The 52,207-nt window shown below is 59.4% G+C and carries 48 protein-coding genes, 1 tRNA gene, 2 pseudogenes and 1 CRISPR repeat array; of the genes and pseudogenes, 32 read left to right on the forward strand and 19 right to left on the reverse strand.

The annotated features are described in order from the left end of the window. The first annotated feature begins 5 nt into the window (after nucleotides 1-5). A CRISPR array of direct repeats spans nucleotides 6-522; the repeat unit is 28 nt; unit sequence GTGCTCCCCGCGTAAGCGGGGATGAGCC. 190 nt (nucleotides 523-712) lie between these two features. The 4 genes from HMPREF2781_RS11820 to HMPREF2781_RS11840 all read left to right on the forward strand — a co-directional run bounded on the left by HMPREF2781_RS11820 (nucleotide 713) and on the right by HMPREF2781_RS11840 (nucleotide 6,396). Next, a complete protein-coding gene (locus HMPREF2781_RS11820) occupies nucleotides 713-1,432 on the forward strand; it encodes a trimeric intracellular cation channel family protein (protein WP_193394643.1) in 720 nt (239 codons plus the stop codon). Between the two features lie 222 nt (nucleotides 1,433-1,654). Beyond that, a complete protein-coding gene (locus HMPREF2781_RS11830; protein WP_070646275.1) occupies nucleotides 1,655-2,263 on the forward strand; it encodes a TetR/AcrR family transcriptional regulator in 609 nt (202 codons plus the stop codon). A gap of 12 nt (nucleotides 2,264-2,275) precedes the next feature. After that, a complete protein-coding gene (mfd, locus tag HMPREF2781_RS11835) occupies nucleotides 2,276-5,914 on the forward strand; it encodes a transcription-repair coupling factor (protein WP_070646278.1) in 3,639 nt (1,212 codons plus the stop codon). Beyond that, nucleotides 5,914-6,396, forward strand: a complete 483-nt coding sequence (locus tag HMPREF2781_RS11840) for a hypothetical protein (protein WP_070447088.1) — start codon at nucleotides 5,914-5,916, stop codon at nucleotides 6,394-6,396. Before mfd ends, HMPREF2781_RS11840 begins: the two co-directional genes overlap by 1 nt. Here the strand turns inward: HMPREF2781_RS11840 and HMPREF2781_RS11845 are convergent. Further along, a complete protein-coding gene (locus tag HMPREF2781_RS11845; RefSeq protein ID WP_070646282.1) occupies nucleotides 6,393-7,880 on the reverse strand; it encodes an amino acid permease in 1,488 nt (495 codons plus the stop codon). The two genes, HMPREF2781_RS11840 and HMPREF2781_RS11845, sit on opposite strands and share 4 nt — an antisense overlap. An 81-nt stretch (nucleotides 7,881-7,961) precedes the next feature. On the opposite strand from HMPREF2781_RS11845, the gene HMPREF2781_RS11850 reads away from it, so the two are divergent. Then, a complete protein-coding gene (locus tag HMPREF2781_RS11850) occupies nucleotides 7,962-8,579 on the forward strand; it encodes a MazG nucleotide pyrophosphohydrolase domain-containing protein (RefSeq protein ID WP_070447080.1) in 618 nt (205 codons plus the stop codon). On the opposite strand, the gene HMPREF2781_RS11855 is transcribed toward HMPREF2781_RS11850, so the two are convergent. Then, the gene (locus HMPREF2781_RS11855) at nucleotides 8,576-8,998 is read right to left on the reverse strand and encodes a hypothetical protein (protein ID WP_070646285.1); all 423 of its coding nucleotides are present in this window, start codon (nucleotides 8,996-8,998) and stop codon (nucleotides 8,576-8,578) included. The genes HMPREF2781_RS11850 and HMPREF2781_RS11855 overlap by 4 nt on opposite strands. Nucleotides 8,999-9,237: 239 nt before the next feature. On the opposite strand from HMPREF2781_RS11855, the gene HMPREF2781_RS11860 reads away from it, so the two are divergent. The 9 genes from HMPREF2781_RS11860 (at nucleotide 9,238) to HMPREF2781_RS11905 (ending at nucleotide 18,304) form a co-directional block, all read left to right on the forward strand. Further along, a complete protein-coding gene (locus HMPREF2781_RS11860; RefSeq protein ID WP_070646288.1) occupies nucleotides 9,238-10,029 on the forward strand; it encodes a lysozyme family protein in 792 nt (263 codons plus the stop codon). A 142-nt stretch (nucleotides 10,030-10,171) separates the two neighbouring features. After that, nucleotides 10,172-11,449 carry a phosphopyruvate hydratase gene (gene eno / locus HMPREF2781_RS11865; RefSeq protein WP_070447074.1) on the forward strand — a complete coding sequence of 426 codons (1,278 nt, stop codon included), beginning with the start codon at nucleotides 10,172-10,174 and terminating at the stop codon, nucleotides 11,447-11,449. A gap of 235 nt (nucleotides 11,450-11,684) precedes the next feature. Further along, nucleotides 11,685-12,188 (forward strand): FtsB family cell division protein, encoded by a 504-nt coding sequence (locus HMPREF2781_RS11870; protein WP_070646291.1) that lies wholly within the window; start codon nucleotides 11,685-11,687, stop codon nucleotides 12,186-12,188. Nucleotides 12,189-12,222: 34 nt separating this feature from the next. Continuing rightward, the gene (locus tag HMPREF2781_RS11875; protein WP_070447070.1) at nucleotides 12,223-12,771 is read left to right on the forward strand and encodes a DUF501 domain-containing protein; all 549 of its coding nucleotides are present in this window, start codon (nucleotides 12,223-12,225) and stop codon (nucleotides 12,769-12,771) included. Nucleotides 12,772-12,787: 16 nt separating this feature from the next. Beyond that, nucleotides 12,788-13,750 (forward strand): Ppx/GppA phosphatase family protein, encoded by a 963-nt coding sequence (locus tag HMPREF2781_RS11880; protein ID WP_070646294.1) that lies wholly within the window; start codon nucleotides 12,788-12,790, stop codon nucleotides 13,748-13,750. 78 nt (nucleotides 13,751-13,828) lie between these two features. Next, nucleotides 13,829-13,905 (forward strand) — tRNA-Leu (locus HMPREF2781_RS11885). 255 nt (nucleotides 13,906-14,160) lie between these two features. Next, nucleotides 14,161-14,961: a Bax inhibitor-1/YccA family protein gene (locus tag HMPREF2781_RS11890; RefSeq protein WP_070646298.1), complete on the forward strand. Its 801-nt coding sequence runs from the start codon at nucleotides 14,161-14,163 to the stop codon at nucleotides 14,959-14,961. Nucleotides 14,962-15,800: 839 nt separating this feature from the next. Then, entirely contained in the window at nucleotides 15,801-16,472 is a 672-nt protein-coding gene (locus tag HMPREF2781_RS12460) for a hypothetical protein (protein WP_141750592.1), read from the forward strand. 341 nt (nucleotides 16,473-16,813) lie between these two features. Beyond that, on the forward strand, nucleotides 16,814-18,304 hold the full coding sequence (locus tag HMPREF2781_RS11905) for a hypothetical protein (RefSeq protein WP_070646370.1): 1,491 nt from the start codon (nucleotides 16,814-16,816) through the stop codon (nucleotides 18,302-18,304). Nucleotides 18,305-18,396: 92 nt separating this feature from the next. On the opposite strand, the gene HMPREF2781_RS11910 is transcribed toward HMPREF2781_RS11905, so the two are convergent. The 3 genes from HMPREF2781_RS11910 to HMPREF2781_RS11920 form a co-directional block, all read right to left on the reverse strand. Beyond that, the gene (locus HMPREF2781_RS11910; RefSeq protein WP_070447056.1) at nucleotides 18,397-18,654 is read right to left on the reverse strand and encodes a hypothetical protein; all 258 of its coding nucleotides are present in this window, start codon (nucleotides 18,652-18,654) and stop codon (nucleotides 18,397-18,399) included. Between the two features lie 49 nt (nucleotides 18,655-18,703). Next, a complete protein-coding gene (gene greA / locus HMPREF2781_RS11915) occupies nucleotides 18,704-19,225 on the reverse strand; it encodes a transcription elongation factor GreA (protein WP_010187368.1) in 522 nt (173 codons plus the stop codon). Between the two features lie 117 nt (nucleotides 19,226-19,342). Beyond that, a complete protein-coding gene (locus tag HMPREF2781_RS11920) occupies nucleotides 19,343-19,834 on the reverse strand; it encodes a DUF4307 domain-containing protein (RefSeq protein ID WP_070646307.1) in 492 nt (163 codons plus the stop codon). Between the two features lie 92 nt (nucleotides 19,835-19,926). On the opposite strand from HMPREF2781_RS11920, the gene mca reads away from it, so the two are divergent. From mca to HMPREF2781_RS11935, 3 genes are read left to right on the forward strand one after another with little or no spacing between them, the layout of a single operon-like run. Next, a complete protein-coding gene (mca, locus tag HMPREF2781_RS11925) occupies nucleotides 19,927-20,817 on the forward strand; it encodes a mycothiol conjugate amidase Mca (RefSeq protein ID WP_070447052.1) in 891 nt (296 codons plus the stop codon). A 3-nt stretch (nucleotides 20,818-20,820) separates the two neighbouring features. Further along, nucleotides 20,821-21,114 (forward strand): hypothetical protein, encoded by a 294-nt coding sequence (locus HMPREF2781_RS11930; protein ID WP_010187365.1) that lies wholly within the window; start codon nucleotides 20,821-20,823, stop codon nucleotides 21,112-21,114. A 21-nt stretch (nucleotides 21,115-21,135) separates the two neighbouring features. Then, on the forward strand, nucleotides 21,136-21,906 hold the full coding sequence (locus tag HMPREF2781_RS11935; protein WP_070447051.1) for an isoprenyl transferase: 771 nt from the start codon (nucleotides 21,136-21,138) through the stop codon (nucleotides 21,904-21,906). Between the two features lie 15 nt (nucleotides 21,907-21,921). Here HMPREF2781_RS11935 and coaA read toward each other — a convergent pair whose 3' ends face one another. Next, nucleotides 21,922-22,848 (reverse strand): type I pantothenate kinase, encoded by a 927-nt coding sequence (coaA, locus tag HMPREF2781_RS11940; protein ID WP_070447050.1) that lies wholly within the window; start codon nucleotides 22,846-22,848, stop codon nucleotides 21,922-21,924. 196 nt (nucleotides 22,849-23,044) lie between these two features. On the opposite strand from coaA, the gene glyA reads away from it, so the two are divergent. Next, nucleotides 23,045-24,346 (forward strand): serine hydroxymethyltransferase, encoded by a 1,302-nt coding sequence (gene glyA / locus HMPREF2781_RS11945; protein WP_070646309.1) that lies wholly within the window; start codon nucleotides 23,045-23,047, stop codon nucleotides 24,344-24,346. On the opposite strand, the gene HMPREF2781_RS11950 is transcribed toward glyA, so the two are convergent. Next, nucleotides 24,343-24,699 (reverse strand): DUF5997 family protein, encoded by a 357-nt coding sequence (locus HMPREF2781_RS11950; RefSeq protein WP_210386040.1) that lies wholly within the window; start codon nucleotides 24,697-24,699, stop codon nucleotides 24,343-24,345. The two genes, glyA and HMPREF2781_RS11950, sit on opposite strands and share 4 nt — an antisense overlap. Before the next feature lie 98 nt (nucleotides 24,700-24,797). Between HMPREF2781_RS11950 and HMPREF2781_RS11955 the strand changes: the two genes are divergently transcribed. From HMPREF2781_RS11955 to HMPREF2781_RS11975, 5 genes are all read left to right on the forward strand, one after another. Next, complete coding sequence (locus HMPREF2781_RS11955) at nucleotides 24,798-25,499, forward strand: LysR family transcriptional regulator substrate-binding protein (RefSeq protein ID WP_070646312.1); 702 nt, start codon at nucleotides 24,798-24,800, stop codon at nucleotides 25,497-25,499. A 126-nt stretch (nucleotides 25,500-25,625) separates the two neighbouring features. Beyond that, on the forward strand, nucleotides 25,626-26,264 hold the full coding sequence (locus HMPREF2781_RS11960; RefSeq protein ID WP_070646316.1) for an LGFP repeat-containing protein: 639 nt from the start codon (nucleotides 25,626-25,628) through the stop codon (nucleotides 26,262-26,264). A 334-nt stretch (nucleotides 26,265-26,598) separates the two neighbouring features. After that, nucleotides 26,599-27,957 (forward strand): PhoH family protein, encoded by a 1,359-nt coding sequence (locus tag HMPREF2781_RS11965; protein ID WP_070447043.1) that lies wholly within the window; start codon nucleotides 26,599-26,601, stop codon nucleotides 27,955-27,957. A 71-nt stretch (nucleotides 27,958-28,028) separates the two neighbouring features. After that, nucleotides 28,029-28,604 carry a GNAT family N-acetyltransferase gene (locus tag HMPREF2781_RS11970; RefSeq protein ID WP_070447042.1) on the forward strand — a complete coding sequence of 192 codons (576 nt, stop codon included), beginning with the start codon at nucleotides 28,029-28,031 and terminating at the stop codon, nucleotides 28,602-28,604. Nucleotides 28,605-28,685: 81 nt separating this feature from the next. Next, on the forward strand, nucleotides 28,686-29,819 hold the full coding sequence (locus tag HMPREF2781_RS11975) for a hypothetical protein (protein ID WP_070447040.1): 1,134 nt from the start codon (nucleotides 28,686-28,688) through the stop codon (nucleotides 29,817-29,819). A gap of 80 nt (nucleotides 29,820-29,899) precedes the next feature. On the opposite strand, the gene HMPREF2781_RS11980 is transcribed toward HMPREF2781_RS11975, so the two are convergent. The 4 genes from HMPREF2781_RS11980 to glpX form a co-directional block, all read right to left on the reverse strand. Then, on the reverse strand, nucleotides 29,900-31,474 hold the full coding sequence (locus HMPREF2781_RS11980; protein ID WP_070447038.1) for an MDR family MFS transporter: 1,575 nt from the start codon (nucleotides 31,472-31,474) through the stop codon (nucleotides 29,900-29,902). Then, nucleotides 31,468-32,091, reverse strand: a complete 624-nt coding sequence (locus tag HMPREF2781_RS11985) for a TetR/AcrR family transcriptional regulator (RefSeq protein WP_070447037.1) — start codon at nucleotides 32,089-32,091, stop codon at nucleotides 31,468-31,470. Before HMPREF2781_RS11985 ends, HMPREF2781_RS11980 begins: the two co-directional genes overlap by 7 nt. 407 nt (nucleotides 32,092-32,498) lie before the next feature. Continuing rightward, on the reverse strand, nucleotides 32,499-33,899 hold the full coding sequence (locus HMPREF2781_RS11990) for a class II fumarate hydratase (protein ID WP_070646319.1): 1,401 nt from the start codon (nucleotides 33,897-33,899) through the stop codon (nucleotides 32,499-32,501). A 98-nt stretch (nucleotides 33,900-33,997) separates the two neighbouring features. Next, nucleotides 33,998-35,017, reverse strand: coding sequence for a class II fructose-bisphosphatase (glpX, locus tag HMPREF2781_RS11995; RefSeq protein ID WP_070646322.1), 1,020 nt, complete (start codon nucleotides 35,015-35,017; stop codon nucleotides 33,998-34,000). A 202-nt stretch (nucleotides 35,018-35,219) separates the two neighbouring features. Here glpX and HMPREF2781_RS12000 point away from each other — a divergent pair, with 202 nt between their 5' ends. After that, on the forward strand, nucleotides 35,220-35,810 hold the full coding sequence (locus HMPREF2781_RS12000) for a DUF4245 domain-containing protein (protein WP_070646325.1): 591 nt from the start codon (nucleotides 35,220-35,222) through the stop codon (nucleotides 35,808-35,810). A 10-nt stretch (nucleotides 35,811-35,820) separates the two neighbouring features. Here HMPREF2781_RS12000 and HMPREF2781_RS12005 read toward each other — a convergent pair whose 3' ends face one another. The 3 genes from HMPREF2781_RS12005 to xseA are packed head-to-tail and all read right to left on the reverse strand — an operon-like array spanning nucleotide 35,821 to nucleotide 37,763. Next, nucleotides 35,821-36,177 (reverse strand): hypothetical protein, encoded by a 357-nt coding sequence (locus HMPREF2781_RS12005; RefSeq protein WP_070646328.1) that lies wholly within the window; start codon nucleotides 36,175-36,177, stop codon nucleotides 35,821-35,823. Further along, nucleotides 36,178-36,465: an exodeoxyribonuclease VII small subunit gene (locus tag HMPREF2781_RS12010; protein ID WP_070646331.1), complete on the reverse strand. Its 288-nt coding sequence runs from the start codon at nucleotides 36,463-36,465 to the stop codon at nucleotides 36,178-36,180. Nucleotides 36,466-36,521: 56 nt separating this feature from the next. Continuing rightward, nucleotides 36,522-37,763, reverse strand: a complete 1,242-nt coding sequence (gene xseA / locus HMPREF2781_RS12015) for an exodeoxyribonuclease VII large subunit (protein ID WP_070646334.1) — start codon at nucleotides 37,761-37,763, stop codon at nucleotides 36,522-36,524. A gap of 154 nt (nucleotides 37,764-37,917) precedes the next feature. Between xseA and HMPREF2781_RS12020 the strand changes: the two genes are divergently transcribed. Beyond that, nucleotides 37,918-38,877: a 4-hydroxy-3-methylbut-2-enyl diphosphate reductase gene (locus tag HMPREF2781_RS12020; protein ID WP_201828430.1), complete on the forward strand. Its 960-nt coding sequence runs from the start codon at nucleotides 37,918-37,920 to the stop codon at nucleotides 38,875-38,877. Here the strand turns inward: HMPREF2781_RS12020 and HMPREF2781_RS12025 are convergent. Genes HMPREF2781_RS12025 through HMPREF2781_RS12035 form a run of 3 tightly spaced genes read right to left on the reverse strand, consistent with a single transcriptional unit; the run spans nucleotide 38,874 to nucleotide 42,253 of the window. Continuing rightward, the gene (locus HMPREF2781_RS12025) at nucleotides 38,874-39,617 is read right to left on the reverse strand and encodes a DUF6542 domain-containing protein (RefSeq protein ID WP_246821866.1); all 744 of its coding nucleotides are present in this window, start codon (nucleotides 39,615-39,617) and stop codon (nucleotides 38,874-38,876) included. The two genes, HMPREF2781_RS12020 and HMPREF2781_RS12025, sit on opposite strands and share 4 nt — an antisense overlap. A 35-nt stretch (nucleotides 39,618-39,652) precedes the next feature. Then, nucleotides 39,653-40,753, reverse strand: coding sequence for a DNA recombination protein RmuC (locus tag HMPREF2781_RS12030; protein WP_371441046.1), 1,101 nt, complete (start codon nucleotides 40,751-40,753; stop codon nucleotides 39,653-39,655). A gap of 6 nt (nucleotides 40,754-40,759) precedes the next feature. Beyond that, nucleotides 40,760-42,253: an AI-2E family transporter gene (locus HMPREF2781_RS12035; RefSeq protein WP_070447020.1), complete on the reverse strand. Its 1,494-nt coding sequence runs from the start codon at nucleotides 42,251-42,253 to the stop codon at nucleotides 40,760-40,762. A 47-nt stretch (nucleotides 42,254-42,300) separates the two neighbouring features. Here HMPREF2781_RS12035 and ychF point away from each other — a divergent pair, with 47 nt between their 5' ends. The 4 genes and pseudogenes from ychF to HMPREF2781_RS12055 all read left to right on the forward strand — a co-directional run bounded on the left by ychF (nucleotide 42,301) and on the right by HMPREF2781_RS12055 (nucleotide 46,246). Then, nucleotides 42,301-43,386 carry a redox-regulated ATPase YchF gene (gene ychF / locus HMPREF2781_RS12040; RefSeq protein WP_070646340.1) on the forward strand — a complete coding sequence of 362 codons (1,086 nt, stop codon included), beginning with the start codon at nucleotides 42,301-42,303 and terminating at the stop codon, nucleotides 43,384-43,386. A gap of 29 nt (nucleotides 43,387-43,415) precedes the next feature. Continuing rightward, a pseudogene (locus HMPREF2781_RS12045) lies at nucleotides 43,416-44,631 on the forward strand (amidohydrolase). 142 nt (nucleotides 44,632-44,773) lie between these two features. After that, nucleotides 44,774-45,106 (forward strand): annotated as a pseudogene (locus tag HMPREF2781_RS12050) (DJ-1/PfpI family protein); the annotation flags it as partial. Between the two features lie 228 nt (nucleotides 45,107-45,334). Beyond that, nucleotides 45,335-46,246, forward strand: coding sequence for a cation diffusion facilitator family transporter (locus HMPREF2781_RS12055; RefSeq protein WP_070447014.1), 912 nt, complete (start codon nucleotides 45,335-45,337; stop codon nucleotides 46,244-46,246). A gap of 9 nt (nucleotides 46,247-46,255) precedes the next feature. On the opposite strand, the gene HMPREF2781_RS12060 is transcribed toward HMPREF2781_RS12055, so the two are convergent. Further along, nucleotides 46,256-46,567: a hypothetical protein gene (locus tag HMPREF2781_RS12060; protein ID WP_070646343.1), complete on the reverse strand. Its 312-nt coding sequence runs from the start codon at nucleotides 46,565-46,567 to the stop codon at nucleotides 46,256-46,258. Nucleotides 46,568-46,578: 11 nt separating this feature from the next. After that, nucleotides 46,579-48,126 carry a succinic semialdehyde dehydrogenase gene (locus tag HMPREF2781_RS12065; RefSeq protein WP_070646346.1) on the reverse strand — a complete coding sequence of 516 codons (1,548 nt, stop codon included), beginning with the start codon at nucleotides 48,124-48,126 and terminating at the stop codon, nucleotides 46,579-46,581. 90 nt (nucleotides 48,127-48,216) lie between these two features. Here HMPREF2781_RS12065 and HMPREF2781_RS12070 point away from each other — a divergent pair, with 90 nt between their 5' ends. The 3 genes from HMPREF2781_RS12070 (at nucleotide 48,217) to HMPREF2781_RS12080 (ending at nucleotide 51,960) form a co-directional block, all read left to right on the forward strand. Further along, a complete protein-coding gene (locus HMPREF2781_RS12070) occupies nucleotides 48,217-49,389 on the forward strand; it encodes an alanine racemase (RefSeq protein ID WP_070646349.1) in 1,173 nt (390 codons plus the stop codon). Next, nucleotides 49,386-50,669 (forward strand): D-arabinono-1,4-lactone oxidase, encoded by a 1,284-nt coding sequence (locus tag HMPREF2781_RS12075; RefSeq protein ID WP_070646352.1) that lies wholly within the window; start codon nucleotides 49,386-49,388, stop codon nucleotides 50,667-50,669. The genes HMPREF2781_RS12070 and HMPREF2781_RS12075 overlap by 4 nt, the downstream gene beginning before the upstream one ends. 100 nt (nucleotides 50,670-50,769) lie before the next feature. Beyond that, nucleotides 50,770-51,960, forward strand: a complete 1,191-nt coding sequence (locus HMPREF2781_RS12080; protein ID WP_070646355.1) for an MFS transporter — start codon at nucleotides 50,770-50,772, stop codon at nucleotides 51,958-51,960. Nucleotides 51,961-52,207 lie beyond the last annotated feature (247 nt).

A 52,207-nucleotide genomic window follows, 5' to 3' on the forward strand; every position in this document is an offset into this window, starting at 1 on the left:
GGGGAGTGCTCCCCGCGTAAGCGGGGATGAGCCCAGATAGGTGTTGTCGGCAACGAAGGTCAGTCTGTGCTCCCCGCGTAAGCGGGGATGAGCCCGGGGACGCGTTACCGACCGAATCACCCCGGCCGTGCTCCCCGCGTAAGCGGGGATGAGCCCCAATCAGCGAAAGCGGATCTACATCGGCTTCTGTGCTCCCCGCGTAAGCGGGGATGAGCCGCCATCGTCCGCTACAGCCTGCCTAATGTGATTGTGCTCCCCGCGTAAGCGGGGATGAGACCTCCACCACTGACTTGCCGTTGGGGGTGAAACGGTGCTCCCCGCGTAAGCGGGGATGAGCCCGCGCAGGCCGCTATGGCCAAGAAGGGAGCCTAGTGCTCCCCGCGTAAGCGGGGATGAGCCGTCTCCCGAACATCTGCGATGAGGTCATCATCCGTGCTCCCCGCGTAAGCGGGGATGAGCCCGGCGCCGTCGTCTACAACTGGAACCTCCGACAGTGCTCCCCGCGTAAGCGGGGACGTGCCCTAATGCGCAGGATTCCTGCATAGATCAATAAGTGCTTTCCGCAGGGTCGAAAATCTGCTACATACGCTCGCGAGCTCCTTTCTTTGGGAGTCGTAGTCGATGAGCGGATGGTGGCGTTTACCGAACCGGAGAAGAACTAGATGGAGCCAGAGATTAAAAGTGAGGTGATCGGCTAAGGTCAGTATCTGTGATTCAGGACGTCGACCCGCTCATCCATTCCCTATACCAAGTCTTTGACCTCATCGGTGTGGTGCTTAACGGCATTATTGGCGGCACGATTGCACGCCGTAGGGAATTCGACATTATTGGTTTCGTCTTTCTGGCGCTCTTTTCGGCGCTGGCGGGCGGCATGATTCGTGACATGCTGATCTCGCACGGTCCGGCGGCTGCTATCTCTGATCCGTGGTATCTCACTCTGGCGTGTGTGGGTGCGCTCATTGCCTTCTTGACGGACCTGAAAGGCAAGGCCTGGGAAATCTTTCTTGAGCATGCGGATGCCGTCATCTTGGGTGTGTGGTGTACGACTGGCTGCGTGAAGGCGCTGGCCTACGGTATGCCGTTTATCGCCTGCGTTTTCTTAGGCGTTCTGACCGCCGTGGGCGGCGGTATGGTGCGCGATGTTGCTTCCGGTCAGATTCCCTCGGTCTTTGGCGGTAGCCCGCTCTATGCCGTGCCGGCTGTGCTCACCGGAATCGTAATGGCGTCCTTCGCCCACTTCGATAAGTTTGCCCTTGGCATGATCATCTCGCCCTTCGTGGGCTTTGGCCTAGCAGTGATGGCGTATTGGCGCGGGTGGGTGCTTCCGCGAGCCGGTATTGCTCCCTTGAACTACACCGCAGCCCAGGTGGCATCGATTGCGCGGAGGGCTGAAACTAGGGGCTTTCGACGGGGGCGCAGAAAACGAAAATAGCTTCCCCACCAGGACTCGAACCTAGAATGACGGTACCAAAAACCGTAGTGTTGCCGATTACACCATGGGGAAACTGCGCACATATTATGAGCGCTGGAGGACATATTACATGACAGGTGTGGGCCAAACCTAAACAGGTGCCCGAGACTTTTGGGCGCGCGGTTAACGGCCGACTTTTAGCTGGTGCGGGCCATGTCCAGTGGGGGAGATACAGTAGAAGGCATGGTTCGACAAAGGATGACCGGGCGTGAGCGCCGTGAGCAGTTGATCTCCATAGGACGTGCGGCCTTCGCAGAACGTGGCTTCGAAGGCGCCAGCGTTGAGGACATTGCAGCACGCGCTGGTGTGTCCAAGCCGGTGGTCTATGAGCACTTTGGAGGCAAGGAAGGCCTCTATGCTGTCGTCATCGACCGCGAGCTTGTCGCGTTAGAGAAGGTTGTGACGGATTCACTGCAGACAGGGTCGTGGCGCGAGCGCATCGAGCAGGGGGTCGTCGCCTTGCTGACCTACGTGGAGGAGGAGACCGATGGTTTCTTGATCCTCGTGCGTGACTCCAAGCCAGGGGAGGAGCGTAGTTTCTCCACGCTGTTGAACACGGCGGTAAATCAGATTGCGCACATCCTCGGTGAGGCCTTCGAACACCGTGGTCTCGACCCCGAGCTGGCAGTGCTCTACGGCCAGGCGCTCGTCGGCATGGTGGCCACCACGGCACAGTGGTGGCTGGACGTGCGCGAGCCTTCGCGGGAGACCGTCGCAGCACACATCGTTAACTTGTGCTGGAATGGTCTTTCCGGCATGGAAGCAGCACCGAAGTTGAAGGGAGCTAAGTAGGTGGCAACGCCGATGCTGGGCGGGCTGCTCAAGGTAGCCGCCTCAGATCCGAAACTTAAAGGCCTCGCCTCCCAAGTGGGGGAAGCCTCATTGCACATTACTGGCATTGACCAGGCGCGCCCGTGGGCGATCGGTACGCTGGCACACCATGCGCCGGTGCTGGTGGTGACTGCCTCCGGGCGTGAGGCGGAGGACCTCACCGCGGAGCTGACGGCCATGCTGGGGGATAAGGTCGCCTACTTCCCAGCCTGGGAGACGCTTCCACATGAGAGGTTGTCGCCGGCCCCGGATATCGTCGGCAAGCGCGCCCGTGTGCTCGACCTAGTGGGGGCGGGCAAAGCCCAGGTGGTGGTGACCTCTGCCCGCGGGTATTGCCAGCCCATCCTGAGCAAGGTGGAGGGGCGTGCACCCATCTTCCTGAAGGAAGAAAATGAGCACGAGCTTTCTCATATCCTGTCGGAGCTGGAGTTTCGCGCCTATAAGCATGTGGATATGGTGGCCAAGCGCGGTGAATACGCCACGCGCGGCGGAATTCTCGATGTTTTCCCCACCACCTCGGATTACCCGGTGCGTGTGGAGTTTTGGGGCGATGAGATTACGGATATCCGCCAGTTCTCCGTGGCGGACCAGCGCGCCATCCCGGAGATTGAGGTCGGCGAGGTTGCCATCTATCCCGCCCGGGAGCTGCCGATCACTAATGAGGTCGCCGCACGTGCCCGCGAGTTGGCGCAGAAGTTCGGCGGCAATGCGGCGCTGGCAGAACTGTTGACCAAAGTAGGGGAGCACATCCCGGCTGAAGGTATGGAAGCTGTGCTGGCGGTGCTTGCCGCCGAGCCCTTCGTCACCCTCCCCGAGCTCCTTGCAGCAGGCACCCATGTGTTGCTCGTGGCACCGGAAAAGATCCGCACCCGCATTGCAGACCTGGAATCCACCGATGCGGAGTTCTTGGCGGCCGGCTGGGAGGCTGCTGCGATGGGCGCAGACGGTCCGCTGGCTGCTGAGGGCTTGGATACCTCGGCGTCGAGTTACCGCTCCTATGAGTCCCTTGAGGCGACGTGCCGGAATATCGAGTCCCCGCTGTGGACTTTTGCCCCGCCGGGGATGTTCGCCGCCGCCGAATCGGAGACCCTGCCGTTGGACTTTGAGCCTGGCCCGACCCCGCGTGGTGATATCCCAGAGATAGATGCCATGATGGCGCAGCTTCTGGCGCACACTACCGCCGGCGGACGTGCCGCCTTCATTGCCCCTGCGCAGGGTGCGATCAAACGCATGGTGGAGCGCTTCGCGGAAAAGGGCATTCCCACCAAGGTGGCCACTCCTGGGTGGGAGCCGAGCCCTGGTGAGGTCACCCTCTACCAGGCCTTGTCCCATGCGGGTCTGGTGTTCCCGAAGGTGCGTAAGCTGAAGGATGCTGAGGCGCTGCCACTGGTCGTCATCACGGAAACCGATCTGACGGGTAACCGTGTGGGCGATATTGCGGGGGCGAAGCGTCGCCCAGCAAAGCGCCGCAACCGCGTGGATCCCCTCGCCTTGAAGCAGGGCGACTACGTGGTGCATGAGACCCATGGAATCGGTAAATTCCTCAAGATGGCCGAGCGCACCGTCCAATCCGGTGATGAGACCTCCCGTCGCGAGTACATCGTGCTGGAGTATGCGGCATCCAAGCGCGGGCAGCCTGCCGACCAGCTGTGGGTACCCATGGATTCGCTGGACCTGCTAAGCAAATACACCGGCGGTGAGGCACCGACGCTGTCCAAGATGGGCGGCTCGGATTGGAAGAACACCAAGAAGAAGGCGCGCGCCGCGGTGCGCGAGATCGCCGGTGAGCTGGTGGAGCTTTATGCCAAGCGCCAGGCAGCACCGGGCCACCAGTTTGGGCCCGATACCCCGTGGCAGGCGGAGATGGAGGATAACTTCCCCTTCATCGAGACGGAAGACCAAATGCTGGCCATCGATGCCGTCAAGGAAGACATGGAATCCACGGTGCCGATGGACCGCGTGGTCGTCGGTGATGTGGGCTATGGCAAGACCGAGGTGGCAGTGCGCGCAGCCTTCAAGGCAGTGCAAGATGGCAAGCAGGTGGCGGTCCTTGTGCCCACGACCCTGCTGGCGCAACAGCACGCCGATACCTTCCGCGAGCGCATGCAGGGCTTCCCAGTGGATATCGAGGTGCTCTCGCGCTTTACTTCGGCCAAGGAGTCCAAGGAGATTCTCGCCGGTTTGGCGGATGGTTCCGTGGATATCGTCATCGGCACACACCGCCTGCTGCAAACAGGCGTGCACTGGAAGAACCTAGGCCTCATTGTGGTGGATGAGGAGCAGCGCTTTGGCGTGGAGCACAAGGAGCACATCAAGGCGCTGAAGGCCAGCGTGGACGTGCTCACCATGTCCGCGACCCCGATTCCGCGCACCTTGGAGATGTCCATGGCGGGCATCCGTGAAATGTCTACGATTTTGACCCCACCGGAGGACCGTCACCCGGTCCTGACCTATGTGGGTGCGTACGAGGATAAGCAGGTGGCCGCGGCTATCCGCCGTGAGCTGCTGCGCGACGGCCAAGTCTTCTTCATCCACAACAAAGTCGCTGACATCGAAAAGAAAGCCCGCGAACTGCGGGACCTAGTGCCGGAGGCGCGCATCGTCGTCGCGCATGGCCAGATGAACGAGGACGTGCTTGAGCGCACCGTCCAAGGTTTCTGGGACCGCGAATTCGACGTCCTGGTGTGTACCACCATCGTGGAAACCGGCCTGGACATCGCTAATGCGAATACCCTCATCGTGGAAAACGCTCACCACATGGGTCTATCCCAGCTGCACCAGTTGCGCGGGCGCGTGGGCCGCTCCCGCGAGCGCGGCTACGCCTACTTCCTCTACCCGAAGGGCGCCACGCTGACGGAGACTTCCTATGACCGTCTGGCCACCATCGCCCAGAACAACGATCTGGGCGCGGGCATGGCCGTGGCTATGAAGGACCTTGAGATGCGCGGTGCCGGCAACGTGCTGGGCGCCGAGCAGTCCGGCCACATCGCCGGCGTGGGCTTCGATCTCTACGTGCGCCTCGTCGGCGAGGCCGTAGAGACCTTCAAAGCGCTTGCCCGCGGTGAGACCCCCGTGGTCACGGACGAAGGGCCAAAGGAAATCCGCATCGACCTGCCGGTGGACGCACATATTCCGGAGTCCTATATCAACTCCGAGCGGCTGCGCCTGGAGGTTTACCGCAAGCTTGCAACGTCCAAGGACAACGCGGACCTGGCACACGTGGTGGAAGAAATGCAGGACCGTTACGGGCCTGTCCCGGAGCCTGTGGAACGCCTTCTCGCGGTAGCGCGCCTGCGCCACCAGGCCCGCCGGGCCGGGGTCAGCGATATTACCGTGCAGGGCACCCGCATCAAGGTTCACCCGGTGGAGCTGGCGGATTCCAAACAGGTACGCCTCAAACGCCTCTTCCCGGGCTCCAATTACCGCGCGGCGGCCAAGGCCATCCAGCTCAACTTCCCCAAGGCCGGCCGCAATGTCACTGACCCCAAGCTGCGAGACATTGAACTCCTGCAGTGGATGGCGGATTTCTTGGCATCGATGTTCGAACTCGAGCGCGTTGACGTCAGCGGTGCTAAGACTAAAAAGAACGTCATTAGCGTAGGAGAAAAATAATGAACGCCGCGAACAACCACAGTGGGCCGAGTAGAGCTAATCCCCGAATCATCATGATGGTGGTGTGGATGTTCGCGGCGTTGTTCAGTATCCCCGTCTCCCTGGTTATCAAGTTCAGCGGTGAGAATGGCGGCTGGCTCACCTTCATGTTGGTGATGTTTGGGATCTTCCTAGTTGGCATTTGGGTGTTGCTCGGGTTACTCCCGCTATTTATCCGCGCTGATTACCCAAGCCGGTTGGAGTGGGCGTGGGTGTCAATGGCATTGCTGTTTATCGGCTTCATTGTGGGCAATGCCAACCTGCCCGATTTCGGGGACATTGGGCCAGCCACCGTGCCGACGTGGTGGTCCGGCAACGAGGAAGCGGCCGAAATTACCGGCGGCATTTTCCTCGTTATCAGCGCCATCGGCCACGTGCTCTGGCTGACCAGCTGCATCGCGTATGCAGTACTGTCACATCGCTCGGAACCCGAGGCCTTCTAAAGCACCAAACGGCCGGTGCCCAAGCCCCACACCGCGGCCACCGCGCCGATAATCACCAGTGCCACCACGAACCACTCAAAAGTGTTGAATACGCGTTCCTTCTTGTACAGGCGGGTAGCCACGTAAGGAATCATGCTGGGGACCACGGCCAGTGCACCAAGCAGCACGTAGACCGGGTCAGCAGCGTAGATGAGCCACAGTGAGTAGATGAAGGCGACCAAGCCGATGAAAAAGTGTCGGCGATTTTCGCGGCGGCTCACCTCCGGGCCCGAGATGTCGAAACGCACCCCGGCATGTGGGTGCGTTAGGCCCTTGCCGCGCACGGCCAAGAGAACTAGGTACAGCGAGGAGAAGATGTAGGGCAGCAGGTACATGATTGTAGCTAGCTGCACCATGGCGTTATAAGAGGTCTCGTTGAGGAAAAAGATAATGACGAAGAGCTGAATCGTCAGCGTTGAAATCAGCTGCGCTACCCATGGCGCGCCGGCAATGTTCACGGTTCCGATCTTGCGGGGGAGAAGGCCATCGACAGCCATCATGACGATTGGCTCTGCGCACAGCATCTGCCAGGACACGTAGGCACCAAGCACAGAAAGGCACAGACCAAGCGAGATGAGCGCACCACCCCATTCACCCACGGCGGCGGTGAGCACGGAGGCCATCGAGTTATCCGGCAGCGCGGCGAGCTCCTCCTGGGTGAGTACACCGAAGCTCAGCGTGGACACGGAGACCAGCAGCGCCAAGACGCTGATGAAGCCGATGACGGTGGCACGGCCGACGTCGGAACGGGTGCGGGCCTGCTTCGAGTACACGGATGCACCCTCTACGCCGATGAAGACCCACACGGTAAAAAGCATGATGCCCTGTACCTGCTCGAAGAGGGACTTATCGGAAGTCTTGCCCCAGATATCCAAGGTGAACTTGTCCCAGCTAAAACCCACGAAAGCGAGGATGATGATGAAGGCCAGGATGGGCACAATCTTGGCTACGGACGTCACCATGTTCATGATGGCCGCCTGCTTAATCCCGCGTGCGAGAACAGCAAAGATACCCCAGGACAACAAAGACACTGCGATGGCAGAAACCCAGCGGTGGTCGGCGTCAAAGAAAGGGACGTAGTGGCCGATAGTGTTGAAAAATAGGGTGGCGTAGCCCACCTGCGCCATCACGGAGCCGAGCCAGTAGCCCCAACCAGAGGTAAAGCCGATGAAATCACCCAAGCCGGCACGGACATAGGAGTACACGCCGGAGTCGAGATGTGGCTTGCGGTGAGCCAGGATCTGAAAAACGAAGGCAACAGAGAGCATGCCCACGCCAGCAATGAGCCAGCCGATGAGCATGGCACCAGGGCCGGCCACGGAGGCGATGTTTTGCGGAAGAGAGAAGATTCCGGCGCCCACCGTGGAACCGATGATGAGCGCGACGAGCGTCCACAGCGTCACGGAGTGCGTGCGCGGCGATTCGGTGAGATTGGAAGTGGTCATTGGTTAAAAGTACCCCTTTAGGCGGGCTTTTGTGCAACTGCAGCGAATGTTCATCGGGCCCGGGACCTATACTCGTTGCTTATGACTGTCCTGTTGTTAGATCCGCGCTGGCCCACCCTAATACCCATGGAGGCCGTTGGAAAACTGCAGGGACCTGTTGTTTTTACCGATGAAGTTCCTGTGAAAGTTCGCTGGGACTTCGACCAGTTACTGAGCGGTGAGGATCCTGCAGGCCACGGTGTTGTGGTGAGCACGGACCCCTCCCATCCGCAGGTGCGCGCGCTTATCGACGCCCACGCGGAGCTCATCCTCGCTCCTTCCTTGGAGGATCCGATGTGGCAGGCGCGCGAGGTGATGATGCGCGCGCGGCGCATAGGGGAGTGGGAGCGCGATCAAACCCACGAGACCCTGCTGCCATATATGGAGGAAGAGTCCGCTGAGTTTGCCGAGGCAGTGCGGGAACATGCTTCGGATGCTGAGCTGCTGAAGGAATTGGGCGATGTCTTCCTGCAGATCCTCTTCCACGCCGAAATCGCGGCACGCCGTGGGGCCTTCAACCTTGATGATGTTGCGATGTCTTTCGTCAACAAAATGCGCTCCCGCGCGCCCTACCTTTTTGATGGCTCAGAGGACATCGTGGGGGTAGAGGAACAGGAGCGCTTGTGGGCCGAAGGTAAGGCCCGAGAAAAGAAGGACTAGCCCTTCTGGATCATGGAGGACAGTAGGGGAGCGTAGTCCGCAATCTTGGAGGACAGGCCCGTGCCGCCGGTGGCGATGGTGTCTTCCTTGACAATCTTGCACTCGAGAGCGCGGTCAGCGGTCTGACCGGCGTACTTCACCGCGGCAAAGGCCAGCGGGCCGAGTTCCTCGGTGGTGCCCAGTGCAGTGAGGTTCTTCGAAAGCTGGTTGCGGGTGGTATCCGGAGTCAGAAGCTCGACTTCAGTGCTTCGATCGATGAGTGTGAGGGTGCTGCGCAGGGCGTTGCAGTCAGCGGACTGGATGCCCTGGGAAAGGAAGCCGCCCAGCTCAGTGAGGGAAGCGGCGGAGGCGGTAGCGGGTGCGATGGCACCCAGAGTAACAATGGCGGAAGCAGTAGCGAGGATACGACGGATGGACATGGAACTCCTTGACTAAGAGAAAAGCACGTTTCTAGAACGGACAGTGATAGAACGTGGAGCACCAGCGGGGCCTCGGCTCTCTGTTCAACGCTGCAGTGTAGCGCAGAATGTTACGCATGGGAACATTTTGACATAACTTTTGTTTCGCAAATTTCGTAGGGCGTGCCTATATAGTCGCCTCGTGGTGCCCTCTGTGTCGCTAGACCCCCTTCGCGCAACGGGCTGTAGTATTCACCTTTATGACGCAGGGGCTTAGGAGGATCGGGGGCTGTGGCCTTGGAATTGTCTTAGCCATCATTCTGATCATTTCCCTGGTGGCCTGGAGTCTTTCCTTCTTGGATAAGCCATCCCCGTTCCGGCAGCTTTCCTCTGTCCCAGAGGATCTTCCACCGGTCGGCGGGGCAGAAGTGCCCAATATTGATGTCGACGCTCCGGGGCGCACGGCGGATAAATTGACGTGGTGGTCCGACCAGCTTGCTGATGTCACCAGCATCCCCGATCAAGCCTTGCGGGCCTATGGCAATGCGGAGTTGATTGCGCGGGAGTCCTGGCCGAACTGTAATCTGCGCTGGAATACCCTTGCGGGGATCGGTTGGGTTGAAAGCCGTCACGGGACCTATAACGGCAATCTCTTTCACCGTTCTACACTCGATGAGAACGGCTACCCCGACCCACCCATCGTGGGTATACCTCTCGATGGTACGAACAACACCACCATGGTTCCGGATAGTGATGGCGGCGTGATTGACGGCGATACCGACTTTGATCGCGCCGTCGGACCGATGCAATTTATCGCTTCTTCGTGGGAGCATTTAGGTCGTGATGCCAATGGCGATGGGGTGGCTGATCCCAACCAGATTGATGATGCTGCGCTGGGTGCCGCCGCATTGTTGTGTTTTGGGGATAGGGACCTTTCCACGCCGGAAGGCTGGCGCTCAGCCGTCCTCAACTACAACCAATCGGAGGACTACCTGCGTAAAGTGGCGGCAGCGGCAAATTCCTACGCCATTGAACAGCCTGCGACGTCCTAGTCTCTTCCTAGATCTTTGTCACGTTGTCCGTTTAAGCCCGACACGTTCCGAAGTTTTCTGGAACAATTGGCTGCAGGTGGTTTGGGAGCACCTCCCAGAACACAAACCAAGATCAATTTGGCTCTATAGGAGTGAAAGCAGCATGGCTGACATCATCCACGTAATGGCACGCGAAATTCTTGATTCCCGCGGCAACCCCACCGTTGAGGCCGAAGTCTTCCTCGACGATGGCGCACGCGGTGTCGCCGGCGTTCCGTCTGGCGCTTCCACCGGTGTTCACGAGGCTCACGAGTTGCGCGACGGTGGTGACCGCTACTTGGGCAAGGGCGTTCTTAAGGCCGTTGAGAACGTCAACGAAGAGATCGCTGATGAACTTGCCGGCTTCGAGGCCGATGACCAGCGTCTCATTGACCAGGCCCTGATCAAGCTGGACGGCACTGAGAACAAGTCTCGCCTCGGCGCCAACGCCATCCTGGGCGTTTCCATCGCAGCAGCTAAGGCCGCTGCCGAGTCCGCTGGCCTGCCGCTCTACCGTTACGTCGGTGGCCCGAACGCCCACGTCCTGCCCGTTCCTATGATGAACATTCTCAACGGTGGCTCCCACGCTGACTCCGGCGTGGACGTCCAGGAGTTTATGATCGCTCCGATTGGCGCGGAGTCCTTCTCCGAGGCGCTGCGTCAGGGCACTGAGGTTTACCACGCACTCAAGAACGTCATCAAGGACAAGGGCCTGTCCACCGGTCTGGGTGACGAGGGCGGCTTCGCTCCGTCTGTCGAGTCCACCAAGGCAGCGCTCGACCTCATCGTTGACGCAATCAAGAAGGCTGGCTTCGAGCCGGGCAAGGACGTTGCTCTGGCACTAGACGTTGCTTCCTCCGAGTTCTTCAAGGACGGTAAGTACCACTTCGAGGGCGGCGAGCACACTGCTGAGGAGATGGCCAAGGTTTACGAGGAGCTCGTTGCTAAGTACCCGATCGTGTCCATTGAGGACCCGCTGCAGGAAGATGACTGGGAGGGCTACACCAAGCTCACCGAGACTATCGGTGACAAGGTTCAGATCGTCGGCGATGATTTCTTCGTCACCAACCCGGCACGCCTCCAGGAGGGTATCGACAAGAAGGCTGCTAACGCTCTGCTGGTCAAGGTCAACCAGATTGGTACCCTGACCGAGACCTTTGATGCCGTCGAGTTGGCTCACCGCAACGGCTACCGCACCATGATGTCCCACCGCTCCGGTGAGACCGAGGACACCACCATTGCTGACCTCGCAGTCGCCCTGAACTGTGGCCAGATCAAGACGGGTGCTCCGGCCCGCTCTGAGCGCGTAGCCAAGTACAACCAGCTGCTGCGTATTGAGCAGGAGCTGGGCGATGCCGCTGTTTACGCCGGCCGCTCCGCATTTCCGCGCTTTCAGGGCTAAGTTTGCCACTAGCCTCTAGTGGCAGTCTTCTCGGACTGTCCGCTGAGCTAGCGCTAGTTCAGAAGGTGTCACAGGAAACTGTGGCACCTTTTGCGTTGGGAGGGTAGCTGCAGAGCCCAAGTTGACGCGGAGCACGTACCGGAACGGAATTTGAACTTCTGTGACACGTGTTATTTCTGAGACACGACGCGCGCCGCACAGCACTGGGGCCGGTCCGGGATACAATGGCTTCCCGATGGCACGCACTATTTCTCCTCGTACGAAGCGCCGGAACACCGTTCCGGTACACACGCGTGCCCGCGATGCGCAGCGCACCAAGCGGAAGAAGACCCCGGTCCAGCCTAAAGGCCTGGACATTCTGGGCGTCGGTGTGATCATTGCCGTTATTCTCGTAGTCTTGTTATCCATTGCTGTCCCGCTGCGCAATTACTACCACGGCCAGTCAGAAATTGCCCGCCTAGAAAGCTCTATTGCCGCCAAGCAGGCCCATAAGGATGAGCTCCTCACCGAGATTGATAAGTACAACTCGGAGGAGTACGTCAAGCAGGAGGCGCGTCGCCGGTTCGGTGTGATGGATGAGGGTGAAACGGCCTTCCGCATTATGGATCCGCGCATGGACTCGGGTGACACGGTAACCTCGGAGCGTCGCGAGGATACCGATGACCGCGAGTGGTACGCGGTGTTGTGGGATTCTGTAGCGGAAGAAGCAGAGAATCAACCGCAAGCCCCTGCTGAATAGGACTCAACCATTCCTCCGTGTCACAATGGTTCCTATGACCGTGACCGATGCTGATCTTGAAGTCGTCCGCGAACAACTGGGCCGCACCCCACGCGGCGTCGTGGACATTGCATACCGCACTCCGGACGGAGCCCCGGCGGTTATTAAGACCGCGCCTAAGCTTCCCGACGGCACCCCGTTTCCCACCCTTTATTACCTCACCGATCCGCGCTTGACTGCTGAGGCATCGCGCCTTGAGGTTGCCCATGTCATGAAATGGATGGAGCAGCGCCTTGCAGAGGACGAGGACTTGCAGAAGGATTATCAAGCCGCGCATGAACACTACCTGGCAACCCGCAACGCCATGGAAGACCTAGGTACTGACTTTTCCGGTGGTGGCATGCCTGAGCGCGTGAAGTGCCTTCACGTCCTCATTGCGTACGCCCTGGCGGAGGGGCCAGGCCGCGTACGTTTCGGCACCGAAGCCGTAGCGATGGCCGCAGAACACGGTAAACTTCGAGGAAGTGCCATCCCAGAGGATTGGCCCACCGTGGGGGACCTGGGCATTGATATGGCCCAGTTCGATTTTTCTAACGCCGGTTAAGAGAAAGGCTAGCCTTATGACACGCGTCGCTGCTGTCGACTGCGGAACCAACTCCATCCGCCTGCTTATCAGTGAGATTCAGGAAGATGGAAAGATCCGCGATATCTCCCGCACGATGGAGATCGTTCGTCTCGGACAGGGCGTCGACGCCACCGGCGAGTTTGAACCAGAGGCCCTTGCGCGGACCCGCGCAGCGCTCGAGGGCTACGTCAAACAGATGAAGTTTGAGAAGGTTGAGCGCGTGCGGATGGTGGCCACCTCAGCCACCCGCGATGCCAAAAATCACCGCGAATTCTTTGACATGACTGAAGAACTGCTCGGTCAAGTCCAGCCTGGTGCTCGTGCGGAGGTTATCTCCGGCGAGGAGGAAGCACTGCTGTCCTTTACCGGCGCGGTGGGGGACCTGCATTCTGAAGAGGGCCCATATTGCGTTATCGATTTGGGTGGTGGTTCGACGGAGTTCGTCGTTGGCACCATCGACGGTGAGATTCTCGGCTCCCACTCGGCACAAATGGGATGTGTGCGTCTTACCGAGCGCATCATGCGCAATGATCCGCCCACCGAAGCGGAAATTGAGATCGCTACGGATTATGTGGCTGAGCGCATGGCCGAAGTCGAGAAGATCGTTCCTATCGATAAAGCCCTGACCTTCGTTGGCTGCGCCGGTACGTTTACGACTCTTTCCGCGCTGGCCCAGGGAATGGAGCGCTACGATGCCGATTCCATTCATGGCTCCGAGCTGCGTTTCGACGCCCTGCGGGTGCTCACCCGACAGATGATTGGTCTGCCTTCGGATGTTCGCGCTCTCAACCCCGTCATCCACCCTGGACGCGCGGATGTCATTGGCGGTGGATGCGTGGCAGTCGAGGGCATCATGACGATGATTGAACGCAATAGCGAGGCACGTTCTTTCTTCATCAGTGAGAAAGACATCCTCGATGGCATCATTACCGGCCTTGCAGCAAAACTAGCGGGCTAAGGCCGGAAGGCTACGCAGAAGCCGACCCTGTTTTCAGTTCATGACTATCCGTGCCCTAAGATAAGTGGGCACGGTTTGGCCCCCATAGCCCAATCGGCAGAGGCAGTCGACTTAAAATCGATTCAGTCTGGGTTCGAGTCCCAGTGGGGGCACCATGACCAGCGGAAACGATGGTCCAATCAAGGGGTGGAGATTGAAAACCCAAAAAACTCTCTATCTAATCAGAACAGTTGTTGCGGGGAAGAGCAGTGCTTGTCGACGATTCCCTGTTAAGCATGGATAATTTTGCGAATTTTGGGATTTTGGGAACTTCCTAGCAATGGGGAGCGTTGATCCTAGTGAAGTGAAAGACAAGGCGGCCCCGAGTGGCCGCTTTTTAGAGAACGACTGTGAAAGGAATCGGGATTCGCGTGCGTTCTAGCAACCCCGTCATGAGTTCCCTCTCGTCCAGCCAAAGCCAGACCCAGGTTAACCCCTACGGTCAGAGCGACAATCCGTTTAACCAAGGAAACCGTAGCGCTGATCGTCCGCTGACGGTTGATGATGTCGTGACCAAGACTGGTATTACTCTTGGCGTCATCATCGTAATGGCCGTACTTAACTTCGCCATTGGTGAGTTGATTAACCCGGGCATTGCGATGATTCTTACCTTGGTTGGTGCGCTGGGCGGTTTCATTACTGTTCTCGTCTCAACGTTTGGCAAGAAGTTTGGTTCCGCTGCGGCGACGTTGATTTACGCCGTATTTGAGGGCCTTTTCGTGGGCGGCTTCTCGCTCATGTTCGCTGGCGTATCCTTCGGTAACTCCGATGGTATGGCGCTTATCGGTCAGGCCATCATGGGCACTGTAGGTGTATTCATCGGCATGCTGATGGTCTACAAGACCGGTGCGGTCAAGGTCACCCCGAAGTTCAACAAGATCATGTTCGGCCTTATTGCCGGTGTGGCAGTGTTGGCGCTGGGTAACATGCTGGGTGCTATTTTCTTCGGCTTCAACCCGCTGCGTGATGGCGGCATGCTCGCCATCATCTTCTCCCTTGTCTGCATCGTCTTGGCTTCGCTGTCCTTCATGACGGACTTTGACCAAGCTGATCGCCTTATCCGTCAGGGCGCTCCGGCTCAGTACGCCTGGGGTATCGCTCTTGGTCTGGCTGTGACCTTGGTCTGGCTCTACACCGAGATTCTCCGTCTGCTGAGCTACTTTAGGGACTAATCAGTCTCATAACGCTATTGCGAACCGGTGGCCGGCACCACAATCTTTGTGGTTCCGGCCACCGGTTTCTTTTCTGAGCCGCGAACCTTCTATTGGGCACAGCGCCGGCTATAGGCGGAGCGTTCTTTCTTTCGCCTCAGTGCTAAAACCGTCGAAGCTGGCCAGCTGTTAGCACGAATGTTCCTAAAGTCCCGTGTGTGATTGTGTATTGATTCCGCTCGGTGCGTTAGTCATTTTCCCCGCGCTACGTGGATGACCATCCACGTAGTTATGCTTGTGAAGTCAAAGGTTCTCTTGGTGGCTATGGGCGAAATGTTCGATTTATCGAAGCTTGAGAGAAGTCAATCAGGGGTTATGTGGGTTGCCGCTCGTCTGCTGGCAATGGTGTGACTGTTACTAACCGCAGTGTCGCGTTGTTGTGCCATTGCCATTTCCTTGCGTGTTGATGGAGCTAGCTGGGCTTTTAAGCGGAGCTTGAGATGTTGTCTAGTGGGATCATATGAGGTGGTTGGCTTCCTGCTTTCCTATTGGAAAAACGACACCCGAAAGTTAACAGTGTTGTAATTAGGGGACCCCCACTTGGTTATAATCGGCAGCTCGGTCACATGTAGATCACTGCTGGCGTCCAAATTTCTTACAGGCTACGACCAGCGATTATTTATAAAAGTTCTATTAATGTCGTCGAATAGGTGTTCTGTCGGGAAATATTACATGAATCTTATTTGGCTCTGGCGCGACATCTTGATAGTTCTCATGCATTCTGGTCGCAGAAGCCGCTCGAAGCTTTCAGCTTCAGCGAGGGGCTTCTGATGGTCAGGAAAATTGGTTGAAAGGAAACCATGAAGCGAATCGGGGGCCTAGTGCTGGTGGCAGTTTGTATCGGGGTGCTGTCAAACTGTGCATCTCCGCTAGGTCTAGGTGCTCGCGACCATGGTGATAATCCGGGGGACTTTCACAATGTTCCTGGCGATAACACCGGCGGTGGCTCAGGGGACTCGGGGGCCGCTGATGCCACCGCCACGAGGTCGCGAGAGGATCAGGCTTCACGCGACGAGCCTCGTGCGGGAGATGGGGTGCTGCCGCCACTTGGTGATTTTGATCGACATGCTGAAGGCTTCCACTTGTTTGATCCTTGTGTGGAGATTCCAAGGAATCGTCTAGAAGAAGCGGGACTCTCTATGCGCTTGGAGTCGAGTATCCGCGAATCTGGCTATTCTCACTGTGGCTTTCAGATTGAAAATTCAGAGGGAGAAACTGGTTTCGTTGGGCTCGGTGTAACCGATGTCGGCATTCAGGAGTTGGAAAAACAATATGGGGGACAACGGGTCTATCAAGGTGAGAAGCTTCCGGTTATTGCCCTGAATGATCCTGATTTTGGTCGTCTATTTTGCACAGTGTATCTAGAGACCATCGGGGGAACTTTGATGATTGAATCTACTGGCTTTAGTACCACTCAAGATCACGATCGATGCGTGATCGGGGAAGAAATTCTTTATACGCTTACAACCTAACGGGGGCGAACATGCAAATAAACTTTTTAAACCTTTTCAATCAAATATCCGAGATTAAGGGGTTGTCTGAGCAGCTCAAAGGTGTTGCGGATGGGGTGCGTTCTCCGCTAAATAGTGGATTTTCCCCGGTGATGGGAATAAAGGATGTTGGGGGTATCCACGAGCGCGTGCTGACAAATGACCCCGGATCTGCCCAGCATTCTCTCAAAGGATTTAACACGCAACTAGCCTGGTTAGCGGAGACACTTCAAACTGAATTAGCAAGCTTCGAATCACAAGACGAACTCACCAGCCGGGGGCTGGATGTCGCTGATGCTGGCGGGGGAGGCGGGGCAGCGTCGATGCCGATAGTCTCGCAACCGGATCCGGGCTATAGTCCGTTTGGGTTTACTGTTCCGATCGTGGACCCGGGAACGTCCATCATGGGCCTGGCATCGAATCTGTTCAGCACTCGCTTCTGGGATGTGTCCGAAGCGAATGCGCGGTGGGGAGCGCTGAGTGGGGAAGTCGCTGATATCGTCGCTGGACTTGAGCGCTCAGCCGCGTCCTTAGAATCGGAGAATGACAGCGAAGCTACTACACGAGCGGCACAAAAAATTCGTGAGGTCGCACAGGCAGGAACGCACTTCATCGCCAACGCAAATGTCATGCAGCAGAAGCTATTTGGCTTCCAAGCGCAGCTAGTGAACGTTCAACCCGAAGCCGTTGCCCTGGCATTCGAGGTGGCCGCAATTCCAGATCCTGTTGCACGCGCTGCTGCTGAAAAAGCAGCATTGACCTATATGCAGGGTGTTCTGCAGCAGCAAGTGATTTCGGCTATGCCGTATCAGCATGCACTCATGGATGCGGCACCACCCAGCGGCGGTGGGGACACCAGCACTCATTTTGGAGCCGTCGCGGGCGACGGAAACCGGTACAACACAGATGGGGTTGCCTGGCCCCAAAAGATTGCTGAAGCAATCGAGAGTGGTGCTGTGGGGCCTGGGTCTTTCAATGTCGCCAATGGTCAGATCCAAGGGCTTGAAAGCGTCGGGATGGGCGCTGAGGATATCGCGAAGCTTCATGGTGATTTACATAATCGTGGGCGCAGTATCCTCAACGACCTAGGCTTTGGTGAGGCGCTGGCACCCATCAATGCAGCCGAGGTAAACACGTCGGCCGCTAGTGCGGGAATCGGGTCTCTTAACCCAGTTCACGGCACGATGACAGGAGCCACGACTGCTCCGGGTGGTGCGCCTTATGCGGCGAGTGGTCTCAATGGGTTGGGATCGGTCGGTCTCGCTGATGGACGTGGCAACCAGCTTCCCGGAGGAATTGCGGGACTCAATGGTCGTTTGCCGGAGGCATCAGCGAATCCAACCACTTCCGCGGCGGGCGTGGGCGGCTTGAATTCCTCCTTTGGCGGGCCGCAGACTGGAACGCATCCGGTACTTGGTGGACTTCCCGGGGCCGTAACAGGGGCTGGTCAGCAGCGGGAGGGGCGGGCGTCGCTAAGCGGCAGTGGCCTCCTGGGCGGTAATGCAGGCAGTGGTGCCGTTGGTGTGGGTGGCATGGGCGGCGTGGCCGGTCCTGGTGCCGTCGGCAACGCCGGTGGTGTCGTGGGTGCTGCCGGCGGAGCGCACGGTGCGAAGCCGGGTGTTGGCAATGCCCGTGGTGCGGGGATGCGCATGATGCCGTTGATGGGTGGGATGGCACGTGGCGGCGATGGTGAACGGCGAATCAAATCCGTTACCACGCAGGTAGAGCGCGATCCCAACCGCCGCGACCTATTAGGCGAAGCCCCTGCGGTGCTGCCAGGGGTTATTGGGGATTGGGCCCGCGAAGAAAACTAGGTGCAAGGCGGTGGAGGGGAAGTGCCCTCAAAATGCTAAAAGCGGCGCCGGATTATTCGGGGCGCCGCTCTCGCTTTAAGATGCCGTTGAGCTTACTGCTGAACCGGGGCAGTGGTGTATTCAGCCGGAGCTACCGCGGTCTCGGTGGCAGCTTCGGTGCCAACGACGTCGGTGGCATCTGCAGACTCGGAGGATTCGGCTGCGCCGGCTCCCGGGGCCTCACCGGTGAAGGTAGCACCGGTGTCGACCTTTTCAGTGGAATCCTGCTCGCTCGGCGGGTGGCAAGCAGCAAGGGTAAGACCAGCAGAGACAACCAGACCGGCAGCAGCGAAACGAGTGAACTTCTTCATGGGGATAAAACTCTTTCTCAGAAAAACGGTGACCTAAGAGCAGTATAAATTAGGACTTGCGCGGAGTTGCGGCCTTTGCGGAATCATAAGGTGCAGCGGAGACCACGGTCACCGACAAGGTCTTGCCATTCGGCGCGGTGTACTCGCGGGTCTCGCCCTCGGCAGCACCCAGAAGGGCAGCGCCCAGCGGGGACTGCTCAGAGTAGGTCTCCAAGTCCTTGTTGTCGGAAGCAGCAGCGCGGGTACCAATGAGGAAGGTCTCGCGGTCCTCTTCGTCACCGTTGTAGTAAACGTGGACCACCGAACCGATGTGGGCAACGCCCTCCTGGACGGCGGTGCGCTCGGTGGTGGAGTTAGCCAGAACCTCGGAGATCTGCTTGATGCGGGCCTCTTCCTGGTCCTGCATCTCGCGTGCGGCGTCGTAACCCGCGTTCTCCTTAAGGTCACCCTCCTCGCGGCGCTCATTAATTTCCGCGGCGACGACCGGGCGGTGGTCAATCAGGGCCTGCAGCTCGGCCTCGAGCTTGGCCTTGGTTTCCGGGGTGATGTATTGCTTCTGCTGCTCAGCCATAGTGCAACCTTCCGTATACGGTTTCTAATGAACACTTTTATTTCTCAAAGAACGGGCGCAAAAGCGCAGGTGGCGCAGCCCATTCAGAACGCTCAACATACTAGCACAGCTGGGCTTTTAGTTGTCGGTTGCCTCACCCGCTGTATCCATTGCGCTGGCATCGAGATAAGAAGGAATATTTCCAGAACAACCGTAGACGCCACCGGCGACAGCCGGGTGGTTGGTGGGGATGTCCACTGCGACGCGCTGGGCAGACTCGCCGCCGGCCGGCACGGCAATTTCGCGGCGGCCGACCTCGGCTTTGGAGTAGTCAAAAGCCTGCACGATGCAATAAGCAGGTTCTTCAACGCGGTTGCGTGTGATGTCTACCCAAATGCGCATGGAGTCATCGGAGAGGATCTCGTGTGTGACATAGGATATATCTGCGTTGACCTTCTGCTGGCTGCGGAAGTACTGAACGCCAAAGACGATGGCCGCGACAAACATGGCCAAAAACACCAGCACCAGTGCCCGATTGGTCCAGGAACCTCCTGTACGCGGGGTGCGTGTCTTGGAACCGTATCGAGACTGTGAACGTGCGGAGCGAGAAGCGGGTTGGGCGTCAGACATGAGTCTGATTCTATCCAACGGTCGCCGCGAAGCTACTATCCACTAGACTGGGCGTCTGTTTAAAGAAGCAATCTAGGGAGATGTAGCACCCAGTGAGTACAAAGCGCCTGTTGGCTATTCACGCGCACCCTGACGACGAATCCTCGAAGGGTGCGGCGACAACCGCGAAATATGCTGCGGAAGGGGCGGAGGTCCTCGTCGTCACCTGTACCGGTGGTGAGCGTGGGGATATTATCAACCCGGCCATGGACCGCCCTGGCGTCCTTGAGAATATGGGCAGTATTCGTCGAGAGGAAATGGCGGAAGCGGCCGCCGCTTTGGGCGTGCAACACCGCTGGCTTGGGCACGTGGATTCGGGCCTTCCCGGCAACCCGCTTGCGCCTAATATTAAGGACCTGCTCCCCGAGGGCTGCTTTGCTCTCAAGGAAGATGATGAGGTAGCCCAAGAGCTGGTGGAGATTATCCGTGACTTCCGCCCCCACGTCATCATTACCTATGACGAGAACGGCGGCTACCCACACCCGGATCATCTCATGGTCTACCGAGCGTCTATGTTGGCGTGGGACAAGGCGGGCGATTCCGCGTACCACCCAGAATTGGGGGAGCCGTGGGAGCCGCTGAAGCTCTACTACACGCACGGCTTTGTGTATCAAAGGATGAAGATTTTCCACGACCTCCTTGTGGAGGAAGGAAAGGTGAGCCCTTATGAGCCGATGCTTGCGCGGTGGGATACCGCTTTCGGTGACATCATGGCGCGAGTGACCACGCAGGTAGAGTGCGCGGACTACTTCCAAAATCGGGAGGACGCTCTCCGCGCACACGCCACCCAAATTGATCCGGCCGGTGCCTTTCTTGCGACTCCGGTGTCCGTGCAGCAGGAGCACTGGCCTACGGAGGAATTTGAGCTGGCTAAGACCCGCGTTTCGACGGCGCTGCCGGAGGATGATTTATTTGCGGGAATCCCGGAAGTAGGGGAGGCTTAAAACATGAACGCTTTGTACTTCGCGGCGCATGACGTCGCCCTGCTCGCCCAGGGGAGCCAAAGCGGGCCGGTAGGACCAGAGTTCGGTAAGGCCTCGCCCATCGGTTTGCTCATCCTTGCCCTGATGGGCGTTGCCGTCCTCTTCGCAGGCTGGAATTTTCACCGCCGCTACTCGCGTTTCCGCCGCCGTACCATGTTCGCGCAGGATCACGGCATTGATCCTTTCGATGATGAGGCGGTCGATGCGGCTATGAAGGAAGCCGGCATCCTCGATAACAGTAAGAAGTCCATCTTTTAACGCAGAGGACGTTTCCCCACCGTGAAGTTCCTAAGCCAGCTCCTATATCCCCTGTATGAGGCGCGTCTAACGCGTGAGATTAAGAACAAACCGCAGCCACGCCACGTGGCAATCATGGCGGATGGCAATCGCCGCTGGGCGCGCGAGGCGGGCTTTACGGATATTAGCCACGGTCACCGCCAGGGAGCGCGGAAAATTAGTGAGATGATCTCTTGGTGCCAAGGCACTGACATTGAGGTCGTCACTATTTACCTGTTGTCGACGGAAAATTTGAAGCGCAGCGAGCAGGAAGTGCAGCTGCTTTTTGACATCATTTCTGATGTTGTCACGCACCTTTCCCAGGGCGATCTGGATTGCCAAATCCGTCTCGTGGGACACCTAGATCTGCTTCCTGAACAGGTTACCGCCAAAATGCAGTGCGCTGCTGAAGCCACAGAAGATCACCAGGGCGTCATCGTTAACATCGCGGTGGGCTACGGCGGGCGTCAAGAAATCGTTGATGCCGTGCAGAGTCTCATTCGTAGCGAAGCCGAAAAGGGATTGAGCGCTGAGGAGATTGCGGAGAACGTGACGGCAGAGGCCATCACGGGCAACCTCTACACCAAAGGTTTGCCGGACCCAGATCTCGTGATCCGCACCTCCGGTGAACAGCGTCTTTCCGGCTTCCTTCTGTGGCAGGCTGCTTATTCAGAGATTTGGTTTACGGATACGTATTGGCCCGCATTCCGCCGGGTAGATTTCTTGCGCGCTTTGCGCGATTATTCGCAGCGCTCACGCCGCTTTGGGCGCTAGCCCGATAATGCCCGCCTAGAGCTTGCGCATCCGCACTTGCTCCACCAAATGGTGTGAGCCCTTGCGTAGAACCAAGGAAGCACGCACTCGGGTGGGCAAAATATTTTCAATAAGGTTGGGCAGGTTGATGGACTGCCAGATTTCTCGGGCCTGCACGTAGGCTTCCTCATCCGTCATGTCCGCGAAGGAGGCGAAGTGCGCACCCGGCTCGCGGAAAGCGGTGTGCCGGAGCTTGAGGAAGCGGTCAATGTACCACTTTTCAATGTCGTCGACTCGGGCGTCCACATAAACAGAGAAGTCGAACAGGTCGGAGACCATGAGGGTCGGACCGGTTTGTAGGACGTTGAGGCCCTCCAAGATGAGGATGTCCGGCTGGCGAACCTCCTGAAATTCCCCGGGGACGATGTCATAGGACACGTGCGAGTAGAGCGGGGCCGTGACTAGGGGTTTGCCCGATTTAACGTCGGTAACAAAACGCATCAGTGCGCGGCGGTCATAGGACTCCGGGTAGCCCTTGCGCTGCATTAGCCCGTGTTCTTTAAGGTAGGCGGTGGGGTAGAGGAAGCCGTCCGTGGTCACCAAGTCGACCTTCGGGTGGGAATCCCAGCGTTCAAGGAGCACTTGGAGCAGGCGTGCTGTCGTGGACTTGCCCACGGCAACGGAGCCAGCGACGCCGATGACGAAGGGCACGTGCGTCGGTGGGTTACCCAAGAAGGCCTCCGTGGCTGCGGTGAGCTTTTGGCGGGCCTCCACCTGCATGTGGATGAGACGCGAAAGGGGGAGGTACACCTCTGCTACCTCGGTGAGGTCGATGCGGTCACCAATGCCGCGGAGTTTTTCCACCTCGTTTGCCGTGAGCACCTGTGGCATGGATTTACGTAGGGCACGCCACGTATCACGGTCAAAATCGAGGTACGGGCTCGCATCGGTCATTCGCGCCATGCCGACTATTGTCGCACTGCATCGGGCGCCTAGTGCAATTGCCCCGAATGAAAAGATTCCTAGAGGCCCCCGCGCGGGGGATGCGGGCGTTAGGATGTAGAACTAGCTTCGGCGATTTCTCAAGCCGGTGGTGTTGTGCTGCGAGCGGGCACTGCCGGCGATCTTGACCATCTTTAGGAAGGGACACCACGCTTTCATGACGACTACGAACAATTCAGACGTGCGCTACCAGGAGATGCGCGATCTTGACCCCGAGGTCTTCGATGCTATCTCCGGTGAGATTGCTCGTCAGCGCGATACCCTCGAGATGATTGCCTCGGAGAACTTCGTCCCCCGCGCGGTTCTACAGGCACAGGGTTCTGTTCTCACCAACAAGTACGCAGAGGGCTACCCGGGACGCCGCTACTACGGCGGCTGCGAGCACGTCGACGTCGTGGAGGATCTGGCTCGCGATCGCGCCAAGGCGCTGTTTGGCGCTGATTTTGCCAACGTCCAGCCGCACTCCGGTGCCCAGGCCAATGCTGCTGTGCTGGCTTCGCTGATCCAGCCGGGTGAGAAGATCATGGGCCTATCCTTGGCGCATGGCGGTCACCTGACCCACGGTATGAAGCTGAATTTCTCCGGCAAGCTTTACGACGTTGCCGCGTACGAGGTTGACCCGGAGACCATGCGCCTCGACATGGATAAGGTGCGCGAACAAGCTCTGGCAGAAAAGCCGCAGGTGATCATTGCTGGTTGGTCCGCCTACCCACGCACCATCGACTTCGAGGCTTTTCGCTCCATCGCCGATGAGGTCGGCGCGTACCTGTGGACGGATATGGCGCACTTCGCGGGCCTCGTGGCCGCCGGTCTGCACCCCTCCCCGGTGCCGCACTCCGATGTTGTGTCCTCCACCGTGCACAAGACGCTTGGTGGCCCGCGCTCTGGCCTCATCTTGGCCAAGCAGGACTTTGCCAAGAAGATCAACTCCAACGTCTTCCCGGGCCAGCAGGGAGGACCGCTCATGCACGTCATCGCGGCAAAGGCTATCGCCCTCAAGATTGCGGCTACCGAGGAATTTAAGGAGCGTCAGGAGCGCACCCTGGAAGGTGCTCGCATTTTGGCTGAGCGCCTGACCGCTGAGGATTGTACCAAGGCAGGTGTCGACGTCCTCACCGGTGGTACCGACGTGCACCTCGTGCTGGCGGACCTGCGTAACTCCGAGCTCGATGGCCAGCAGGCGGAGGACCTTCTCCACGAGGTCGGCATCACTGTGAACCGCAATGCGGTTCCGAATGATCCGCGCCCGCCGATGGTTACCTCTGGTCTGCGCATCGGTACCCCGGCCTTGGCTACCCGCGGCCTCGACGCGGCGGCCTTCACCGAGGTGGCCGATGTCATCGGTACCGCGCTGGCGCACGGTAAGAACGCGGACGTCGCCAAGCTGCGCGCTCGCGTGGAGAAGGTCGCCGCAGACTTCCCGCTCTACGACGGTCTTGAGGATTGGAAGCTGGTTTAAGCTTTCCCGCGCTCTCCTGACTCTTCTTGGGAGAGCTCATTCGAGCGCTCCTCAGCGTGAGCTTTCCGAGCGGCTTCGAGCCACTCGGGCATCGCGCTGAGGAGTTCTTTAATTTCCGCGGTGGTGAGAGGACGGTCCATCTCGTTCTTCTTCAGCGCGGTCACGGAGATTCCCAGTTTCTGTGCCACCACTGGGCGCGGGTGGGGGCCTTCTCGACGCAGTTTAGCCAGCCATTCCGGCGGATTCTCCTGCAAGTCGCGCAGTTGCGCGTGGGTTACTGCGTTGGCTTGAAACTCCTCCGGGGTGGCCGGCAGGTAGATGCCCAGCTTCTTGGCTGCGGTTTGTGCGCGCATGGCGGTACCGGAAGGCTGCTGGGTTTCGTTGTTGGGGGTTTCCTTATTCGGGGTATCAGTCACGCTCACCACGCTAGCAGCACCGTAGTATGAGGTGCATGCTCCGCCTTGTCTTTTCCACTGGTACAGAACCCGGTAAGTGGTTTCGCCGCTACCGTGACTCGCATTCCCCCGAGTCCCTGGTGACCGTCGACGCCGATGATGCGCTGGCGGTTCTTCTCGCGCATGAGGCAGACCTCGCACTCACCCGCCTGCCAGATTCGCGGGTTGATGACAGCTTCCATGTGGTTCGTCTTTATGAGGAGGCGCCTGGTATTGCGGTGCCGAAAGACTCGGTCTATGCGGAGGTAGGGGAGGACATTGCGCCAGCGGATGTTGCCGAAGAGATTGTGAACTACCGGATTGCGCGGGACGGCAGTGTCGACGTTCCAGCCCTGCGCACCGCCCTCCAGGTCGTGGCAGCCAACGTGGGCGTGGCCATCGCGCCTCGACCACTGCTGAAGGTGCTGAGCAAGAAGCAGGTAGTCGCACTTGGGCTAGAGGACTCTTCCGTTGTGCGCACAGAAATCGCTTTGGTGTGGCGCCGGGCTGATGATGGTGACGAGATTCAGGATTTCGTCGGGGTGGCAAAGGGAAGGACGCGGAATTCCTCCCGCAACACGGCTGAGAAGCGCAGCGCCCGGGACAAAGCAAAGGCTAAGCAAGAACGCAGAAAGGCCCAAGGAAAGTCTCACAAGGGCTCGATTTCCAAACCGTTATCGAAAAGATATAGGGGTTCTCAACAGCGGAAACGCCGATAAATAAGTCTCTTTGTTGTCAAATCACAGGTTCGATGGTGGCAAGACGTGCTGGCTAGGCCTACGGTGGGTTTCGTTCTCAACAAAAGTACTTAGAACAGTGCTCAACTAGAAGAGAAAGGTTTAAGAATGAAGAAGATGACTCGTCGTTTCGCTGCTGGTATCGCCGCCGCCACCCTGTCCCTGGGTGTCGTTGCTTGCTCGGATGCTGAGGATGCCGCTAAGGATGCTGGCGACGCCGCACAGTCCGCCGCGTCCGACGCTACCGATGCTGCCGGCTCTGCTGCTCAGGACGCCAAGGATTCCATGAAGGACTCCGAGTCCGCCGATCCTTCTGATGCTGAGGGTGCAGAGGATGCTGACTCTTCTGAAGCAGATTCTGCCGACTCGGAGGGCGGCGCTGAGGGCGACAAGGAGAGCGTATCCACCGCCAACGGTGATGTAGAGGTCCCGGCCGACTTCGCTCAGGCTATCAAGGAGAAGGCTGCTGAGTGGGGCGACCCGGAGTCCATCGAGACCACCGACAAGGGCAGCGTTGCAACTTTTGCCAAGGACAAGCTCCTGGCATTCGCTGAGGGCGAAGGCACCCAGCCGATCATTGGCAAGATCGCCGAGACCTGGACCGAGGAAGGCGGCCTTGAGAGCAAGGTAGGCCTGCCGACTGCCCCGGAGCAGGCCGAGGGCAACGGTTGGGTACAGGAGTTCACCAACGGCACTATCTCTTGGCTGCAGGGTGAGTCCGGCGAGTACGAGGCCACGATCAACTAAAGGCTTAGCTCGCATGTAGCGGGATTAACCGCCCGTTGAGCTTCTAAGACAGGCTCCGCACTGATAGATCGGTGCGGAGCCTGTCGCTGTTTTCCATGGTCACGGCTTCGCGAAAGAATAAACTACTCCCAACTTGTGGGAATGGTGTGACTGCGGTGAATGCCGTTTAAAAACTGTTCATCTTGCACCCATGTAATTTCAACCTTCGCTCTCTAGCGTGGACGGTGTCCGGAGGTTAAGTGCAGTTTCCGGGCAGTTCGACAATCACCAGCTTCACCATGCCCTCCCAGGTCGATGAGTTGGGACGGGCATAAAAAGGGAGAACCCTGCCGCTATGACCAATCCTTCCGTCCTGACCGAGCAGCCGCACGAGGCCGCTGTGGCAACCAAGACCTATGTCATCGATACCTCCGTCCTTCTCTCCGACCCCTGGGCGTTGCGTAAATTCGCAGAGCACGATGTGGTTCTGCCCATCGTCGTTATCTCTGAGTTGGAAGGAAAACGTCATCACCCGGAGCTTGGCTGGTTCGCCCGCCAAGCTCTTCGCTTTTTGGAGGACCTCCGCGCCACTTACGAAGCTCTGGATCAGCCGCTGCCCGTCAATGCCGCGGGCGGAACGCTGCGCGTGGAGCTTAACCACCAGGATCAATCCTTGCTGCCGGCGGCCTTCCGCGGGCCGGAAGGGGATCACCGAATTCTCGCGTGTGCGCTGAACTTGCAGCACGAAGGCAAGGACACCGTTCTGGTAACCAAGGATGTCCCGCTGCGCGTCAAGGCCGGCGCTGTGGGCCTGCAGGCCGATGAGTACCATGCGCAGGATGTCGTGCTCACCGGCTACACCGGCATGGCCATCGTGCCCACCAGCGCCGAGGTCATCGATGAGCTCTACGGGGAAGGCGAGGTGCTTATCGACGGCTCCGTGACCACCGCCGGCACCCGCGTCGAAGACCTGCCGGTGCACTGTGGCGTGACTCTGCAGGCAGGCGGGCAATCAGCACTGGGACGCATGACGGCTGAGGGCACTGTTCGCTTGGTGCGTGGGGATAGCAATGTATTCGGTCTGCAAGGCCGTTCCGCCGAGCAGCGCGTTGCACTGGAACTCTTAGTAGATCCTTCCGTGGGCATCATGTCCATCGGCGGCCGAGCGGGCACGGGTAAGTCCGCGCTGGCATTATGTGCTGGCTTGGAGGCAGTTCTGGAGCGCGGTGAGCACCGCCGCATCGTGGTATTCCGCCCGATGTATGCGGTGGGCGGACAGTCCTTGGGGTACCTGCCGGGCTCGGAGAGCGAAAAGATGAACCCCTGGGCCCAAGCAGTCTATGACACTTTGGAAGGGTTGGTATCCGAAAACGTCATGGAGGAAGTCCAAGACCGCGGCCTCTTGGAAGTTCTCCCACTGACCCACATCCGTGGCCGCAGCCTGCATGATTCCTTCGTCATCGTCGACGAGGCCCAGTCACTAGAGCGCAATGTGCTGCTCACAGTCCTTTCGCGACTGGGCCGCGGCTCCCGTGTGGTGCTCACACATGACGTTGCCCAGCGCGATAACTTGCGTGTTGGCCGCCACGATGGTGTGCAGGCGGTCATTGAGAAACTCAAGGGGCATGGGCTTTTTGCGCATGTGACCCTGCAGCGCTCTGAGCGCTCTGCCATTGCGGAGCTCGTCACCGATTTGTTGGAGGGTGAGAATTAACGCGTTCGCGAATGGCGATCTGCCTGCTCTCAGCTTGGCATTAACGCAGTGTGCTCAGTAATAATTGTTTCATGAGCGACAACGCAGAAAACAAGAAGAAGGATTTCCGCATCCGGCCCTTCAACGCTGCGGACTACCCGCAGATGCGGGAAATCTATGAGCAGGGCCTGAACACCGGTCACGCTACTTATGAGACCCGCTCGTTGACCTTCGAGGAATTTAAGAACGTCAAGATCATGTCGTCCGTCTTCGTCGCTGTTGAGGAAGACGATGACTCGAAGGTTCTCGGTTGGGTCTGCGCTGCGCAGGCGTCCACCCGTACCGTGTTCCACGGCGTGGTGGAGGATTCCATCTACCTGAGTAAGGAAGCCCAGGGCAGGGGTATCGGTGGCGCCTTGCTGGATCAGCTCATTGAGGTCTGCCGCGACTTGCACAAGTGGGCCATCCATTCGTGGATTTTCCCGGAGAACGAAGGCTCCGCTGGTCTCCACAAATCCCGTGGCTTCGTCAAGGTGGGTACCTACTCCCACATGGCAAAGATGACTTATGGTGAGCTTGCCGGCCAGTGGCGCGATACCGATGTTTATGAGCTGCTCCTTCCGAAGCCGGAGGAAAAGAAGGCAGAAGCCAACCAGAAGAGAAAGTAATTATCTCACTTTTCTAATATCAGGGCAGGAGTGGGGATAGAATAGAACCTGTTCGCAACCACTCTCTATCGAAGGCGAATCATGTCTTTCCGCACCTCTGTGCTTGCCCTTTCTACCGCCGTAGCCGTGTCGACCGGTGCTTTCGCAGCGCCCGTTGCCACGGCTGCTGAGTTTCCATCTGCCGGCTCCGTCCCTGTGGCGGAGCTCGACGTTAACCACCCCAATGGTGCTTTGGCTTATGTCTTTGCTGAGCCCGTGATGCAGTCCGATATTGACCTGGTTACCCGCCAGGTTCGGCAGCTACGCGGCAAGGCTTGGGACGATAACCTTCCCTTCAACGGCGGAACGCTGCGCCAGGCTGCTAGCGCCGCAGGTTTCCGCACCCGCGATGCCTATGTGAATTCCATCTCCTGGGATCGCGGTCTCGAGCACGCGGTTTTGCAGCGCGCTGCCGAGGAGAACCTTGACTTCAACCATGAGAGACTGCCAGGGGTTCCTCCCTTCGGAGTCATTAGCAACCTCTGGGCCGGTGAAAACCTGACCACTAAAGGGATGTCGGACGCGATCGCATCGTGGTCGACCGATAAGTACCAGGGGGCAAGCGAGTGGGATATGCTCATTCGCTCACATGGCCAGTTCAATGATCGCACTGGGCACCTCTACTCGATTATCGATCCCACCCACGTAACATTCGCTCAGGCGCAGGTTGGGGAGGTGACTGCTGGTTTCTTCTCCAACCGCGATATGCCCGGTCAACCCGCGCGTATTTCCGGCCGCCACGCATTCCCTATTGCCGTGCCGGAAAGCACAGTCGGCAAAGCCGAGCTCATGACTACGGGTGGCACTTCCGTCGGAAGCCAAGGAAGCCTGGGATTGAGCATCGACGGCTTCCGGGGAGCAAAGCTGGGGGTTCCGGTGGCGTCGCCAAGCAGCAGCGATCCGGAGGTCTTGGAAGTCAACGAGGACGGAACCTACACGGCCAAGTCCGAGGGCACTGCGACCATCACCTTCAACACTCATGTGTTGCGTAATGGTCAGCCCCAGCTGTCAAACAACCAAGTCACCAAGACCGTGAAGGTGACCAAGAAGTCTCTTCTCGGAAGCTCGAGCACCGGTGGCACGGATGTTGGGACCATCGTGGGCATCATTGCCGGCCTGCTGGCACTCATCGGTGTGGCTGCGCAGGTAGCGCGCCAGTTAGGAATCCTGCGCTAGGCACGTTGATACAAGAAAACCCTCGCTACGTGATTCTTCGTAGCGAGGATTTCTTGTTGTTGCATCCTTAGGGGAGTGCTCTAATCGATGGTCTCCTTGAGGTGCTCCTCCCGCACGGGCAGGATAAGCAGGAGAGCGATGATGGCCATCGGAACCATGAGCAGGATGACTGGGGTTAGACCATCGTTATAAGCGTTGAGGACGACATCGCGGATCGGCTCCGGTAGCTGTGCAACCATCGATGGGGTCAGGTTGGAGGAACCGCCGCCCTCGGCGTTGAACTTTTCCGCAAACGGTGCACCGGCCTTGCCCATGGAAGCAATGGCAGCAGGCATATTGGCAGCTAACTCGTCCTTCATGTTGTGGATGAATAGCGAGCCCACGAGGGAAGCGCCCATGGCGGAGCCGATTTGGCGGAAGAAGTTGTTAGCCGCAGTAGCGGTGCCCACCAGCGCCACGGGGAAGGAGTTCTGAACGATGAGAACGAGCACTTGCATAACAAAGCCAAGTCCGATGCCGAAGACGAGGAACTCCGCGCCAAGCTGAGTCAGGGAGGTCTCCACAGTCAGCTTCGACATCCAGAACAACGCGCCAGCCGTAATGGCGAGACCGATGATGGGGTAACGCTTGTAGTGGCCGGTTCGGGCGATGATGAATCCCACTGTGGTAGAAGTGCCGATCATGCCGAGCATCATCGGGATCATCATGAGTCCCGCCTTGGTAGGTGTGAGGGTGTGCACCATCTGCAGGTAGGTCGGCATGTAGCCCAGCACACCGAACATAGCCAGGCCCAGCACCATGCCGGCGGCCGTCGTGAGCACCATGTTGCGGTTCTTAAACAGCAGAACTGGGATCAGGGGCTCCTCGGCCCGCTTCTCGACGAAGACCGTGATAACAGCACCAATCACAACGATGACGGCCAAGGTAAGAATGACGGGATCCGACCACTCATACTGAGTGCCGCCCCAGGTGGTCATGAGGATGAGCGAGGCGGTAGTGATAGCGATGAAGGTGGCTCCCAAGGCATCAAACTTACGCAGATCAGTATCGCCGACGCGCAGGTGCAGAACGAGCACGCACACGGTCATGGCGAGCAGACCAAGGGGAATATTCATCCACAGACCCCAGCGCCAGCCAGGTCCATCAGTGAACCAGCCGCCAAGGACTGGGCCGAGGACGGAGGACAGGCCGAAAACGCCGCCCATGATGCCCATGAACTTACCGCGCTCACGTGCCGTGGTGACCTCCGCGATGATGGACTGGGAGGAGATCATCATGAAACCAGCGCCGAAGCCCTGAATGGCACGGCCAATAATGAGCAGATTCATCGAATTGGCGAAGCCACCCACGGCGGACCCGATGACGAAGGTGGCAATACCGCCGATGTAGAGCCACTTGCGGCCCATCATGTCACCGAGCTTGCCGGAGATAGGCATAGCAATGGTCATGGTGACCAGGAAGGCGGAAATAACCCAGCTCATGTGGTCGACACCGCCGAGCTCGCCGACGATGGTGGGAAGAGCGGACGCGAAGATCATCTGCCCCAGGGAGCTCATCAACATGGTGAGCACGAGGGCAGAGAAGACGAGGGCAAGGTTGTTTTCCGGCTTGCCATTGTCAGTGTTGGCCACTGGCGGTTTCGCGGTAGCTACCATGACAGTCCTTTCGAATAGTTGTTGATGAGTGCGAGTGCGGAGTCAAAGCGCTGCTCAAAGGGGATATCACAGCTGAAGTCTGGCGAGGTGGTGGCCAACCAAAAAGCCTCACGGATGGTGACAGCAATGAGTAGTGCCTCCGTGTGCGGGGAGACATCCGGCATGGTCTTTAACGCTGGCTCCTTCTCTAGCCGCTGGGTGAGAAGCTCAAGTACTTCGTTAGACTTGGCACGCTTTCTGCTTAAGGACGCCGCCGCTGCGTCCGCATCGCGGGAGATACGGCGGCGTCGTTCAGCAATTTCCTTATTGGCGTGCTGCCCATTGAGGTGTTCCTTGATGAGACCTACGGCCAGCTTAAAGAGGTTCTCCGTAGGAGTTTCGAGCAGGTAACTCTTTTGCTCCTGGGAGAACTCTTGGCTGGGGTTGCCCAAGACGGCTGAGTCCTTGGAATCGAAATAGTTAAAGAAGGTGCGCCGGGAAATTCCGGCCTTCTCACAAATCTCCTCCACCGTGACGGAGGCAAAGCCATGCTCGTCTACCAAGAGGGTGGCAGCATCCTCTATGCGTAGGCGAGTTTTCAGGCGTTTTTGCTCGCGTAATGACAGTTCTTCTTGCACGGAGTGTAATCCTACACCCGGTGCAAGTTTGCACCAAGTGCAATGATGGTGATTCTCGTGAGGGCGGGGAGCTCTTTATGGCGTAGCGCACAGGAAGGGGGGGAGCAGATGGTAGCAACCCTACCCTTCGCGCTCACCAGCAGCATGCGCTGTGGCTGATTAAGGCTCGCCGTGAGCGCGAAGGGCGCGAAGTGATGGCTTGGAAAGGAACTCTCAAGCCCAAAACTGCCCTAGTTGACGAAGTTATTGCCAGATCTTGAGTCATGAGCGGTGGTTTTGGCAGATCGGGCAGTTGCTGCCCCGACCTTGTTGTTGGCCCCGCAGGGCGGATGAGAAAACAGCGAAACCGCCCTGCGTGCCACCTCAAGGAGGTGGTGCGAAGGGCGGCGGCGTGGGCGAAAGCGAATTTAGAAGTTATCGCGGTCGCGGTTGGTCATGGTGAGAACGTTGAGGCGCTCATCGAGTTCCTCTTCGGTGAGGTTCTCGCCGTCGACGAAGCCGAGGTCGATGACGGCTTCGCGGACGGTGATCTTCTCGTTCAATGCGTGCTTAGCTGCCTTGGCGGCGTTCTCGTAGCCGATCTTGGAGTTCAGCGGGGTGACGATGGAGGTGGAGGACTCCGCAAACTTCTTCATGCGCTCCTCGTTGGCCTCGATGCCGTCAACGCACTTCTCAGCGAAGACGCGGGAAACATTAGCCAGCAGGCGGGAGGACTCGAGAACGTTGCGGGCCATCATCGGGATGTAGACGTTGAGCTCGAAGTGGCCGTTGGAGCCGCCGAAAGCAACAGCGGCGTCGTTGCCGATGACCTGGCTGACCACCATGGTGGCGGCCTCGCTCAGAACCGGGTTGACCTTACCCGGCATGATGGAGGAGCCCGGCTGCAGATCCGGGAGGTGGATCTCCGCAAGGCCGGTGAGTGGGCCGGAGCCCATCATACGAATGTCGTTGGCAATCTTGTTGAGGGAGATAGCAACGGTGCGCATGGCGCCGGAGAACTCGACGAGGGCGTCGCGGGCAGCCTGGGCCTCGAAGTGGTTCTTGGCCTCGGAGAGCTGGTCAATGCCGGTGAGCTTCTTGAGCTCCTCGGTGACCTTGCCGCCAAACTCAGCGTCGGTGTTCAGGCCGGTACCGGTAGCGGTGCCGCCGATAGCCAGTTCGCCCAAGCGCGGCAGGGTAGCCTCAACGCGCTCGATGCCGAGCTCGATCTGGCGAGCGTAGCCGCCGAATTCCTGGCCCAGGGTGATCGGGGTGGCGTCCATCAGGTGGGTACGGCCGGACTTAACTACATCAGCGAATTCCTTGGCCTTGGCCAGCAGGGAATCGTGCAGGACCTTGAGACCCGGGATGAGGTCATTTACTGCAGCCTCCGTTGCCGCAACGTGGGTTGCAGTGGGGAAGGTGTCGTTGGAGGACTGACCCATGTTCACGTGGTCATTCGGGTGAATCTCCACGCCGTTCTTGTGGGCGATGGAGGCGATGACCTCGTTGGTGTTCATGTTGGAGGAGGTGCCGGAGCCGGTCTGGAAGACGTCAATCGGGAAAGCATCGTTGTGCTTGCCCTCTGCAATCTCGGTGGCGGCGGCGATGATGGCGTCAGCCTTCTCCGCGTCCAGCTTGCCGGAGTCCTTGTTCACCTGAGCACAGGCAGCCTTCAGGAGGCCGAGAGCGCGAATCTGCGCATCCTCTAGACCGCGGCCGGAGATCGGGAAGTTCTCCACGGCGCGCTGGGTCTGGGCACGCCACAGGGCATCTGCCGGAACCTTTACCTCGCCCATGGTGTCGTGTTCAATGCGGTATTCAGTCATGGATTCACCTTTTCTGTGAAATGAGTTTTGTTGGGTTCTTTATGTGTGCCGTGGCACGGCATTCATGGCCACCGTAGCACTCTTCCTAGGAAAGTGAACTAGCTTTCCTTATCGTGGGGGTTGGTGTAGTCGACCACGGAGTATTCCTGCAGCTTAGCCAGCTTATGGATGGAGTCGACGTAGCGGATGGTGCCGGACTTGGAGCGCATGACCAGAGAGCGGGTGGTGGCACCGTTCGGGCGGTAAGAGACACCGCGGAGCATATCGCCATTGGTCACACCGGTAGCGGCGAAGTAGCAGTTCTCAGAGGAGACCAAGTCGTTGGTGGTGAGGACGCGGTCGAGGTCGTGGCCAGCCTTGCGAGCCTTCTCGGCTTCCTCCTCATCCTTGGGCCATAGCTTGCCTTGAATTTCTCCACCCATGCACTTCATGGCGCAGGCGGTGATGATGCCCTCCGGGGTGCCGCCGATGCCCATCATGAGGTCGATGGAGTTGCTGTCCTGGCAGGTAGCGATGGCGCCTGCGACGTCACCGTCCATGATGAGGCGAACCTTGGCACCGGCCTCGCGGATCTCACGGATAAGGTCATCGTGGCGCGGGCGGTCGAGAACGACGACGGTCAGGTCAGCTGGCTTGATGCCCTTGGCCTTGGCCACGGATTTCACGTTCCACTCCACCGACTCATTGAGGTCGATGGCGCCGACTGCCTCGGGGCCGACAGCGATCTTCTTCATGTAGAAGACCGCGGACGGGTCGTACATCGTGCCGCGCTCGGCAGCGGCGATGACAGAAATAGCGTTCGGGCGGCCTTCAGCCATCAGGCGGGTGCCGTCAACCGGGTCGACGGCGATGTCCATCTCGGCGCCCTGGCCGGTGCCGACCTTCTCGCCGTTAAACAGCATCGGGGCTTCGTCCTTCTCGCCTTCGCCAATGACGACGACACCGTTCATCTCGACGGAGTTGATGAGCTTGCGCATAGCATCCACCGCGGCGCCGTCACCTTCATTCTTCTGTCCACGGCCAACCCAGCGACCCGAGGCGAGTGCTGCCGCCTCGGTGACACGCACCAGCTCCATGGCTAGGTTGCGGTCGGGGATATAAGACGTGTTGTCAGACATGTTTGATTAGTCCCTTTCTTTTCAGGTGGCTCGGCCCGGGGTGGGGGACAACCCGGAATACATATTCCATTCTTCCACTTTTCTTCCGGTTTCAAGCCCGAATGCCTCCCCCAGAAGTGGGATGAGGGGGTGATTGCTGCCAAAAAGGGCAGGTAGGAGGCCGCTGTCGCACGTGGTGGAGCAGGCGTGACATACTAGGCGAGTGGCATCTGAAGATAAACCAAAGATTTTTGAGGACGCGCGCGATATCACCCTGACGGTGGGCGTCATCCTCATCATGATGTTCCTCGCGGTTGGGGCAACGGGACTGTGCTCAATCAACCCCGAAAAGTCGGGGCCCGTGCAGAACGTGGATGCCGCTACCTTCTTGGAGATGGAAGCGCGCGGCAGCGGGGCTGTCATTAGGGAGCCGGATATGCCGGAGGGCTGGCAGCCCACAGCCGCGCGGCGCAAGCAGATGGGTGGCGAATCTGGTGCTGTGGTGAGCTGGCTGACCACTAACGATGGCTATGTTGAGTCAGCGCAGACGCAGCTGGCGCTTGGCGATGTCCCCGGGGCTTATGACTCCAATTACCGTGCCAACTCCGAGCGGCGCGAGGTAGCGGGCCAGGATGTGGAAATTCTCAGTAGCGATGACAAAGACGTGCGCCCGCTGTGGATTACCGACTTGGGGGATGCCCGCCTCGTCCTCACCGGCTCTGCCTCCGATGCCGACTTTGAAGCGGCCCTGACCGCATTTGCTGAGGCCGAGCCACTCCAGATCGCTGAGGATGGAAGCGTCATCAGCGACTAGGTTCCGCTGATTAACGGAAGGCTACGCTCTGCAGTGTGGTTCCGTCCCATTCCACCTCGACCGAATCTCCAGCAGCGCTGGTGAGGGACTCTGGATCGAGGCCGCTCAAACGCGTCTTGCCGAGGTATACATCTACCTTCTCATGGAGGGATTTGCCGGGGAAGATGGCGATCTCGCTGAGCTTATTCTCATTAAAGCGCAGAACAATGGAGCCGGAGAAGTAGCCGATCTCTTCGCCATTCGCGGTGTGCGGGGGGCCGAAGAACTCTTCAGCGAGCTGGCGCGAATCACCGAAGACCATGGACCCTGCTCCGCCTGACTTGGAGACGAAGTCCACGCGATCTCCCGGGTAGCCGTAAATCTTCATTTAGTCTTCTCCTGCTTCTTCGTTGTGAACTGCACTATCGGTGCCCTCTGCGTTCTTTCGGAGGGCTTCCTCTACGCGCTTCGAGGCACCGTCGAGGTGCGCCTCGCAGGCCTTAGCTAGGGCCTCGCCGCGCTCCCAGTACTTGAGGGATTCATCCAATCCCATCTGTCCTAGCTCGAGGATCTTCACTGTTTCAATGAGCTCATCACGAGCCTGCTCATAGCTCAGCTCTTCCACCGGCGGGAACGCGTCCTGGCCGGGCTGGCCGGCGCCAATCGTGTCAGTCATGAGGTGAAGTATCTTCTTTCTCTTGTATGTTCCGTCTTAACTATTAACTGTTCTGTTTAATCTGCGGCCTGAGAAGCCATTGCAGCAGCGGTGATCGAGCCATCGCCCACACGTATACGCAGCTGCGAACCCGGTGGTGATTGCGTGTAGCTCGTGACGACCTCCGGACCGCTGCCATCGCGCGGAAGGACTTGCACGATGGCATAGCCGCGTTCGAGGGTGGCCGAGGGGCCTAAGGCGGAGACCCGAGCACGCAATGAGGCTACCTGGTTAGTTTCGCGGTCCAGATAGTGGCTCATCACCCGGCGGATCAGCGCGAGATTTCGCTCCAACTCCTCGCGGCGTGCGTTGATAGGCACCATCGGATCTGCAAGAACCGGGCGGGAGCGGATGTTTTCGAGTCCGCGGCGCTCTCGGTCCACCCAGCCGCGCAGCGCTGCCGCCATGCGCGAGCGTGCTTCGGAGATCAGCGCGTATTCCTCGGCGGCGGAGGGTACGACACGCTTGGCCGCATCGGTGGGGGTAGCGGCGCGGAGATCGGCGACATCATCAAGCACCGGGTGATCCGGCTCGTGGCCGATGGCGGAAACGACAGGGGTGCGGGCCTCCGCCACGGCGCGTTGCAGTGCCTCCTCGGAGAAGGGGAGGAGGTCCTCCACTGAACCTCCGCCGCGAGCAATGATGATGACATCTACGTCTGGGTCCGCGTCGAGGGTCCGTAGAGCGTCAATCACCTGGGTAACAGCCGTGGCTCCCTGTACTGCAGTATTGATGACGTTGAACTGGACCGCCGGCCAGCGGTCCTGTGCTACAGACAGGACATCGCGCTCGGCGTGGGAGCCGCGGCCGGTGATGAGGCCGATTTTCTTGGGCAGGTAGGGAAGCGGCAACTTGCGCGAGGGATCACACAGGCCTTCCTGGCGCAGCTTCTGCCGCAACATTTCCACCCGAGCGAGGAGATCTCCGATGCCGACGTGGCGGATTTCGGTCACCCACAGGGAAAAGCTTCCGCGCCCAGCGTAGAAGGCAGGCTTGCCGTACACCACGACGCGGTCGCCATCTTTGAGCGGTGAGGGAGCATTGCGGATGAGCGAGGTGTTGCATGTCAACTGAACAGACTTTTCCTGCTCGACATCACGCAACGTGATATAGGAGAGCTTCCACGTCGGCTTCATGTTCAACTGGGTAATTTGCCCCTCCACCCAGAGGAAGCCGAGACGCTCGATCCAGCCTTTGACTTGGTCATTGACCTTGCCGACGGGCCACGGTGTCTCCGCGGAATTGGCCGGTTGGTTCACGCGCAGTCCTTTCTCTTGAGCGGTCTTCTCGTTGGGGTCTGTTCCGAACAGTGTATGGCTCAGTCTAGGAGGCGCGCCGGACATCCGGTGTCACCGGCCAAGCTGGTTGGGCGGGAACTACAGTATGTGCGTGACTTTCGATACTGTGGGTGCCATGACTGAAACTGCAAAGAAGGTGCTCCTGGCGGCTCCCCGCGGCTACTGTGCCGGCGTGGACCGTGCTGTTGAGACAGTGGAAAAGGCGTTGGAGAAGTACGGCGCCCCGATCTACGTGCGCAAGCAGATTGTGCACAACCGGTTCGTTGTTGAATCCCTGGCTAAGCGTGGTGTCATCTTTGTGGAGGAGGCTTCCGAAGCCCCCGAAGGCGCTCATCTCGTGTTCTCTGCACACGGCATCGCGCCGAGCGTGCGCAAGGAGGCACAAGAGCGCAAGCAGCTCACACTCGACGCCACCTGCCCGCTGGTGACCAAGGTCCACAAGGAGGCCCAGCGCTTTGAGCGCGATGGCTACCAGATCCTCCTTGTCGGCCACGAGGGGCACGAAGAGGTCGAAGGCACCGCCGGTGAGGCCCCGGACGTTACCCACCTGGTGGATGGCTTGGAGGGCGTCGACAAGCTGCCCGATTTCCTGCATGAGGAAAAGCTCATCTGGCTGTCCCAGACCACCTTGTCGGTGGATGAAACCATCCAGATCGTCAACAAGCTGCGCGAGCGCTTCCCGCACTTGGAGAACCCGCCATCAGATGACATTTGTTATGCCACGCAGAATCGCCAGGAGTCGGTCAAGGCCATTGCTCCGAAATGCGATCTCATGATTGTTGTGGGCTCCGAGAACTCCTCGAACTCCAAGCGCCTCGTCGAGGTTGCTTTGGAGGCGGGCTCTAAGACTTCACACCTGGTGGACTTTGCCTCGGAGATCGACGAGGCCTGGCTGGAAGGCGTGAACACTGTAGGCGTGACCTGCGGCGCGTCCGTGCCTGAGCTGCTGGTCCGTGAAGTGCTGGAGTTTCTAGATGAGCGCGGCTACAACGATGTTGAACAGGTGACGACGTCCACGGAGACCATCACTTTCTCCCTGCCACGCGAACTGCGTCCGGCACGTACTGCGCGTTAATCCTCGTCGTAGAGATTTTCTTCCAGCGGCTGGGAGGACCGCTGGGAGCGCTCCCGTGCACGCCGCGCCTTCTCTGCTGACTCAGCGGCGGCGCGACGGAAGTCCTCCCGCTCATCCGCCTCGGGGGAAGCCTGTCGGCGCTTCGCGCGTTCTTCGGCTTGAAGCCGCCGGCGTTCTTCGCGGTCGCGCTCACGGACTCGGCCCGAGCTCGTAGCTTCACGGGCAAGCAGTTCTGCTACGGACAGGCGCTCGGAGCGGCTCCGGCGATCGGAGGCAGCTTCGGCGCGGCGCTTTTCTTGAGCTTCAGCCTCAAGGTTCTTCGCGTGGCTATCGCTGCGCCACAGGCGCAGAACCGCGAGCAGCGCGCAGGCCACAACCGTAACGATGAGCACCGGGAAATGCTGCAGTAGTGGGAAAGCCGTGGTGAGAATCGCGGTTTTGGAAAAGGGCGAGGCACCTTCCGGCAATCCAGCGGTGGAATTGATGAACCCGCCGCCCACGGTTCCTAATGCGTACAGCAGCGGAAGGGAAATCACCGTCATGTAGAGGCCGCGAGTTTCCACCAACCAGGTGACAGCCAGCGAACCGAGTCCAAAAATCAGGGCGAAGGGCAGCCCCACGCTGCCCAGAACGCCGGAGACCGCCAAGGCCACAAGCGTAACGACGAGCGCGACGACGAGTGCTCGGCTAAGCGGCATCCCGCGGCGGCGAGGGCGGCGACGATTTTTGGCTACAGACACGCCCAGAAAGCTTACCGGGGTTGGTGACCAAAACGTTATTCATTCTGGGCGCGCCGCGGCCAAGAACCGACGCTGCGCGGCTCCACCGGCAGGCGGTCAACGCGGGCTGGAACATCCAGCTCCTTGAGCCGCCGCGCCGTAACCCCGACGCGAGAATCCAAACTGGCCAAGCTTGCGTTATAGGCTTCCACCGCGCGCTCGAGTCCGCGGCCTACCTTGTCGTAGTGCCCGTTAAGAGTGTTCAAGCGCGTATAAAGCTCGCGACCCAAACGCTGGACTTCGCGGGCCTTGTCGGAGATCTCCTCGTGCTGCCAGCTCACCGCGACGGTGCGCAAGAGAGCAAAGAGGGTGCTTGGGGTGGCGATGACGACGTTGCGCTCGAAGGCGAATTCCAGCAATTCGGCGTCGATAGACAGGGCAGCGTCGACGAAAGTATCGGCGGGGACAAAGAGGATCACAAACTGTGGCGTGGGGGAGAAGGCCTCGATATAGTCCTTCGACGCCAGTGCCTGCACGTGGGAACGCATGAGGTGCGCGTGGCGGCGAAGATAGCCTGCCCGCCCCTCCGGGTCCTCGGTCTCCATTGCGTCGAGGTAGGCACTGAGGGGCACCTTTGCATCCACGACAATGCTGCGCCCTCCTGCCAAGTGAATGACCAGATCAGGGCGTACCAGCGATCCGTTGATGCGGGCACTGACTTGGGAATCAAAGTCCACGTGTTTGCGCATGCCACCGAGCTCAACGACGCGCTCTAGTTGTACCTCGCCCCACCGCCCGCGGACATTGGGGGAGCGCAGCGCGCCGACCAGCTTGTCCGTGCGATCAGACAGGCGTGTTGAGGTCCGAGTTACCGCCTGGACCTGGCTGCTGAGTGCTGCGAGTGAGGTCGCTCGATCTTCCTCTATTTCCTGGAGCTGTAGCCCTAGACGGTCCATGGCTTTCTCCAGCGGAGCGAGCTCTGCTTGGCGGCGCTGGGACTCTTGCAGGGCGCGATGCTCCTCTGAAGGCTGGGCGGACTGCGCTGAATAAGCGCGGGCTAGCCAGCCCAATGCGGCCCCAATGATGAGGCCGAGGAATAGGAGCACTATGGGTAGGGAAGACGTCATGCCTGCCATCATGGCATGCGTCCCGGACATGAAGAATTAGTCTTTATCCTTTGATTGCAACATCTGTTCGAGAGCGCTAATTGCGCGCTTGATTCCCGCTCGTGCTCCTCCATCGCGTTCACTGAAATCCGCATCAACGTCGACATTCGCGTCGATCTTTTGGTCCAGAGGGCTCGTGCCATTGTGGGTGACGTCTTCGGCTGCGCCTTCGGGTGCGGCGTGGTCGGGGATGGACAGCCACTGCTCGCGCTTGTGATCACCCTGTTGCTGCGTGTAGCGCCCGATGAGGAAACCAGCGACGGTCGAAAACTCCAAGTCCTCGGCAGTTCTTTCGCCCGATTGGAGCATCATCATGTCCTGGAAATAGCGGTAGACCACCGCGATGGTCGCTGCGGCCGGGACGGCGAGGAAACCACCGATGAGGCCGAAGAGCGCGGAACCCACGGTCACGGAAATCAACACGATAACCGGGTGCAGGTTCATGGCCTTCGACTGCAGCCACGGGGACAGCACGTTGCCCTCGAGCTGTTGGACCAGCAGTACTAGGCCCAGCACGAGCAGCGCCTTGGTGAACCCCAAAGACACCAGCGCGATGGTCACGGATAGTGCGCCGGCCACGATCGCGCCGACAAAGGGGATGAATCCGGCGATGAACGTGATGATGGCAAGCGCCATCGCCAAAGGTACACCGATGAGTGCCAGGCCGAGGCCGATAAAGACAGCATCAACGGCGGAGACCACTGCTTGTGCCCGCACGAAACCGCCCAACGTGGACCACACGCGGGTCAGCAGCTCAGTGAGGTGCCAGCCGGTCCGGCGCCCCGTGGCCTGGCGCAGCCAGGGCAGGAAGTTGTGGCCGTCCTTAAGGAAGAAGAACGTCAGCACCACGATGATGAAGAGCGTGACCACGATGGAGGTCGCCGTGCCAATGCCCGTGAATACCGAGCCCGCGATGGACCCTGCTTGGCGTTGTAGCCACAGGGCGATTTCATCGATATAGCCGCCGATCTCATCCGCGTCGAGGTTGAGCGGAGGGCCCTGTGCCCATAGCTGCAAACGTTGAATTCCTTCTACAGTCTGCAGATATAGCGTCTGGGACTGCCGCGCGAAGTCCGGTGCGATGAACATGAAGAGGGTGCCCACCGCAGTAAAAGACACCAGGATGGTCACTGCCGCAGCGAGGGCTGACGGCAGTCCCTTGCGCCGCATGGCACCGGCAATGGGAGCAAGCACAGTGCAAATAATGAGCGCGATGAGAACGGGCAGGATGCCGCGCCAGAAGTTGCCCAGCATGCGGAAGGAGGCATAAAGGAATATCCCAATGATGGTCAGGCGCAGTGCCCACAGCGATGTGGACTTGATGACCTCGCCGACCACCACAGAACGATCCACCTGGTTGCCGGGAGGGTGCGGAGAGACAGCCTTCAGCGAAGCAGCATCGACGGAGTCATCGAAACGCCCGCCGAGCGCTGCCTCCGCGGCGGCGAACTCAGAGGAAGAGGCGTTGGGGGATGGCTGATCAGAACTCACCCCACCATCTTGCCTCAAAAGATCCGGGGTGCGTTAGGATTGGCCCCGTGAGTCTTACACTTGGAATCGTCGGCCTGCCCAACGTGGGCAAGTCCACTTTGTTTAATGCCCTGACCCGTTCTGACATCTTGGCGGCGAACTACCCGTTCGCCACGATTGAGCCCAATGTCGGCCTCGTTGAGCTTCCCGATTCCCGCCTTAACCGCCTTGCGGAAATCTTCAGCTCCGAGCGCATCCTCCCGGCCACCGTGTCCTTCGTGGATATCGCCGGCATTGTGGAAGGCGCTTCCAAGGGTGAAGGTATGGGTAACGCCTTCCTTGCCAACATTCGTGAGGCTGATGCCATCTGCCAGGTGGTGCGTGCCTTTGCTGATGAAAACGTCATCCACGTCGACGGTGAAGTCAACCCGGCACACGACATTTCTGTCATCAATACGGAGCTCATCCTCGCGGACCTGCAGACCATCGAGAAGGCCTTGCCGCGCTTGGAAAAGGAAGCCCGCAAGAACAAGGATTTGGCCGAGACCGTGGAAGAGACCAAGAAGGCCCAGGCCATCTTGGAAGATGACCGCACCCTCTTCGCTGCTTCCAAGAGCGACGAGATCGACCTATCCCTCCTGCGCGAGCTGCACCTCATGACCGCGAAGCCCTTCCTTTATGTCTTCAACTCGGATGAGGCCGTGCTTACCGATGACGCCAAGAAGGAGGAGCTGCGCCAGCTCGTCGCCCCTGCGGAATGCGTCTTCCTCGATGCCCAGACCGAAACCGACCTCCTTGAGCTCGATGAGGCGGAGGCACTGGAACTGCTCGAGTCGGTGGGCCAGGAAGAGCCTGGCTTGGCGACGTTGGCCAAGGCCGGCTTCGCCACCCTCGGCCTGCAGACCTACCTGACCGCAGGCCCGAAGGAAGCCCGCGCGTGGACCATCAAGCAAGGTTCCGCGGCTCCGCAGGCTGCGGGTGTTATCCACACCGACTTTGAGAAGAAGTTCATCAAGGCCGAAATCGTCTCCTTCGATGACCTAGACGCCGCTGGCTCCATGGCAGAGGCCCGCAACGCCGGCAAGGTGCGCCAAGAAGGCAAGGAATACATCATGCAGGACGGCGACGTCTGCGATTTCAAGATCGGCGGCTAGTTAGCCACCACTCCGCGTAGGCTGTGGGCATGAGTATCGCCCACATCCTAGACCGCGCAGCAGAGGCCACGCAGTGGCAAGAGGCCCTGTACAAGGATCTGCACCAGCATCCTGAGCTCAGCATGGAGGAGGAGCGCACCCGCGGTGTTATCGCGGATAAGCTCCGGGAATTTCCAGGAGTCGAGGTGCTGGAATTCGGCGGGGGAGTCGTCGGCATCCTCCGCAACGGCGTAGGTTCGACTGTCCTAGAGCGTGCCGATTTCGACGGCTTGCCCATCACAGAGGACACCGGCCTGGACTACTCCGCTTCGGGCGAGGCAATGCATGCTTGTGGCCACGATGCCCACGTGAGCGCCTTGTTGGGTGCCACGGAAGCGCTGGCGAAAGCGACCGATGCGTGGTCCGGTACATTCGTCGCTCTATTCCAGCCGGGCGAGGAGACCGCTGAGGGCGCGCAGTCCATGGTGGATGCGGGCCTCACCGATAGAGTCCCCACGCCCGATGTGGCCTTTGGTCAGCACATCTTCATCGATAAGAATGCTCCCGCCGGTAGCGTGCTGATTGCGCCCGGCCCGGTCTTGTCTACAGCGACCTCACTCACCGTCACGGTCTATGGCCACGGTTCTCACGGCTCGATGCCGCACCTCAGCGTCGATCCGGTGGTGCTGGCCAGCTCCATCGTTCTGCGGCTGCAGACAGTTGTCTCCCGTGAGGTCGACCCCCCACCACTTCGCCGTGTTGACTGTTGGCGCCCTGCAGGCGGGTTCGAAGGCAAACATCATCCCGGACTCGGCGACCCTGCGCATCAACATCCGTGCCTATGACGAGGACGTCAGGGCTCAAATCGTAGAGGCAATTCACCGCATTGTTAAGGCAGAGTGCCGGGCAGTGATGTCCCCGCGCGAGCCAGAGTTTGTGCAGAGTGATAATTACCCCCTTACCGTCAACGATGAAGACGTGACCAAAAAGGTGCGCGCGCAGCTTATCGACGTTCTGGGTAGCGACAACGTCCTCGACATGGAGCCGTGGACCGCCTCGGAGGATTTCTCTCGCATCCCCGATGCCTTCGGCGCTCCCTATTGTTTCTGGGGCTTTGGCGGGCGTACCGATGGCGCATCAATTCCTAACCACAATCCGCGCTTTGCGCCGGAGCTGCAGCCGACGCTCACCACGGCGACGCAGGCTCTGATAGCCGCTGCTTACGCCTATCTGGGGAATCAGCGTAAGGATGTCCCTAAGGAGTAGCTAGGAACTGCTTGGTGATGATGGGGCGGTCGACATGCTACTCGCGCACCCAACGCGAAAGCGATCGAGTGTAGCGACGTGGTAGGCGAGTTCTCTCCGGGGGTAGCGAACTCGTCAACATCGCGTTAGGCTGGCTTCTCCATTCGACGGCATCATTTTGCCAGGTGGTACCGGTAATGCGGATATGCTCCGTCTGGACAAGTCCGCTGTAGAAATTGTGCGCAATCACGTCACCCAGGATCTCCCGCTGGGCGTTATTTGCCACGGTGCTTGGATCCTGACCGATGCCGATGTGCTCAAGGGCCGTACCCTTACTTCTTTCCCCAGCTTGCGGACCGACCTGCGTAACGCCGGCGCTACCTGGGTAGACGAAGAGGTTCACTGCGACCAGGGTCTGGTTTCCTCCCGTACCCCGGACGATCTCCCAGCCTTCAACGCTAAGTTGGTTGAGGAATTCGCAGAGAGCCAGCACTAAACCTTATGTTTAGTAAAGCCGCGGGCGCGCAACCTGCGGCTTTTTGCGTCTTGCTTCCGCCGTAAGGCCTCTATATTGTTAGATATTCCTGAAGGGGAGTAGTTCCCTCGGATACTTTCCGAGATGCCTGGTCGACATACTGGCTTTTCCGCCCGGCCAGCCAGCGTTTGCATTGCCTGCGGCGTGAACGAGACCTTCGGTCCGCACCCGAACCGAAGGAGTTTTTAGTTGTCTTCTCTTAGCTCAGAGCAACTACTGCTCGAGCGCTTTATGAAGCTCTCTATCACCACCGCAGTGGCCACGATTGCGCTCAAGGTCATCGCTGCCGCGGTGACGGGATCTGTGGGCTTTCTTTCCGACGCCCTCGAATCCGGCGTTAACCTCGTTGCCGCCGTTGTGGGGTTTGTGGCTATCAAAATTGCGGCAAAGCCGGCCGATGCGAACCATCAGTTCGGTCACGGCAAGGCCGAGTATGTGTCCGCGCTGGTCGAGGGTGTGATGATCTTCGTCGCTGCAGCGATGATTATCTACACAGCCATTCGCCGACTTCTGGATCCGCAGCCGCTGGAGCAACCTGGGCTTGGCCTCCTGCTGTCGCTCGTGGCTTCCTTACTTAACCTGGGCGTGGGCCTTCTGCTTGTGCGCGCGGGCAGGCAGCATCGTTCGGCCACTTTGCAGGCGGACGGAAAGCATCTGCTTACCGACGTCTGGACGTCCGTCGGCGTCCTCCTCGGCATCGGCGCGGTCAGCCTCACGGATTGGTTGTGGCTCGACCCAGTCATCGCGTTTGCCGTGGGCCTCAATATTTTGTGGACTGGCTACAAGTTGCTCAAAGAATCACTGAGCTCCCTGTTGTCGGAGTCCCTGCCTAAGGAAGAGCATGCGCAGCTTGATGCCCTCCTTAACGAACTGGAGGAGCGTCATGACGTGGAGATCACGTCGCGTCGTACCGTTGCTTCGGGCCGCAACCGCTTGGTGTATCTCACGATGGATGTTCCCGGCCAGTGGACAGTGCTGCACTCGCACACTGTTGCCGACAGAATCGAGGACGCCATCGACGAGCTATTCCCCGGCGCTGAGGTCTTTATCCACGTCGAGCCCGCTGGAACGGTTCATCGCCGCATTTTGCGAATGCCGTAACGCTTGCAGCTAACGCAAGCTGGCCACGCCGCGTCCGCCTTCCATTACCCACGGCCAACTGAGACCGTTCTTGGTCAGGACATCATTGCGGATCTCATCGGGGATAATCCATTCCTTGTTGGCATAGCCCAGCAAGTATTCGTCACACTCAGCTCGCAAGGAGAGCGCACGAACGCCGGCATTGTAGGTCTGGCCCTGGAGGGCGAGCAGATGCTCGGCAACATCGAGGGCCGACGCCAGAGTCGGCCGCGCCGCCGATGGTGCAAGGCCTTGAGCAATGAGCCGACGAGCGAGAAGCTCATCGCGGGTAAGTTCCTTCATTGCTGTTTAGGTTAGAGTCGGAAGGTCTTCATCAGCTGCATGCCGGTGGACACCAGCTGACGGAAGCGCTCCGGGGAGATGTACTCCGAGGGCGCAAGCGGGTGTAGGCGTTGCTCGGCCACGGTGCGCTCATTGGCCCACAGGCGCATGCCGGTAATACCGTGGCGGTGGTTCAGGCCAGACTCCTTGACGCCGCCACCGGGTGCGGCGATGGAACCATACGCGGCGGCGAAGCCTTCGTTGATGTTGACCATGCCGGCTTCCAGCTGGGAGGCCACCTTCCATGCGCGGCGGGAATTTCCGGACCACACCGATGCGGATAGGCCGTAGGAGGTGTCGTTGGCGAGCTGAATGGCCTCGGCGTCGGAACTCACCGCATACACCGCGAGCACTGGGCCGAAGGTTTCGGTGGCATAGAGATCCATCTCTGGGGTCACACCAGTCAGCACGGTGGGCTCGTAGAAGTAGGGCCCAAGGTCCGGCCGGGCCTTTCCGCCATAAACCACGGTGGCGCCCTTGGAGACGGCGTCCTTGACGTGGGCAACTACTGCATCGAGCTGGCGTTGCGAGGTCAGCGAGCCGATCGTCGCGGCATCGGAGAAGGCCGCGCCGAGCACCTGCTGGTCCAGAGCGTTCGCGAGTTCGACGAGGAACTCCTCAAAGACGCTCTCGTGCACATAGGCGCGCTCGGCGGACATGCACAGCTGGCCGGAGGAAGAAAATGCAGTGCGCACCGCACCTTGGGCGGTGGACTTAAGGGGGGCGTCGTCAAGCACCAGCATCGGGTTCTTGCCACCCAGCTCCAGCATGGTGGGGATGAGGCGCCCCGCAGCCTGGGTAGCGATGGACTTGCCAGCCTTGGTGGAACCGGTAAAGGAAAGGCCATCCACCAGGGGAACGAGGGCATCGCCCACTTCCGCTCCGCGGCCGGGAACCAGCTGCCAGGCAGCCTCCGGAAGGCCCGCCTCGATGGCTAGGCGCCTCAGCAGAATCGCCGTTAGCGTGGTCTGAGAATCCGGCTTGTGCACCACGGCATTACCAGCCGAGAGGGCTGCCAGAACATCGCCAACACCGAGGGACAGGGGATAGTTCCACGGAGAGATTAGCCCCACCACGCCCAGTGGGTAATGCTGGGTGCGGGTCTTAGTCAGCACGGGAAGCGCGCCGGGGTGGCGGTCAGCGCCGAAAGCTTTGCGGATATTGACCGCGTAGAAGCGCGCGCAGTTATACAGATCCATCAGCTCGTCATAGGCATGGGAGCGGGACTTGCCGTTTTCTGCCTGGATGAGGTCGAGGATGAGCTCCTCGTTCTCCTGAACGAGGTCGTGCAGGCGCAGCAGGATGGCGGCGCGGTCACCTTGGCCAACGCCGGCGCGCGCATAGTTGACGGCTTTCTCGACGTCCCCGGCAGTGGCGACAGGGAAGCTAAAGAGATCCTCACCGCTAAAAGGCGCGTGAGCCTGGTGCTGCTCACCCGTGCCGCGAACATCGCGGGCGGGGTCCGTGTCTAAGAAATTGAGCACTCGATGGGGCAGACGGGTCTGAGTGAAGGTCTTCATGCGGTCTATTGTCCCAAAAATATGCGAGGGCGCTATAGATTTTTCGAGATTTGTCTCACAAACTAAATTAATCGTGGTTAGGATAACGCTATGCCAATCCTCGCGACTACTCCACAGGCCCAGGTGCGCGCGGCCGTTGAGCCGCTCGTCAGATCTGGAGAAAACCCAGCGCCCGTAGGCGTTATTGACCTCGCCGCGTTTGACTACAACGCTGCACAGATGCCGACTCGCGCCGGAGGACTACCCATCCGCGTGGCCTCGAAGTCGATCCGCAGCGTGGCAGCACTTCGTCGCGCCCTCGAGCACGAGGGCTACCGTGGCATCCTCGCCTATTCCGTTCCAGAGGCTCTGCATCTGGTGGGAGAGGGCTTCCGCGACATTGTGGTGGCTTATCCGAGCGTCAACCGCAAGGCCCTGCGTGAGCTTGCAGCGGATGGCACCGCGCGCGAGGCCATCACCATCATGGTGGATAGTATCGAGCTCTTAGCCCTGCTCGAGGGTTCCCTGCGCGTGGCCATCGACATTGATTGCACCCTCCACGTGCCGGGGGCGGTCATCGGCCCGCGGCGCTCACCTGTGCGCACGCCGGAACAGGTCTCAGTATTGGCGCGCGAGATTCTTCGGCGCGGGCACCGGCTTGTCGGACTCATGGCCTATGAGGGTCAAGTGGCATCCGTCGCGGATGGCCTGCCGGGGTCGGTGGGGGCAGTCAAGCGCTGGCTGCGCACCAAGTCCATGGCGGACCTGGCCCCGCGGCGCCGTGCTTGCGTGGAGGTCGCGCGGGAGATAGCGGACATCGAATTCGTCAACGGCGGCGGCACGGGCAGTCTCCAAGAATCCGCGGCCGAAGGAACCTTGACCGAGCTGGCCGCTGGCTCCGGTTTCTACACGCCGGCGATTTTTGATGACTTCACCGGCATCAACCACAAGGCAGCAGCGTTCTTCGTTTGCCAGGTCTCCCGCGTTCCCGCGCCGGGCTGGGCCACGGTCAACTCCGGAGGCTGGATTGCCTCCGGACCACCCGCGAAGGATCGCGTTCCGGTTCCGGTGTGGCCGGCAGGGCTGAGCTATTCCAGCACGGAGGGTGCCGGTGAGGTGCAGACGCCTCTCCGAGGCATGGATATGAATGTCGAGGACTTGGTGTGGTTCCGTCACGCCAAGGCCGGCGAAATGACAGAAAACGTCGACCGCCTAGTGGCCGTTGGAGAAGACGGCGTTGATGTATGGGATACCTATAGAGGACAAGGATGGACACTCCGATGACAACCACATTTAGCAATTGGGCAGGATCGGTCACCACGAAACCGCAGGAGTTTGTACAGCCCTCCCGCATAGACGAGATCCCTGGAATTATTAGCCGCTCCCGCAGCGTGCGTGCTGTGGGCGCTGGTCACTCTTTCACTCCCATTGCGGCGGGGGAGGAGACGATGCTCAATCTCGATCACGTGAGTGGTCTGGTGAGCGTCGATAAGCAGCGCAAGCGCGTCCGTTTCCTGGCAGGCACTCGCTTGCGGGACGTGCCCAAGCTCCTGCGCCCCTTCGGGCTTGCCCTGGCTAACCAGGGTGATGTGGACCCGCAATCGCTGGCGGGCGCGATTTCGACCTCGACCCACGGCACCGGCATCAATTACACGGGCTTTGCGGGGACGGTCACTGGGCTGACGCTTATCGACGCCGACGGCAACACCCGCAGCTATTCCATCGACGAAGACCCAGAACTCCTTCGCCTCGTGGTCGTCAGCGTCGGCGCGCTCGGCGTGGTTGTTGAAGTCGAAATGCAGTGTGTGGACGCCTTCGACCTGCTGGCGGAAGAATCTGGCATTGCCTTCGATGAGCTGATGGATAACTGGGAGGAGCTCTCTCGGGGCGTCGACCACCTCGAGTCCTACTGGTTCCCGCACACCGACCGAGCGATGGTCAAAGCCAACACGCGCTTAGAGCCGAACGGGGAGCGCCGCTCACGCCTTAAGGCGCTTATCGACGATGAGCTCATCGGCAATGGCGCCTTCGCCGCAGCCCTGGCTCTAGGGCGTCTTATTCCGGGGACGATTCCGACGCTCAACAAGTTCGCCACCTCGGTTATCTCTCATAACCGCTACCGTTCAGCTGCTCACGACGTGTTCGTCAGCCCGCGCCGGGTTCGCTTCCACGAGATGGAGTACGCAGTGCCGCTTGCCGACGGCCCCGCCACCGTCCGCGAGATCCGCCGCTTCATCGACGAGCAGGATTGGCGCATCGGGTTTCCGATGGAGCTGCGCACGACGGCCGCGGATGACGTTGCACTGTCAACGGCATCGGGCCGCGAATCGATGTACATTGCCTTCCACATCCCACGTGCGCTCAACCCGCAGGACTATATGCCCAAGCTGGAGCCGATCTTCCGCGCAGCGGGTGGGCGCCCGCACTGGGGCAAGATGAACTCCCTGTCCCGGAAGGACTTTGCTCAACTTTATACAAGATTTGATGAGTTCTGCGAGCTGCGCGAAAAGATGGATCCGGAGTGGAAATTCGGTTCGTCCTACCTGCGGAAACTGTTCGGATAGGGGCGTCGTCAAGCGCTGTACATTCCGAAAGTGGGATTCGAAAGTATCTCTGATCTTTGGTAGCGTGTGGAAGTCTTAATTCCATACGCTGTCGAAGAAGGTGTCTCAAACGTCCTCTGAATCCCGTTCCCTTATCACGCCGACATTTGTGTTCGCGTGGTTGGTAAATTTTGCCCAATTTACGGTCTTTTATCTACTCGTGACCATCATGGCACTCTATGCCGTCGAGCAGTTCCAGGCCTCGGACACAGCGGGCGGGTTTGCCTCAAGCGCCTTCGTGGTGGGGGCGACGATTGCTCGCCTCTTTTCGGGCTACATTGTGGATGCTGCTGGGCGGAAGCGCTCGCTGGTCATCTCCCTCATCGTGGTCACTGTGGCGATGGCGCTGTATTTCCCAGCTCAGTCACTGCCACTATTGTTTGCTGTCCGTATCGTGCACGGCTTCGGCTATGCGGTGGCATCGACGGCTGTGATGGCTGTGGCGCAATCGGTTATCCCGGACCATCGTCGCGCAGAGGGAACGGGATACTTCGCCTTGGGGACGACGCTGGCCACCGCTTTTGGTCCGGCGGCAGGTTTAGCGATTGTCCACAACGCCGGCTATAACTCCGTGTTTCTAGTGGCGTTGACGCTGACGGTGGTGGCCTTGGGGCTGGGGCTCGTCGTCAAGGCGCCGGCGCAGGAGCGTCGAAGCGTCTCCTTCTCCTTGGGGAATATTGTGCACCCGTCGGTGGCGCCATTTGGAGTTTTCATCCTTTTGGTCGGTGTTGCTTATACAGGCATCATTACCTTCCTGAATGGTTACTCCTCTCACGCCGGTCTGGAGAAGGGGGCTAGCTATTTCTTCTTGGCCTATGCGGTGGTGAGCCTCATCCTGCGTTTCGTGCTGGGCAAGCTGCAGGATCGTCGCGGTGACAACACCATCATCTACTCCTCGCTCGTCTTCTTTATTGCTGGTCTGGCTGTCCTGGCTTCGGCTGGTGCGGATTGGCAGATTGTTGCGGCGGGCGCCTTGGTGGGCATCGGATATGGCTCGATCCTGCCGGCGGGTCAGGCTATCGCTGTGCGCCTGGTGCCGATGCACGAGATGGGTGCGGGCATCTCGACCTTCTTCTTGCTGCTGGACCTAGGCATCGGCTTCGGCCCGATTCTGCTGGGACAGGTCATCTCCGCGACGGGATACTCCGCCATGTACTGGATGCTGGCGGCTTTGATGCTGGTTGCTTCTGTGGTCTACTTCATTGTTCATGGGCGCAAGGACGTTGCACGTGGTGACGTGCGCTACGAATAGATTCCACGTTGGTGGGATTTTTCGTTGGTTGGCGTCGAATGTCCTGACTAACGCATGGTGGCTACCCCCGTTTATAGTAACGACTTGACGGGAATTCACCACTAGCTATAGCCATGCGTGGTGGTAGCCGCAAGGATTATGTTTAGAACACTTCTTCTAATACAGGTTTATCTCGGGGGAGATACCCATGACCACTGTCACACGCCCGCCAACCTTCTTCTTTTCCACCACCAACCCTAATAACCCA

The sequence above is a fragment of the Corynebacterium sp. HMSC062A03 genome, from assembly GCF_001811145.1.
Classification (GTDB): Bacteria; Actinomycetota; Actinomycetes; order Mycobacteriales; family Mycobacteriaceae; genus Corynebacterium; species Corynebacterium aurimucosum.

Coding starts and splice junctions, on each gene's coding strand:
- HMPREF2781_RS11830 (WP_070646275.1), top strand. CDS start 1,655: ATGGTTCGACAAAGGATGACCGGGCGTGAGCGCCGTGAGCAGTTGATC.
- mfd (WP_070646278.1), top strand. CDS start 2,276: ATGCTGGGCGGGCTGCTCAAGGTAGCCGCCTCAGATCCGAAACTTAAA.
- HMPREF2781_RS11840 (WP_070447088.1), top strand. CDS start 5,914: ATGAACGCCGCGAACAACCACAGTGGGCCGAGTAGAGCTAATCCCCGA.
- HMPREF2781_RS11845 (WP_070646282.1), bottom strand. CDS start 7,880: ATGACCACTTCCAATCTCACCGAATCGCCGCGCACGCACTCCGTGACG.
- HMPREF2781_RS11850 (WP_070447080.1), top strand. CDS start 7,962: ATGACTGTCCTGTTGTTAGATCCGCGCTGGCCCACCCTAATACCCATG.
- HMPREF2781_RS11855 (WP_070646285.1), bottom strand. CDS start 8,998: ATGTCCATCCGTCGTATCCTCGCTACTGCTTCCGCCATTGTTACTCTG.
- HMPREF2781_RS11860 (WP_070646288.1), top strand. CDS start 9,238: ATGACGCAGGGGCTTAGGAGGATCGGGGGCTGTGGCCTTGGAATTGTC.
- eno (WP_070447074.1), top strand. CDS start 10,172: ATGGCTGACATCATCCACGTAATGGCACGCGAAATTCTTGATTCCCGC.
- HMPREF2781_RS11870 (WP_070646291.1), top strand. CDS start 11,685: ATGGCACGCACTATTTCTCCTCGTACGAAGCGCCGGAACACCGTTCCG.
- HMPREF2781_RS11875 (WP_070447070.1), top strand. CDS start 12,223: ATGACCGTGACCGATGCTGATCTTGAAGTCGTCCGCGAACAACTGGGC.
- HMPREF2781_RS11880 (WP_070646294.1), top strand. CDS start 12,788: ATGACACGCGTCGCTGCTGTCGACTGCGGAACCAACTCCATCCGCCTG.
- HMPREF2781_RS12460 (WP_141750592.1), top strand. CDS start 15,801: ATGAAGCGAATCGGGGGCCTAGTGCTGGTGGCAGTTTGTATCGGGGTG.
- HMPREF2781_RS11905 (WP_070646370.1), top strand. CDS start 16,814: ATGCCGATAGTCTCGCAACCGGATCCGGGCTATAGTCCGTTTGGGTTT.
- HMPREF2781_RS11910 (WP_070447056.1), bottom strand. CDS start 18,654: ATGAAGAAGTTCACTCGTTTCGCTGCTGCCGGTCTGGTTGTCTCTGCT.
- greA (WP_010187368.1), bottom strand. CDS start 19,225: ATGGCTGAGCAGCAGAAGCAATACATCACCCCGGAAACCAAGGCCAAG.
- HMPREF2781_RS11920 (WP_070646307.1), bottom strand. CDS start 19,834: ATGTCTGACGCCCAACCCGCTTCTCGCTCCGCACGTTCACAGTCTCGA.
- HMPREF2781_RS11930 (WP_010187365.1), top strand. CDS start 20,821: ATGAACGCTTTGTACTTCGCGGCGCATGACGTCGCCCTGCTCGCCCAG.
- coaA (WP_070447050.1), bottom strand. CDS start 22,848: ATGGCGCGAATGACCGATGCGAGCCCGTACCTCGATTTTGACCGTGAT.
- glyA (WP_070646309.1), top strand. CDS start 23,045: ATGACGACTACGAACAATTCAGACGTGCGCTACCAGGAGATGCGCGAT.
- HMPREF2781_RS11950 (WP_210386040.1), bottom strand. CDS start 24,699: ATGCGCGCACAAACCGCAGCCAAGAAGCTGGGCATCTACCTGCCGGCC.
- HMPREF2781_RS11955 (WP_070646312.1), top strand. CDS start 24,798: ATGCTCCGCCTTGTCTTTTCCACTGGTACAGAACCCGGTAAGTGGTTT.
- HMPREF2781_RS11960 (WP_070646316.1), top strand. CDS start 25,626: ATGAAGAAGATGACTCGTCGTTTCGCTGCTGGTATCGCCGCCGCCACC.
- HMPREF2781_RS11965 (WP_070447043.1), top strand. CDS start 26,599: ATGACCAATCCTTCCGTCCTGACCGAGCAGCCGCACGAGGCCGCTGTG.
- HMPREF2781_RS11970 (WP_070447042.1), top strand. CDS start 28,029: ATGAGCGACAACGCAGAAAACAAGAAGAAGGATTTCCGCATCCGGCCC.
- HMPREF2781_RS11975 (WP_070447040.1), top strand. CDS start 28,686: ATGTCTTTCCGCACCTCTGTGCTTGCCCTTTCTACCGCCGTAGCCGTG.
- HMPREF2781_RS11980 (WP_070447038.1), bottom strand. CDS start 31,474: ATGGTAGCTACCGCGAAACCGCCAGTGGCCAACACTGACAATGGCAAG.
- HMPREF2781_RS11990 (WP_070646319.1), bottom strand. CDS start 33,899: ATGACTGAATACCGCATTGAACACGACACCATGGGCGAGGTAAAGGTT.
- glpX (WP_070646322.1), bottom strand. CDS start 35,017: ATGTCTGACAACACGTCTTATATCCCCGACCGCAACCTAGCCATGGAG.
- HMPREF2781_RS12005 (WP_070646328.1), bottom strand. CDS start 36,177: ATGAAGATTTACGGCTACCCGGGAGATCGCGTGGACTTCGTCTCCAAG.
- HMPREF2781_RS12010 (WP_070646331.1), bottom strand. CDS start 36,465: ATGACTGACACGATTGGCGCCGGCCAGCCCGGCCAGGACGCGTTCCCG.
- HMPREF2781_RS12020 (WP_201828430.1), top strand. CDS start 37,918: ATGACTGAAACTGCAAAGAAGGTGCTCCTGGCGGCTCCCCGCGGCTAC.
- HMPREF2781_RS12030 (WP_371441046.1), bottom strand. CDS start 40,753: ATGTCCGGGACGCATGCCATGATGGCAGGCATGACGTCTTCCCTACCC.
- HMPREF2781_RS12060 (WP_070646343.1), bottom strand. CDS start 46,567: ATGAAGGAACTTACCCGCGATGAGCTTCTCGCTCGTCGGCTCATTGCT.
- HMPREF2781_RS12065 (WP_070646346.1), bottom strand. CDS start 48,126: ATGAAGACCTTCACTCAGACCCGTCTGCCCCATCGAGTGCTCAATTTC.
- HMPREF2781_RS12070 (WP_070646349.1), top strand. CDS start 48,217: ATGCCAATCCTCGCGACTACTCCACAGGCCCAGGTGCGCGCGGCCGTT.
- HMPREF2781_RS12075 (WP_070646352.1), top strand. CDS start 49,386: ATGACAACCACATTTAGCAATTGGGCAGGATCGGTCACCACGAAACCG.